Here is a 51,525-nt window from a genome sequence, read left to right on the forward strand (position 1 = left end):
TCAGGTGCGGAGCGTGGCGCTGACGGCGCCGGCCGGCAGGGTGGCGAGGGCGGTGGTGGCGGCGAGGAGGGCGGTGGGTCTGTGTTCGTGGCGGATGCGTGGTCTGCGCATGGCGGCTCCTTCTGTGGTGACGGTGTGTCAGGTGCGGAGCGTGGCGCTGACGGCGCCGGCCGGCAGGGTGGCGAGGGCGGTGGTGGCGGCGAGGAGGGCGGTGGGTCTGTGTTCGTGGCGGAAGCGTGGTCTGCGCATGGCGGCTCCTTGTGGAGGGTGACGGGGTGTCAGGTGCGGGGGAGCGTGGTGGTGACGCGGCGCCGGAAGCGCAGGGTCACGGGGCCCAGGAGGCCGGACGGCAGCGGCTTGTTGCGCTCGTTGGACAGCGTGTTGGCGACACGGACCCGCACCGTGTTGCGGCCCGCGCGGAGCAGTCCGGTGACGTCGGTCGTGAACGGCGCCCACAGCAGCGGCGGCAGCGTCCGGCCGTTGACCGTGACCTCGGCGACGTCGCGCACGTCGCCGAGGTCCAGCAGGACGCGGACCCCGTCGAGCCGGGCGGCGTCCACATCGATGTCCGTGACGTACGCGCCGGTCCCGGAGAACAGCGGGTCGCGCCCGGTCCAGCTGCCCAGGGGCCCGGTGACCGGGGCGGCGCCGTCCCGTTCGAGGGTGAGGGTCCAGTCGCCGGTCACCGGGAGCGGGGTGAGCGGGGCGTCGACGCGCACGGTGCCGCGGTAGCGGTGGCTCCCGTCGGTGCCGGTGAGGGTGTAGGCGCCGGGGGAGTCCGCCTCGACGGTCGCGGTCAGGCCGGTGCCCTGCCGTTCGACGCGGAGGACGGGCAGCGGGGAGTCGGTGAGGTGCGGTCCGGGCCGGGTGCCGGGGCGCACCACGGCGACGAGGGTCTGGTACGGCTCCAGGGTCAGCGGCAGCCGCACGGCGTTCCGGTCGCTGGTGTGCAGGGGCGCCGGGCCCCCGGCGCCGGTGGCGGGGTCCCACAGTTCCGGAGCTCCGGACGCGGGGAGCGTGGCCACCGTCCGCACCGGCGCGCCGCTCTCGTTGTTGACTAGGAAGACGGTGTCGGCGGCCCGGCGCACCCGCAGCACCCGGACGGCGTCCTGCGGCGGGTCCAGGACGGCGGCGGCCGCTCCGGCGGCGTGGGCGGCCGCGCCCAGCCCGGCGGTGTCGGCGACGCGTACGGCGCTGCCGCGGCCCAGGCGACGGGTGCCCGGCAGCCGGTCGCCGAAGAGGTCGGCGAGAACGTGTGCCAGGGACCGGTCGTTGCCGTCGGCGTCGTCGCTGTCGAGGGCGCCGACCGCGACGACGGTGCCGCCGGCCTCGGCGAAGGCCCGCAGCACCCGCAGACCGGCCGCGTCCAGCGTCGGTGCCTGGGGAACCACGACGAGGTCGTAGGCGGCGGCCCCGACGACGAGCCGTCCACCGCGCACCTCCGCGTGGGCGAGGAGGGCGGGGTCGCCGCTGAGGGCGCCCTCGTGGAGCAGGTCGAAGTCGACCTGGGCACGTTCGAGGGCGTAGGCCGCGTCCGCGAGCGGGCCGTCGACGTCCTGCTGGCGTGCGGTGCCGGTCCACTGCTCGGCGGCGCGCTGCGGTTGCAGCAGCGCGGTGCGGGCGGCGGAGGTGCCCCGGCCGGCCTCCATGACGCGTCCGATCCACTCGGCGAGCGGCCGCATCGCCCACCACCAGGGGGCGCGCGGCCCGAACGGCGGCGGGAAGTACACCCGCGTCTCGTCGGTCCACAGGGCGTGCAGCACGGTCAGGTTGATGCCGCGGGTGGCCTGCGCGCCGACGGTGGCGTGCACGAAGGCGGGGGTGACCTGCCAGCCCATGTTGCCGAACATCTCCAGCAGGGCCCGCTCCCTGCCCTGCTGGTGGGCGACGGAGGCCGGGTTGCGGGGGATCATGGTGGGCCGGCCGGCGACGTACTCGGCGGTGATGATGTCGCCGCCGGGCACCTGCGCCCACTGGTTGACCTTGTGCAGGTCGCCGGTGGACGTGATGCGCTTGGCGGGGGCGGTCTCGTCGTAGAGCGGGTTGGTGATCAGGGCGACGCCCCGCTCCTCGTACCAGCGGGACTGCTTCTCGAACGCGGCGGCGAAGCGGTCGGAGACGGCCCGCCAGTACCGTCCCCGGGCGATGCGTCCCGCGCGGCCCACGTCGTCGAAGGCGCTCAAGTAGGCGAGGCCGGGGGTGACGCCGACCGCGCGCAGGGCCCGGTCGAGGGTGGGGGACCAGGGCAGCCGCTTGAAGTGGGCCTCGGCCGAGGCGAAGAAGGGCTCGTCGTCCCAGAAGCCCGGGACGACCGTGCCGAAGTACCGGCCGAAGCGGCGGTGGTACTCACCCGGCACCATGTCCAGGAACAGCTCGACCGGTTCGTCGTCGAGCAGGTCGACGTAACCGCGGCTGTAGCCCTGGGAGTCGTCGACGAGGACGACCCCGCCGAACACGTCGACCTGCCACGTGCCCGCCGGTGCCTGCCAGGTGTGCCCGTCCGCCAGTTCGTCCGTCAGCTCGACGACGTGGTCGCCGTCGCCCCGGTCGGCGGGCCGGGCGGCGGCCGCGGCGACGGTGATGCCCGTGCCGGGCAGGGCACGGTCGGGGAAGTCGCCCGAGGCGGCGGGCTCGTCGTACGTGGCCGAGTAGAGGGCGGTGCCGTCGGCGGCGGTCACCGCGAGGCTGTCCCACAGGGCCCGCTGGTCGTCCACGGCGCGGACGCCGACGCCCCCGGAGGTGTGGGCGGCGTCGTCGACGCCGCCCTTGTCGACGCCGTCGAGGGTCACGGACAGCGCCGTGCCCCGCACGGTGACGCGCAACGTGTGGAACTTGGTCTTGTTGAACCCGTCGGTGCGTCTGCTGCGCAGCAGCTCGACCGGGTCGGAGCCGGGCGTGAGGCGCTGGACGGTGACGACGCCCGTCTGGTCGAAGGCGACGGCGTATCCGCTGGCGCCGTCGGCGGACGCCCGCACGACGAGGCCGGCCGCGGTGTGCTCGGCCTTGGCGCTGCCGGTGACGGTGCAGTCGCCCCAGCCGTCGCTGCCGCGCAGGACGGCGGCCCCGGCGAGAACCGCGCCGTCGGCGACCAGGCGGCCGGCCTCCACGCCGACGCCGGTGCTGCGCAGCAGGTCGACCGTCGCGGGGCCGTGCACGACGGTGGTCGAGCGCCACAGCGCCTTCAGACGCAGCTCGGGCCGTGGCGCGTAGGTGCGGGCGCCGACCTGGCCGCCCTTGACGATGAACTCCCCGGCCCGGCCGCTCGGGAAGTGGTCGTCGTTGAAGATCCACACCCGCATGCCGGTGCGCTCGGCGGTCTCCAGGACGTGTCCGACGACGGCGAACCAGTCCTCGGTGAAGAACTCCGGAAGCATCTCGGCGTTGTCGAAGGGGAAGAGGACCACCTCGTGCATGCCCTTGGACCGGAGGTCCGCCAGCTGGCGGTCGACCAGGTCGGGGGTGACGGGGCCGTTCCAGTACCAGTAGACGGTGGGGCGGCTGTCGCGGCGCGGGTCGGCGAACCGGCTCGCCGACCAGGCGGTGGCCTCCGGGACGGTGGGTGGGCCGCCGGCACGGGCGGTGCCGGGCAGACCCACCGCGAGCATGCTGCCGGTGGCGCCGGCCGCGGCCACGAACCGGCGTCGGGACAGGGCGTTGTCGGGCATGGCGGAGCTCCTGTGGTCGAGGGCGGACACGAAGATCAGCCCTGTGCGAGGGCAAGCACGTCGGCGGCGGTCAGGGCGCGGTTGTGCAGCCGGACGTCGCGGACGGCTCCGTGCAGGTAGGGGTGGGTGCTGTTCTGGGAGCGGCCCAGGTAGTTGCGGCTGGTGCGGCCGAGCAGGAGGGGACCGGCGACCATGCCGTTGTTCCGGCCGGCCTCCCGGCCGTCGACGTAGAGCACGCCGGTGCCGCCCGCCAGGGTGAGCGCCACATGGGTCCAGCGGCCGACCGGCAGCGGGCCGGTGGCGTCGATGACGTCCTCCACCTTCATCCCGGCCATCTTCAGCGCGGCGCGGGCGCGTCCGGCGCCGGTGGTCGCGGAGAGGAACAGGTAGGTGTCCTTGTGGTAGCCGAGGTCGAAGACGCGGGCCGAAGGCGCGAGGGTGTCGACGCGGACGCGCACGGCGACGGTCAGCTCGTCGAGTGCGCTGGGCAGACCGGGCGGGAGCAGGACGTGCCCGTCCCGGCCGTCGAGGCTCACGCACGGGTCCCCGCCGTCCGTGCTCCAGGCCGCGCCACCGACGAGTACGGCGTCGGGGAAGGTCCGGGTCCGGTCCGCGGCGGTCGTGCCGCTGCCCTCGTCCAACGGGTACCGGACGACGTCCCGTTCGGGTGTGCGAGGCGGTGGCACGGCCCAGTAGACGTTGTAGCGCTGGTGGTGGACCTCGTGGAAGGGCCGCAGGGACACCTCCCGGTCGTCGGCGAGCGCGGTGAAGGCGGTCCCGCCCGTGGAGGTGGCGCTCAGGCTGGCGCGGCTGATGGTGGGCAGCGTGGCCGGCGGGGTGTCGCCGTACTCGCCGGCCAGCACGAGCGGGCCGTACGACAGCGCCTGCACCTGCGGATTGTCGGGGGCCGGGCGCCAGACCGGCACCCGGGGCAGGACGAGGTCGACGGTGTCGCCGGGGTGCCATCGTCGTTCCACGTCGGCGTACGTGCCGGGCCGGAGGCGGGCGGTGACGGGGCGGCCGTTCACCTTCAGGACCGCGGGCCGGCCGGTGGCGGCGACCCAGCCGGGGATGCGGAGGCGGAGGCGGAAGCGCGCCGCCCCACCGGTGACGGTGAGGCGGGTGCGGTCGCCGGCCGGGTAGGACGTCTCCTGACGGAGCCTCACCCCCGTCTCCTGCCAGTGCACTTCGGAGGGAATGAACAGGTTGACGTACAGCGTGGGCCGCTCGGTGCCGCCGCTGCGGAAGTAGACGGTGTCGGCGAACTTGGTGTGGGTCTCCAGACCGGTGCCGTGGTCGCAGGAGAAGTTGTCGTAGTCGCCGCTGTAGCTGCCGGGAGCGGCACCGAGTCCGCCCTTGGGCTGCCGCTGGGAACCCGCCCACAGGCCGGTGTAGTAGGTGACGAACCCGTGGCCGGAGTCGGGGTCCTGTTCGCCGAGCATCTGGTTGTACAGCGTCCACTCGTAGTGGTCCATGTAGGCGGTGCGCTCCGGCCGGTGCAGGAACAGGTGCCTGCCGAGCTTGAGCATGTTGTAGCTGTTGCAGTTCTCGCAGGTGACGTCGGAGAGCCGGCTGACGATCTCGTCGGGCGGCCCGAAGAGCTCCTGGTCGGAGTTGCCGCCGATGACGTACGAATGGTGCTCCACCACGTGGGTCCAGAAGGTGTCGGCGACGTCCAGGTAGCGGGCGTCACCCGTGGCCTCGTAGCCCGGCACCGCGCCGACCACCTTGGCGATCTCGGTGTTGGCGTGCCGTCCGGCGAGTTCGTCGCGGCCCGCAGCGAGTGGCGCGTACAGCTCGTCGTGGTCGAAGCGCCGGGCGGTGCGCAGGTGCGCCGGGTCCCCGGTCTCCAGGTACAGCCGGGTCAGGACGTCGTTCATGCCGCCGAACTCGACCTTCAGCACGCTCTGCATCCGCTCCCTGGACAGCGGTGCGGTGCGCGCGTCCGCCCAGGCCGCCATCTCCAGCAGCACCGTGAACGCCTGCCGGTTGCCGCTCAGCCGGTACTGGTCGAGCAGACCGGCCATGATCTTGTGCAGCGTGTAGTACGGCGCCCAGGGCCTGCCGCCCGCTTCCAGCTGGTCGAAGACCGTCTCCGGGAACGCGGAGAGGTATCCGCGGTGGAAGCCGGCCGCCGGCGCCGCCTGCTGGCACTCGGCCAGCGCCGCGACGAGTCGGCGCCCCTTGTCGGCGTAGGCGGTGTCACCGGTGTTGGCGTGTGCCTGGGCCAGGGCGCTGAGCAGGTGCCCGGTGGTGTGGCCGCGGAGCTGGACGGTGGGGGCCTCCCAGCCGCCGCAGGGCTCCGCGGCGGACGGCAGGCCCACGTTCAGCCGGAACGTGTGCAGCAGCCGGTCGATGTCGACGAAGAGCAGGTAAGCGCAGGTGCGGCGCATGTTGGCGAGGAACGGGCTCTCCAGCAGCCGGACGGCGGAGAGCGGGAACGGGGTGAGGGCCGGCGTCGGCGCGGACGGGGTGACGGGCTGCGTCGGCGCGGAGTCCGCCGCGCCGGGCGGTTCGGCGGCGGCCGCCGGAGTCATGGGCAGTGCGGTGAGGGCCGCCGCGGCCGAGGCGGCGAACAGCACGTGGCGTCGGGACGGGTTCGATCCGTGGTGGTGTGCGGGCACAGGACGGGTTCCCTTCGGGCAGGCGGCGCTGACTTCCGGAACGGGGGGTGGCCTGAGCGGGGACGAGGGCGGCGGGCCGGGGGAGGAGCGGGTTGAATCGTTCAAGGCGGGAAGATCGACGGCGTGCCCACCGGCGGCCGTGCCGAGCGGGTAGTGCAGGGCGCACCGGTGGCCGGTGCGCCCCGAGGGGGTCACTCGACGGTGGCCTGGGCGTACGGCACCAGCCGTACGGGACCGGTCAGCCCGTAGGCCTGCCGGGCGGTGGTCCCGAAGACCTCGGGACGGATCACCCTGAGACGGTTGATCAGCGGCGTGGCCACCTCGATCTCGACGGTGTTCTCGCCCGCCCGCAGCAGCGCCCCGAGGTCGACGACCGGGTGCACGCGGTCGACGGGTGCCGTCCGGGTGCCGTTGACCGTGACCCGGACCGTGTCGCTGACCTGTCCCAGGTCCAGCACGGCGCCGTGGGCGTCGCTCCAGTCGGCCGGGAGGGTGACCGTGGTGCGGTACCGGCCGATGCCGGCGGAGTCCGCGAGTTCCGGGATCTGCGACCAGGGCAGCAGGGTGTCGAGGGTCAGCGTGCGCCGCACCGCCTCGGTGCGGGCCGGGGAGGAGCCGGGGTACCAGTCCTCGACATCCAGCTCCCAGCGACCCGGCACCACGGGGGCGGGCACCGGCGGGAGCGAGGTGGTGACCGTGCGGCCCCGGGACAGGCGGGTGGTGTACGTGCCCGCGGCATCGGCGCGGACGGTCAGCCCCCGCTCGGTGAACAGCACCTGGTCGGCGTCGGTGGCGACGGCGTGCGGACGGCTGCCGAGCCGGTCGCCGAAGAGTCCGGGCCGGCCCAGCGCGACGATCGTCGCCTGGCCCGGCTGGAGGCTGATGCGCACGGTGACGTCGTCGCCGTCCTCCGTGTAGCGGGCGAGGCGGACCACCTCGCCGCTCCACGGATCGAGCAGGTACGGCACCGTGCGGCCGCCCACGGTGCGGCGCAGGGTGACGTCGTGGTCGATGGCCGCGACGGGCGGCTTGACGGTCTCGGCGTGCTTGCCGTTGCAGAAGTAGTAGAAGTCCGCGTCCCGGGTGACCCGGTGGGCGTTGAGGAGGGTGGACGCGGCGGCGTGCCGTACGTCGGCGGAGACGCCGAGGCCGGCTAGGGCGCCGCCGACCGCTGCCTTGTCGGTGACACGGACGACGTTCGGCAGCGCGAGCAGCCGGGTGAGCACCGCTCGCAGTTCATCGGTCTCGCCGGCACCGGGCACGCCCGGGGTGAGCGCCTGGTCGAAGGTGCCGAGCAGCACCATGGGCAGGCCGGCCTTCGCCAGCGTGAGCAGCTTGCGGGCGTCGGCCAGGGCGAGGGTCGGGGCGGAGCCGTAGAAGAAGTCCCCCTCGACGAACAGCGCCTTGTAGGCGGGGCCGTCCGGGGCGAGCCGGCCGCCGGAGACCGTGGCGTTCGGCAGGTCGAGCAGGGGGCCGCTGAGGAACTGGTGCGTCCAGCCGAGCGGGACGCCGGTGGCGGTGAACCAGGACGCGCCGATGCCCGTGGCGGTGTAGCCGGTCTGCCGGAAGACGGCGACGTCCGCGCGGGCGGTGCCGGACTGCAGGACGCGGTGCACGCGGCCCAGGTAGCCGGCGATGTCCTCGACGTGCCGCCAGGTGGGCTGCCGGGGGCCCCACGACTCGCCGTAGCCGGGGGAGCCGTTGTAGGGGCTGAACGCCGCGAAGCCGGGCCACTGGGCCTCCGGGGCGGTGGCGTACGAGAAGCCGTGGACGACGGTCTGGTTGACGCCCGCCGCATAGGCGCCGCCCATGGTGCGCAGGAAGCGGTCCCAGGTGGTGTTGTAGGCCGAGCCGCTGTAGGCGCCGGACTCGCAGGACAGCACGGTGTGGCCGGCCATGTCTCGGCCACCGGCCAGGCAGCGGAAGTCGTCGAGGTTCTTGAAGCCGAGTGACTCGCCCTCGGGGATGTCCAGCAGCGCGGCGGACTCGATGGCGTCGGTCTGCAGCCCGTACGGCTGAGCGCGCAGGCCCATGCCGAGGGAGTGCGCCCAGTCCCGCAGGGCGCGCACGTGGTGCCGGTTGAACAGGTCGGAGACGGTCGCCCAGAAGTCGTGCCGGATCTGCCGGGTCAACTGGGCCTCGAAGGCGAAGACCTGGTTGCTCTTGTCCAGGACCAGTGCGGGCAGGTACGGCAGCAGCGGCCGTCCCGTGCGCTCCTCGAAGGCCCGCGGCAGCAGCGGGGTCCAGGTCAGCCCGTCGGTCTCCATCTCGATGGAGTCCTCGAAGAACGCGCCGCCCGCCGCCTTCAGCAGCCTGCGCAGGGAGTCGGTCAGCACCGCCCGCTCCCAGAAGCCGGTGACCGCGGCGGTGCCGGCCGCGCTGAAGTGGTCGACGACGTAGGCGGCGGGCGCGGAGTGCGGCCCGGACTCCGGCTGCTGGCCGGAACCGCGCCGCCAGTAGGAGATCAGCACCCAGTCCCCGTCGGCGGGGGCCGTCCAGGAGAGCGTGCCGTCGGTGACGGAGTCGGTGAGGTCGCGGACGCTGTCGAGGTCGAGCCCGGTCTCCTTGCGGGTGGAGTAGGCCGGGTTGATCCGGGCGGCCTGGACGGCGAGGAGGCTCTGGCGGGTGACGCCGGCCGCCGCGGCGCGCACCGGCGGCGGGACCGGGCCCTGGTAACCGGCTCCGCCGGTCACCGTGGCGCGGCCGTGCGCGAGTTCCTGGGCGGCGGACTCGTCGTCGGGGGTGACGCCGGGCACGGCCACGGGCCAGCTCGGGCCGAGGGTGAGGTCGACGGTGAGGCCGCGTCTGCTCGCCCGGCTCAGGGCCGCCTCGACCCCGGCGCGCCAGGGTGCGCTGCCCCACCCGTGGTGCTCGGTGTCCAGCAGGGACTTGTTCTTGACGCTGTGGTGGACGGCGGCGATCTCGGCTCCGCCGAAGCCCGCGTCCGCGATCTCGTCGATCTCGCGGGCGATCTCGTCGGGGTCGACGAGGCCGTCGGGCCACCACCAGCGGAACTTGGGACGCACGGAGCGCGGCGGACGCGCGAACCAGTCGGCGGCCGGCTCGGCGGTACCGGCCGCCGGAAGGGCGGCGGCGCCGCTTGAAACACCACCGACGGCGGCCACGGTTCCGGCCGCAAGCGCGGCGGCGAGGACCGTGCGCCGGGACATCCCGCCACGTTGCGAGAGGAATTCAGGCATAGCTGCGCCCCACAAGCTGACTCGACAAGGGATTGAATCGTTTCAATCCGATAGGAACGCCGGAACGCTAAGCCTGTCGGTCCGGGGGGTCAAGACGTGGCCGGCCAGTAACTTCCCGCGCGGCCCGAAGCAGTGCACTGACAGCCGGGGTTCGCGGCGTTCGCGACGGGCGGGCGCCGGCGTGGGGGTGCTGGCGTGGGGGTGCTGGTGTCGGGGTGCTGGTGTCGGGGTGCTGGCGGTGAAGCAGGGCGCCGTTCGAACGCGGTTCACGCTCGAAGTGGTGCGATACCGGTGGATTCAGGCGAGTTCGACGGGGAGGTCACCTCGGTCGGTGACGGCCCGCGCTATGAGCGGGGCGAGCAAATCCCACTCCTGGTCACTGAGTTCATGTCGGCGTATCCGACCATGATCTGCCAGGAAGTGATCTTTGATGACGGCCGGCGGTGCCCGCACAATCACGGTATGACCAGTACTGTCGAAGCAGCCTGGCAGCAAATCCTCACCACGGTCGGCGAACCTCGCCGACCGGAAGGATCGCCGCTTGCCGCTCCGTTTGCCAAGCTGGTGCTGGCGGCGCATGCAGAGCCGCGGCTTCGCCAGCTCTACCCCTGGACCGGTATGTGGGAACTGCACTTCAGCAGGTGCACGGAAATCCGCCACACCTGGGACATCCCCTACATCGGAACCCTAGGAGACGGCCGGTACTACGTCGAAGGGCCGAGCCGAACCAGCCCGCGGATCGCCGAGACAGACAGCGCGCAAGCCGCAGTAGCGATGGTCGTCGACCGCCTGCCATCACACTGCGGCCCGGCCTTCATCGGCAACGCAGAGGAGCTGGCCGCCTACGAGAGATCGCGGGACAACAGATGGACACCGAGCCGCCGACTTCGCGGCGGCAGCTCCGTAGGCACCTTTGAGGACGGGCCCTGAAGGGTGTCGCAGAATGCCCGGTGGCGGCGTCTCGGGGTGATGACTGACCTTTTGTTTCACCCCGCCAAGGAGAGGTTGTGCAGGGTGGCGACGGCCTGGACGGCGTGATGGAGGCCGTCGCCCCTTGGGCGGCAGTCGCGGAGGATCTTCCAGTACTGGGCCCGAGAGCTGACCGGGCCGTCAGCTTGGAGGACGGTCAGAATGCTGACGCCGACCGAGATCAGGGCGTTTCGGGAGCAGGTGTAATTGCTGAAGCTGCGGTCGTAACAGGCGGCCGTCCCATTGGACGTGTTCCTCATTTCGGATGCGGGCGCGTGCGCGTCGCTGGTTGGCGAGGAGGTCGGGGTGGCGGCGGTTCTGGTTTCGCCGGCGCAGGTAGGCGTGCAAGGCCGGTGTCTGGACGATGTGGTTCGAATGGTTGGAGTTGGCCGGCGTGATCTGTTGCAGCGGTCCTGAAGTGGGCCTCGATGGGGTTGGCCCAAGATGCGTAGGTTGGGTGAAGCACGGCTCGATCCCGTCCGCTCTGCCCAGTTGCGGGATTCGCCAGTTCAAGTGGGCGGAGAGGTTGTCGAGGATCACGTAGATCGGAGCACCGTCCGGACAGGCGGCGCGAACGGACCGCAGGACGGCCTGGGGCCGGTCTGGCAAATGAGCATCGAGTGGGATGTGCGTGCTCGGTCCGATTGCCTTGCTGACCTGACGCCGGCCAGCGATTCTGAGCAGGTGCCAGTACAGGGGAGAAAAAGGCTGCGGCAAGAGGACGTGCAGCAGCGGCTCGCTGCTCGCACCGCGCCGGCCGCGGGACAGTGGGAAGTGGTCGTTGAGACTCGGGACCAGGCGGAGATGCGTACGCGGTTGCGCCGTCTGCGGGAGACAGGAATCGACGGGTCGATGATCCGGATCGACACGCTGTGCGGGCGCCTGGAGATGCCGACCACCTACCGGCTGAGCCGTTTCGTGACGGACCCCGCGCGAGAGCCCGAGCAGGAGCGCTCTGATCATTGATTCTGTGGCAGGCCGAGGTGAGTCGACGGATGCGACAACGCTTGGGCCATGCCCTCTCTTTCGGATCTTGTCGGAGCATCGCGCGGAGCCCAGCGCCCGATGCGCTGGAGTTTTCCGAGGACGTCGTGCGCCCGGTCGAGCCTTGACAGCGAAACGCTGAGGCGTGTCCGACAGGCAGCAGGGTCCGTAATCCGGTGGCCACTTTCTTCGTGACGTCTCCAGGGTCGCAGGAATGACACACAACACCGTGGACCCCGCGACGATCACGCCGGAGATGGCTGTTCACATTCGCACGTGGCGATGCGATGAGGAATACTCCTGGCGCGCTGTGGCCCAGGCCGCGTCCGACCTGTGGGGTTCGGAATGGGGCAGCAACCAGCTCTACGGTGAGGACCTCTGTGTGGCCGCAGCGAAGGTGCTGGGCGAAAATCCGTACAAGGAACCGTGGAATTGACGCCGTCAGGTGGGGTTCCCTGGGTCAGCGGGCGGATTCGATGAAGATGCTGGCGATGTGAAGTACGGCTCGGAAAACGGTGGTGATCTTCCTGGCGAGTGACCAGGCCGCGTCAGTTCCTCAAGCGGATGCAGCGTTCGACGGTGTTGCGCCGCTTCTATGCCTCCCGGTCGAGGGTCGGTGTACGTCCGTCCAGGCGACCCTTGCCTGTGCGCTTGGCCGACTTGGTGGGCGGGCTGTGGAATCTCCGTTCGGGTTCCTTCGTACCCAGCCCACCACATGAGCGTCCGACCCAGTGGGGACTGGGCTCGCCGGCTGGGGCCCCTTTTGCGGGCCCCAGCCGCGTGTCGGTGAGCGCGCACAACACTGGAGTCGACCGCGACGACCAGTTCAGGTCGCCTCCCTCGACGTCGGCCTGGGCGACCAGAGCAGTGAAGGCCCGCGTCGGTCGACGCGCATGGCCGGACCAACGGTCCGCTGATCGGAAAGAAGCCGAGCTGGGCGGCAAGGGACGCGAGGACCGTCGCGTCCATGCCGGGCCGGGCGTGGGCTAACTCGTCCAGCTGTGGGCCACGTCGACGACGACCCGGTCGTCCAACTGGGTCACGCGGAAGGGCAGTCGGGCGCGTACGCCGAGGCCGACCTGCGTCTGCCCCTCGAACGTGCCGCCGAACCGGGTGTCCCGGAAGGTGCTGTACCCGCTGATGTTCACGCCGGGCAGGGCCTTGCCCACCTTCCCCGGGTAGGTCGGCACGCCGGCCTCCAGGTCGTAGCTCCACGCGCCGACGCGGATGTCGAGGATCGCCCCGCCGGCAACCGGTATGTACTGGCCCGAGGGGTTCGCGTAGAGCCGGTCCACGTACTGGACGTGGTAGCCGATCCGGTCGCCGCCGCCGGGCACGTCGAACACGATGCGGTCGTAGCACTCGTGCTGTCCGGTCCTGATGTCCGTCAGGTGATCGGCCCCCACGGCGGTACCACCCTTGGCGCCGCTGCCCCAGCCCGTGGGGCAGGCCGCCGCCGCGCGCGATCCCTCCGCCGGGGCCGCGCCCGCGGTACTCGCCGCCGTCCCCAGTGCGGCGCCCGCGAGCACGAGCACCGCCAATGCCGCTCTGATCCGTCGCATCCTGTCCCCCTTGGTCGAGCTCGGTCGCTTAACTCTGATGCCCGGTGAGACGGTCCGGCGCAGCGGAAGGTTGTACGCCAGACAGGGGCAAATAGGGAATCTTGTCGTCCATGGGATTCCCCCGAGGGGGCCTGTTCGATGCGAGCCAGGAACGCGGCGCGAGTACCTGGCTGACGACGCGCGCGGCCGGGCGGACCTGATGGAGTGGGAGCGCATCAATCATCTGCTCGCCGCCGCGGCCCCGGTCCCCGTCTGCGACTCGGCCTGGACGACGTCGTCCAGGCCGAGCCCGCCGCCGGTCCTCGACGAGTACGACCACCCACCGGCGGGCGTCGTCTCGGTGCCGTCGGAGAAGGGGGTCGGTGCCTTGGCCTTGAAGCTGACCGGCGGACTGTTGCAGGCGGGGCAGGAGTGTGGCGCACTGGGCCGGCGCCCAGGTCGGGGCCGCCATCACCGGGATGATCGAGGAGTGGTGCAGTGTGGCGTGGACGTCGGTCCACGGGCGCTGTCCGCCGAGTCCGTGCATCCCCTCCGGCGCGCACCCCTCGGTCTGTGCCAGCCACCGCCGGAACATCCCGAAGCCGGTGTACGACCAGGAGACGCCCGGGCCGACGGTGTCATCGTCTCCTGGGAACAGAACGATCAAGGTGCGCGAGGGGCGAGGCGTCGGTGCGGCCCGGCGCGGCTACAGGCTGACCGGGTCGAGGAGTTGCGGGCCGTTGTTGCGGACGTCGTTGACGGCCGTGGAGACCGGGCGCGCATCGAGGTGCCCGCCGGCGGGGCGGCCGAGGAGAGCCCGCAGTTCGTCGGGGTCCTGGTGCGCGGGGTCGAGCCAGGCCTCGTAGTGGTCCTCGGTGAGCGCGAGGGGCATGCGCGGGTGCACGCGGCCGGCTGCGTCGGTGGCCTCGGTGGTGATGATGGTGCAGGTCATCAGCCAGGCGGCCGGGTCGTCGTCCTGGGTGACGGCCGGGTCGCGCCAGTACTCGTACAGGCCGGCGAGCGCCATCACCTGGTCGTCCTCGGGGTGGACGAAGTACGGCTGCTTGCGGGCCTTGCCGGTGGCCGGGTCCTTGCCGGGCTGCCACTCGTAGAAGCCGTCCGCCGGGAGCAGACAGCGGCGCTTGAGGAACGCGCGGCGGTAGGCCGGTTTCTCGTGCACGGTCTCCACCCGGGCGTTGATCAACCGCGCGCCGGTCTTCGGGTCCTTCGCCCAGGACGGCACCAGGCCCCAGCGCAGCGGCCGCAGCTCCCGCACGGGTGCGGCCCTGCCGCCGTCGTGGCGCGGGGTGCGCTCCAGGACGGCCCAGACGTCGTCGGTCGGGGCGACGTTCCAGTTCGGTCCGAGCGCCTCCGTGGTGGGCCACTCGGTGACGTGGAACACCTGCGCCAGGTCCTGCGGGCTTCGGGTGGAGACGTATCGACCGCACATGCGACCACCTTCTCACCGCCGGACCACCCGGCGACGCACCGGTGCGGTGACCGAGTGGAGGTGTCCTGCGCCGGGCTGTCGCTGGAGAGACGGTGCCGCACTCCTGCCCTGGACACCTCCCGCTCCTGCCCCGGACACCTCCAGTACTCCTCGGGCGCCCGCAGGCGAACACACACACCTCTGCAGGCTCATCAGAACCTCGCGTAGCGGGTGCTCGGCGGGCCTCCCCACCCACCCGACACCCACCCACCCGACACCCGCCCCCCCGGACCGCGGGCCCCTCACCGGAGCGCGACAGGGCCGCGTCCGCCCTACCGGAGCGCGACGCGGCCGCGTCCGGCCTCCGCCACCCCCGTGGGCGAAGAACCGGACGCGATCATGCGTGGCGCCGGGTCAGCAGTGCGGGACCTCGGCCGACGGCCTGAAGACGTCCCAGCTGGACCAGCCGGTGACACCGGTGGCGTTGTTGCGGTGGTAGTACCAGCTGATCGTCAGGCGAGGGTCGACGGCGGGCCCGTCCTGCCAGCAGTACACGGTCGCCCCCTGCCCCGCGTACCCGAGGCCCTTGATCGTGGACGAGCCGTTGGCCTGTGCCCGGATCCGCACCCCGGTTCCCAGGTAGTCGCCCGGAGCGGCGGCGGTCGCCAGCGGGGCGGTGCCGGGTGCGGCAGGGACCCCCTCGGCGGCGCCGGCGGCCGACGCGGGCAGCAGCAGGGCGGCCGTGGCGCCGAAGACGGCGAGGGTGGCGCCGTACAGACGGGCATGACGACGGATGTGTGTGTTCATGACTGCTCCTGAGGCCGGGTCAGCAGTTGCCGACGGCGAGGTACGGGGCGACGACGTCGTACCGGCCCCAGCCGGTCACGTGCGTGGTGTTGTCCGTGTGGTAGTACCACTCCTGGCCCGCCACGACGCGGCGGCAGTGGACGGTGACGTCGTGGCTCCCGTAGCCGTAACCGACCGTCGTCGAACTGGTGTTGGGCTGCGTGTGGATGCGAGCGCCGTCCACCAGGTAGCGGCCCGGCGAGGACTGGGCGCCGAACGCCTTCGCCGGTGCGGCTGTCGAGTGCGCGGCTGGCGCGGTGTGGGCCGTAGCGGCCCCCGCTCCGGCCGTCAGAAGGGCTGCGACGGCGGTGACGCCGAGCAGTCCGCGAAGCAGTACGCCGTGATGAGGCACGATGTGGTCCTTCCCCCTGCGGTACGTGCTGGTCACCCCCCAGTGTTCGGTGCGCACCCTGCAAGGAGCTTGATAGTTTCTTGCAGGGGCGCGCAGACCGGTGTCGGGCGGACGGCCGCGACGGCCGGCCTGGGCCGGCGAGACCGCGCGGGACGAAGGACCGGCATGAGCATCGGATTCACCCTTCTCGGCGATGTGACCATCCGCTCCCGCGGGGCCGCCGTCGCCCCCGGATCACCGCGCCAGCGCTGCGTCCTGGCGCTGCTCCTCGTCGACGTCAACCGACCCGTGTCCGCGGAGACACTCCTCACGCGGGTGTGGGGGGACGACATCCCGCCGCGTGCGATGGCCTCGCTCTACAGCTACGTGTCGCGGCTGCGCGCCCTGCGCTCGGATCCGGGCGACGCGGAGCGGTGGGACATCGTGCGGACGCCCGCGGGGTATGTGCTGCGGACCGACGACTCGGCCGTCGATCTGTTCCGTTTCCGCTCCTTGGTCGAGCAGGCGCGAGGTGCGAACGACCCCCGGGAGGCCGAGGCCTCGTACAGCCGGGCGCTGGCGCTGTGGCAGGGCGAGCCGTTCGCCGGGCTGCACTCTCCCTGGCTCGACGCGTACCGTCTCACGCTCGCGGAGGAGCACCACCGGGCCCGGCTGGATCACTACGAGCTGCTGCTCGACCGAGGTCGGCACGCCGGCCTCGTCCAGCCCCTCGCCGCGCTCGCCACCGAGCGGCCACTCGACGAACAGGTGGCCCACCTGCACATGCTGGCCCTGTACCGGACGGGACAGCCCGCTGCCGCCCTCACCGCCTACGAGCAGTTGCGGCAACGGCTCGTGGAGCGGCTGGGCACAGACCCCGGTCCCCGGCTGAAGAAGCTGCATCAGCGGATCCTCGTGTTCGACGACGCCCTCGCCGCACCCGCGGCCCATGCGCCCGAACGCCGCACCCCCCGCCAACTCCCCGCATCGCCTTCGGGATTCGTCGGCCGTGGCGACGCCCTGCGGCTCCTCGACGCAGGGGAAGGCCGCGCCGACGACGCGGCGCCGGACGTCAGTGTGATCGCGGGAATGGCCGGAGTCGGCAAGTCGTGGCTCGCACTGCGCTGGGCGCACCAGCACGCCGACGAGTTTCCCGACGGCCAGCTCTACGCCCAGCTGAACGGCTTCAGCCCCAGTGTCCGCCCCACCGACCCCGGTGACGTCCTGCACCTGTTCCTGATGGCCCTCGGGGCGGCCGAGAGCGAACTGCCCGCCGACACGGAGGGCCGCGCGGCGCTCTATCGCACGCTGATGGCCGGGCGAAAGATCCTGGTCGTTCTCGACAACGCTCGCGACAGCGCGCAGGTCGTGCCGCTCCTGCCCGGGACACCTGGCTGCAGGACGCTCGTGACCAGCAGGAACCGGCTGAGCAGCCTCAAGGTGCGGGCCGGAGCGGACATCGTCGACCTCGGCGTACTGTCGGCCGCCGAATCGTCGCGGCTCTTCGCCCGCCGGGTGGGAGACGACCGCGCCGCGTCCGAGCCCGCCCTGCGTGACATCGTCCACTGGTGCGCAGGGCTGCCGCTGGCCCTCGACATCGCGGCCGCGCACGCGGACGGACTGCCGGGCGCCTCCCTCGACCAGCTCGCCCAGGACCTGCGCGATCCGAGCGGCCGCCTCGACGTACTGGACGCCGGTGACGTATCCGTCAGTCTCCGCGTCCTGTTCGCCGCGTCGCACGCAGCGCTGGACGCCGAACCGGCGCGGGTGTTAGCCCTGTTAGGGCTCCTGCCGCACCAGGACGTGTCCTTGGCCGCGCTGGCCCACTTCATCGAACGTGACCCGACGCGCACCCTGCGGACCATGCGCGTCCTGGAAGAAGCCTGCCTGGCCCGTCAGCACCGACCGGGCCGCTACCAGATGCACGACCTGATCCGGCTGTACGCCGAGGAGCAGGCGACCGGCCTGACCGCCGTGGAACGCGACCGGCACACGCGCCGTCTCGTCGGTTTCTACGTGTGCACGGCCCAAGCGGCGCACCGAGTCCTGGAGCCGCACCGCACGGCACAGGACCCACCCGCACTCGACGATCCGGGGCCCGCTCCCCTCGCCTTCGATGACGCGCAGGCCGCGCTGGCCTGGTTCGACGCCGAGTACGCCTGCCTCCAGGAGGTCATCACACTCACCGAACAGCGCGGCATGCGACTGGAGTTGTGCCGCCTGACCTGGGCGCTGCACACGTTCCGCTGGCGCCGCGGGCTGTTCGAGGAAAGCATCCGGGCCTGGCACACGGCCCTGGACGCGGCCACCGGCCTGGACGATCCCTCTCTGACGGCCCACACCCGTCAGCGGCTCGGCGTCGCCCTGGCACAGGCGGGGCGCTACGACGAAGCCCTGCCCCACCTCGACGAGGCCCTGGAGCGGTTCCGTGCCGACGGCGACACCGCGGGCCTCACCCGCACCCACCACTCGCTCGCCGAGGTCCACGTCCGCATCAACGCCTACGAGCGCGCCCTTCCGCACTTCGCGCAGGCCCTGGAGGGATACCGCGCGCTCGGGGATCAGGTGGGCGAGTCCAACATCCTGAACGGCACCGGTTGGGCGCTGGCCCGGCTCGGCCGGTACGCGAGCGGCGAGGCACACTGCCTCCAGGCGCTGCCGTTGCTCCAGGTCCACGAGGACGGCGAGGGGCAGGCCGCGACGTGGGACACACTGGCGTACATCGCGCGGCGCACCGGCCGGACGAGCCGTGCCCTGGAGGCGTACCAACAGGCTCTCACCCACTTCCAGGCCATCGGCAACGCCAATCGTGAGGCCGACACATGGGCGTCCCTCGGGGACATGCACGCCGATGCGGGAGACTACGACGCCGCACGTCAGGCCTGGACGACGGCGCTGGGCCTGTACCGGGACCAGGGCCGGACGGCGGAAGCACGCGAGCTGACCGAGCGGTTGGCGACACGGACCGAGCCCTGACGGGGACGGCTCGGCAACTGCCCGGACCTTCCACTGCCGTGGAGATGCCTGGGGGATGCCGGGCAGGCCCCAGGATCCCGGGTGTGGCCGGGAGCTGCTCCGGCCGCCGGCACGGCAGAGGACCGGCGGCCGACGGAACTCCACGACCGCCGACCAGGACACGGCAGCCGCCTCTGACCCGCCCCCCGCCCACCGCCCACCGCCGCGAAGCCGGCCTGCCCTGACCGCTCAAGACCGATCGCCCCCACCCGGTAGCACGCCGGCGCGCCGGGCACCGGCTACGCACACCCAGGTGAGCGGCCTGGTTCAAGGAGCGTTTCGACTCATCGATAGCCTGCACACCATGATGCGCGCGTGGACCCTGCCGACACTGCTCGTGCTCAGCGGCTCAGCCCTCGCGACGGGGCAGATCTGGCACGGGAACCCAGGCACAGCCGCAGCACTCCTCCTGGCGTTCCTGGCGTTCGCGGGCCTGAACTCGCCCCTGGTCTTCCCGAGGTCGATCGGTGCGCGGGAGGCACAACGCCGCAGCGCGCTCGACGGTCGGCCAGTCGTCTTCTGGCGTCCGGGCTGCAAGTACTGCATAGGACTGCGCATCCGGCTGGGCCGTACCGCCCGTCGGTTGCATTGGGTCAACATCTGGCGTGACCCGGAAGGAGCTGCGACGGTGAGGGCAGCCAACGACGGCAACGAGACCGTACCGACCGTCGTGGTGGCGGGCCGGCCACACACCAACCCCGGTCCCGCATGGGTACGCGAACAGCTCTCCCCTTCCGCGTGATCGATGACCGCTCCGTACGGAGAGGCGGCCACAGACCCAAGCGGCTCTACTCGTGCCGTCGCCCAGCCTCGGTCCCTCGGACTGCCGGTCGGACACCTGGGCGTGGCCGCCTACCGAGGCCCCGATTGCACACACACATGGACGAGTTCTGGTGGGTCTCCGTCTCCAGCCCCGTGGTCCACGAGATCGCCAGCAGGCTCCCTGACATCAACGAAGCCATCCGCGTGTTCCTTGTCCATCTCCCGGACCGGTACTCCCGGTACTCCTGGACCGACCGCGCCTACCGGCACCCGCCCGGGTGGCCGAACTGGGACCATCGCCACACGTGAGGGAGGGTCCCAGCTGCGTATGGAAGGCCAAAGCGGCCGCGCCGGGAACAGTCGGTCCAGCCCGCACGGTTGCATCGGCTGAGAGACTGGCACCGCACCAGGATCCGGATCCCGAGTGTGCGGTACACCCACCGCGCACTCGGACCGGAACGTATTGCTACAGGAGGCTTTTATGACCGAACGGCCCTTGACACTCATGGCGGTGCACGCCCACCCCGACGACGAGGCCACCGGAACCGGAGGGGTCCTCGCGCGGTACGCGGCGGAGGGCATCCGCACGGTTCTCGTGACGTGTACCGACGGCCGTTGCGGTGACGGACCCGGAGGTGTCAAGCCGGGCGAGCCCGGGCACGATCCGGCGGCGGTCGCTCTGATGCGTCGTCAAGAACTCGCGGCGAGCTGTGCCGTGCTGAAGGTCAGCGATCTGGAGACGCTGGACTATGCCGACTCCGGGATGATGGGCTGGCCGAGCAACGACGCCCCCGGATCCTTCTGGCAGACTCCCGTGCGGGAAGGCGCGGCCCGGCTCGCGGAACTCATGCGGCGCTACCGACCTGATGTGGTCGTCACCTATGACGAGAACGGCTTCTACGGCCACCCCGACCACATCCAGGCCCACCGCATCACGATGGCGGCGCTGGAGATGACCGGGCTGGCACCGAAGGTGTACTGGACCACGATGCCCCGTTCGATGATGCAGCGGTTCGGCGAGATCATGCGCGAGTTCCATGAGGACATGCCGGAGCCGGATCCTGCCGAGGCCGCCGCGATGGCCGAGATCGGCCTTCCCGACGATGAGATCACCACGTGGGTGGACACGACCGGGTTCAGCGGTCAGAAGTTCGACGCGTTGGCCGCGCACGCCAGTCAGGGCGAGAACATCTTCTTCCTCAAGATGGGAAAGGAGAGGTTCGGTGAACTGATGGGCATGGAGACCTTCGTACGTGTCCAGGACACCACCGGCGCGGCCATACCGGAGAACGACCTCTTCGCCGGACTGCGCTGATCCACCCGTCCGACCGGACGGGAAAGCGCATCGCCCGCACGGCACGCGATCGAGCGGGTCACACACCCGCAGGCCCGTCCCGCGAGTTCCGCTGCGGCGACCCGCGTCCTCGCCGACGGCGCCGACGCGTGCTCGACGTCCGGCCCGACACCGGGCTCGTCCCCTGACCACCTGGCAACCGCGCGGTACGCGTCGTGCGTGCCGGGCGGGGGAAGATCGCTGCGGGGGGGCAACTCGACCTTCGACATCCGCGGCATGACCAGTACCTCTCGTACGGGATCAGGCGGGTAGAGGTAGCAGGCCCGGGAGTCACGACGGTGCCGACGCCGTGGACGGCGCGGGGAGGAGCGACCTGGCGGTCTCCCAGACGAATCCGTCCGGGTCGGTGAACGAGCCGGCGGTGCTGCCGAGGACGATGCGATGGGAGCCGGTGCCTTCGGCGGGGACGCCGAGGTCCTTGGCCAGGGCGCGACGCTTGTACAGCGCCAGCTTCACGGGGCTGGATGCCCCGGAGGCGAACTCGGCGTACTTGCCGCCGAAGCTCTTGGACACGGTCAGGCCCCGGCCGACGTAGAACTGCTTGCTGGCCTTCACGTCCTCGACGCCCAGCAGGAGGACGATCTCGTCGATCTCGCGGGTGGCCGGGCCGGTGTCCTTCTTCGCCGACGTCGCGATCTTCCAGATCGTCCCGTCCGGCGCCTGGAGGACCCCGCCGTAGCCCCACAGCGACTTCTCGGCGGGCTTCAGCATCGTGGCGCCGGCGTCCACGCCGGACCGGAGGAAGCTGTCGACGGTGGCCGGCCGGGACACCGTGAGCGCCAGGGTGAAGCCGCGGAATCCAGCGGAGTGCGCCTCGGACGCCCGCAGGCGTATGTGCGTGTCCACTCCGAAGGCGGTGTAGAAGTGGTGGGCTGCCTCGGGGTCGGGCACCTCGATGGTGACGGATGCGATGGACGTGGTGGGCGTGGTGGGCGTGGTGGGCGTGGTGGGCGTGGTGGTCGCGGTGGTTGCCATGACCATCACGCTAGGGGCTGCTCGGAGGCCGGGGCTTCTCGATTCCTGACCGGTCTCGTCACCTGCTTCGCCACACACGCCGGCATCCCCTCCACCATGACGGCAGGCCCCGCAGCACCGGCCGTACCAGAGGCATCGGCACGGTCGTCCGCCGCGTCCGCGGCGAGGCGCCGGAAGACCCCGGGCGGCATGCCGACCAGCTCGGTGAAGCGGGTGGTGAAGGTTCCCAGCGACGCGCAGCCGACCATGAAGCAGACCTCGGTGACGCTGAGGTCGCCACGTCGCAGCAGCGCCGTCGCGCGCTCGATGCGACGCGTCATCAGGTACGCGTACGGCGACTCGCCGTAGGCCGCCCGGAACTGCCGACTGAGGTGCCCGGCGGACATGTTCACACCGCGGGCGAGCGCCTCCACGTTCAGCGGCTGCGCGTACTCCCGGTCGATCCGGTCACGGACACGGCGCAGCCGCGCCAGATCGGTCAGGCGCTGCGCCTCGACGCGTGCACGCCGCCACTCGGGCTGACACATGGGTGTACTCCCCTTTCCTTCTCGTGCATCGACGCCTACGAGCGCCTGGGATGCCCACAGGGACAAGGCACCCAGGCGCTCGTTGATGAGGACCGGCCCACCGGAGAGCCGGCCAGCCGGGTCGTCCAGATCCTGACGCGGTCCTGGCAGACGGCCGGCAGGGCGGAGGCTGCGCACTGATGCGCAGCGTTCTCCGCAGGTGACCGCGGTGCCGGCAGACACAGCCGCATCGACACCGGCACGGCTCAGCGCAGCTCCTGGATGCGGACCAGGTTGCCCGCGGGGTCACGGAAGGCGCAGTCACGGATGCCGTACGGCTGCTCGGTCGGCTCCTGGACGACCTCGGTGTCACCGGCCTGCACCTTCTCGAACGTGGCGTCGAGGTCAGGAGTGGCCAGCAGGATCCAGCCGTAGGTGCCCTTGGCCATCATCTCGTGAATGGTGCGGCGCTCGTCCTCGGTGACGCCCGGATCGGCGGCCGGTGGTGCCAGGAGGAGGGAGGTGTCCGGCTGTCCGGCCGGGCCGACCGTGATCCAGCGCATCCTGCCCTGTCCCACGTCGCTGCGGACCTCGAAGCCGAGGACGTCGCGGTAGAAGGCGAGCGACGCGTCCGGGTCGTCGTGCGGCAGGAAGGTCGTGTGAATGGTGATGTCCATGACGAGCAGGCTAGACGTGCCTACCTGACTCGCGCTTCTCGATTCGTGATCGCTCCGGCCGCGCTCGAACGTTCACGTGTCCTGCCGGCCGCGGGAAGCGTTCCGTGTGACACTCCAGGGCGGCCGGGCGCCGGCGAGTCCGTCTTCCGGTTGATCGCGTCCACCAAGCGCGGTGCCTTCGCTTTGACGGCTGAGACGACGGTCGCCCGGAGCTCGGCGCTTCCCCCGGGACAAGCTGATGCCTTGGCGTGGGTGTGTCCGCCGGTGGCAGTCCGGCATGGTGCTGGTCAGCGCAGGGCTGTGCGGCCGGTGAGCAGGAATCGGAACACAGCGAGGTCCGGTGGTGCGTCGCGGGGCTTCGTGGCCAGGGATACCGCGATCGGTGGCACCTCTTGCTGTCGCCGCCGCGGCGGCCGAGTGTGAGTGGACGGAGACGGTCCTGTTCAGGCCGGCGACGATCCGCTTCGCTCCAACCTTCGGTGGCACGTTCAGCAGCTCTCCGAGGGGTGGGCGGGTGCCGGCCGGCTGAGGCGGTCGCTGCCCGGACTGCCGCGTCAGCAGGCCGGGCAACGGGGTGCTCGACAGCTCAGCGGCCGTGGGCGTAGTTCGCGCAGAGCGGGGGCGCGCACTCCTGTCGCAGGAGTGCGCCCCAGGCTCGCCGCGGTGTCATCGGCGATGACCTGCGGCTGCTTCAGTAACGGTCGTAGCCGTCGCTGATGCGCGTCTTTCCGCTGGGACAGCCGGCATACACGCCTGTCCGGTCTCCGTACCACTTGGTGTAGCTGCTGTGGTACTCGCCGCTCGTGCAGACCACGTAGGTGCCGTACCGTTCAGGCCCCGTGCCGTCGCACCAGCCGGTGAAGGATGTGGTGGTCCTGCTGATGGTGTAGCAGTGGCCGTTCCAGCCGGTGGCGCCCGTCGGCGTTGCTGCGGCCGTGCCCAGAGAGCCCGCGAGGCTCAGGGCGAGAACTGATGTGCCTAACGCGATACGCCGGAAGCTGTGGGACATCAAAGCTCCTTGAGTTCAGTGCGTCTCTGCTCCGAGCTGAGTCCGGCACCGCCAACGCGCGTGACAGATCAGTCAGATGCCCGGATGCATGGGATGACAGCACAAACCGTCCTGACGCGTGCCTGGCACACGTTACCCAGCCATATGACATGTCGGACAAACTCTTTTCGGGCCTCTTCAGTCGGCCCTCTGCTGGCTGATACACCATCACGCGGGCCACACGTTACGGCTTGGACACCCGGTTGCCGCTACACCTCTCGCCGGGCGCGCGGGGGTTGCGGCGGCGCCCGCTGTACGACGTCATGGGCGAGGCCGCCGCGCTGATCCCAGGATCCGACATCGCTGACAGCACCAGACCGGTGACGGGAACCTGTGTATCGAGGGCGGCAGAGGTCTGAAGGCCGGCGCCTCCGGAGGAACTGTCGGCTCCTCGGCTGTGAGGTCCGGGCAGAGCGCCCGGGCGCAGATGAAGGACCTGATCGACCGGCTGGAGGACGTCAAGCCTGTCGGCCCAGGCGCTCCGGTGCGTGCCCCGCTCGACCGGGCCGCCGAGGTGCTGCGCCAGGTGGAGTCCGGGACCGTCACCGGACGGTCGTTTTGACCGGCTGACCGGCGCTTACCGGCTGACCGCCGCCTGGTGTCACCGCCGCTTGTCGGCAGCGCCTGCCGCAGCTGTCGTGACGAACAAGCAACTACGCTTCAAATACCGCGAGTTCATTCCTCGCACACCGGAAGCCCTCTTGTCTCAGTGTCATGTCACCGTCATTCTGTACCTGCGCGCGTCCGTCTACCCGCATAGATGCGCGCAAGGGTTCCACCTGACAGTGCGACATCGACCACTCGCCCCCGGAGGATCGATCCACGTGAGACCCCGTCACCCCCGTCGACGCCACCTCGGCGCCGTCGCGGCATCCCTGGTCGTCCTGTGCGCCGGCCAGACCCTGAGCGCCCTGCCGGCCACCGCGGCCGTCAAGGCCCCCGCCCCCAGGTCCGCCGTCACGACCGCGGAGGACCACGCCGCGCGGGCGATAGCCGGCTCGCTCACCGACTCCGCCTGGCGTGCCCGCGTCCGGACGGCCGCGCTCACCTCCGACGAGGTGAAGGTAACCGACCTGGCCCGACAGGCCGGCGGCACCCTGCGGTCCACCCTGACCGCGGCCGACCGCCGGATCGCCACCGCCAAGGGCCTGGGCACCGAGGTCGGTCCGCTGCTGCGGCTGCGACTCGGGGACGCGTCCATGCGGACCGCGCTCGCCGCCGGCGCCACGCCCTGGGTGGCCGCGGCCACGCAGGACGAGAACGCCGCCACCGTCACCGCCTACGACAGCCGCGGCCGGGCCCACACGCTCGACGCCCGTAGGGCGCCCGCCCACCCGGTGTACGTCGTCGACATCGACAGTTCCACGGCACTGGCCGCCGGTCTGGACGTGCTGACCGAGGAACTCTCGCGGTACGGCGTCCACTCCACCGCGCCCGCCGCCGAGCAGACCCCTGCCCAACACCCGCGGACGCTCGCCGCCACCGGCGGATTCTGGACCACGCGCATCACCGCGGTCGAGCTCTCCGACGACGAGGAACCCTGGATCAAGGGGGATGCCGAGATCTACACCCTGGTCACCGGCTTCGGCCAGGACGGCAAGGTGCGCGTCGACCCCGTCGACATGCCGTACCTCGACAACGACGGCACGGTCTACCGGCCCAACCAGATCCTGGTCAACTGGTCCTCCTACAAGTACGACCTGGCCGACGCCGTGATGATGGAGGAGGACGGCAGCACCAACTACCACGACCTCGCCCAGGCCATCGCCACCGCGCTGCTCACCATCACCGACCAGGGCACCTACATCCCGCTGGTGAACGCGGTCCTGGACGCCATCCCGGACGACTGGTGGACCGACGACCCGGACTACGTCGACTCCTGGTACACCCTGGCGCGGAGCGACAACGGCACCCGCTACGGCGCCCGCGGCAACGGCTGGATGACGGTGCAGCCGTACTACGTGTCGGAGTTCTAGCTCCAGCGCCGGGCCCCGGCGCACGGGAGCCCGGCCGCTGAAGGACACGCGCTTTTCCCGACACCGGTCCGAGCCGTGGCACCGATCTCAGCCGTGACACCGGTCCGAGTTGCGGCTGGCCGGGACGCAGGCACCGCCCCGGACCACATCGTCGATGTGAGGGTCGCGCTCGGCCCCCGGCCACGCCGCGAGACCGGGCACGGCCACCGAGCACACCAGCCGCGCCGCGTCCCGGTGCGCGAGGAGCCCGCCGCGGCACCAGCGGCCGAGGGCACCGATACGCTCCCCCCACCCGGTGGGGAGTGCGCCGGTGTCGAGTCCGGAGAGGTGTCGCGAATCGCCTTTCGTGGCCGGTGGCGTGGTCGGTGGCTGACGTGCTGCCCGGTGGCACGTGGAGTCAGTCCGAGCAGCGGCTGTTGGTGGCCGGTGCCGCGCGGACGACGTGGTACCGGACATGCGGATCGGCCGCCCCCTTGGTGGGGACGGCCCCGCGGCGGCGCTTCAGCAGGTCGCCGTCGCCGGGTGCGTTGTGCGGCCGGTGTGGTGACGACGCACCCGGTGGAAGGGGATCAGAGCCAGGGAGCGGACGGCGACGGCTCCGATGACACCGGTGGCGACGGCGACCACGACCCAGCCCAGCGGGGTGCTCCACGGAGTCCCGGTGAGGGACAGCAGCCGGATCCCGTAGGTCGCGCTCGCCGCGGTGGTGAAGGTCAGGGCCCAGAAACCGAGGGTGAAGGGAAGCCGCAGGTAGTCCTTCACGAGGACGAGGTGAGGCAGGAGCAGGGCGGCCATCGTGCCGAGCAGGATCTCGTGGACTGTTCCGGGCCTGCCCCCGGTGATCACCCAGCAGGCGTTGCCAGTGACGGCCGACGGCGCCGAGAAGATCGCCAGGGTCGGCAGCAGCGGCCGCGGGAGTTCGGGACCGGTCGCGAAGCGGACCAGCAGCAGGCTCCCGATCAGCAGCCAGAACAGGATGCCCGCGGCGAACAACGCCTTCGCCGCACCGGGGCGGCCGATCGTCGCGACGGATTGGGCCGAGATCAGGGACGCCGCGACGGTGGGCAGTAGATGACCGCCGTGCAGCGTCGCCGGGTCGCGCGGCACGGTCAGCAGCCGGGCGACGAACCACGCGCCGAAGCCGGCGCTGAGGGCCAGCATGGCCCAGACCAACCCCTTGCCCGCCAAGGGGAACGACATGGCGAGCCGGGCCGACATCAGCGAGGCGGCGACGGGCACCAGGGCCGCGAACGGGCCGAGAACGGGATGGCGCAGATCGTCGGCGACCTCATGCGGTCTGAGCCCGGCCGCGGCGTACCGGAGCACGGTCACCAGCCACGCGATCGCGGCCACCAGCCAGAGGACGGTCCCGATCACCCGCGGCGCCCCCAGCTCGGCGGCGGCCGTCCAGGTGCCCGCCAGCCCGGACAGGCCGAAGGAGATGCCGAAGGTGTTGAGCGGAAGCCCCTTCATGAGTCCAAGGAATGATCGTCATCGCTTCTATAAGTGGGACGCATGGAGGGTTCCCGGCGGCCCTGCTCATGCATGGAATCTATGGATTCGAGCACACCGAGTCATTGGAATCATCGCGCCCGGCGTACCAGAGTGATGCACGGCCCCAACGCCGTCGGTCATTCGACGGAAGCACAGTCTTCCCCGCCTCGGTGGCCGGTCCCTGCAGCTTCGTCAACGACGTGCGCTTCGACCTGGTCCACGGCTTCGCCTATCTCACCGATGCCACACCGGACGGCCCTAACGGGCTGATCGTCGTGAACCTGGCCACGGGTGAGTCGTGGCGGCGCCTGGACGACACCCCGTCGACGCTTCCGGTGCCGGGTTTCGTGCCGACCATCGACGGCCGGCCGATGCTGAGCCGTCCGGACGGCACGTCCGCGGGGACACCCATCGGCATCGGTGTGGACGGTATCGCGCTGAGCCCCGACGGCGAGTTGCTGTACTACTGCCCGCTGTCCAGCCGGCGACTGTACGCGGTGCGCACACGCGACCTCACCCGTCTCCGGGAGACCGACATCGAGGTGCACGACCTGGATGTGAAGGGGATGTCCGACGGTCTGGAGACCGACCGTGCGGGGCGCGTGTACGCGGGTGACATCGAGCGCAAGGCGATCGTCCGGCGCGACACCGACGGCAGCTACCACACGCTGGTTCAGGACGAACGGCTCAGCTGGCCCGACACGTTCTCCATCGGCTACGACCACAAGCTCTACGTCGTCGCCAACCAGCTCAACCGCCAGGCCGCCTACAACGGCGGCACCGACCAGCGGCGCAAGCCGTACGTGCTGTACCGCCTGCCCATCGGCAGCGGGCCGGCACGCCGCTGAGCCGAACCGGCTCAGGCCGCGCCCCGCCCCTTCCGCAACCGATCGTCCGAAAGGCAGATTCCCGCATGTCCCGCAAGCTCACCCGTGCCCTCGTGGCGGCCGCCGTCGCCGCCGCTGTCGCGGCCGGCACCGCGTTGGCCGCGCAGCCGTCCGTGGCAAAGGACCACCAGCGGACCGGCTCCCACGCCTGGTCCTGGGAGCTGGTCGACGGCTCGCCCGACCTGGTGAGGCCGACGGCGCTGACGGTGGACCGCTCGATCGGCGCGCGCCGGGCGGCGCTGGAGGTACGTCTCGCGCAGCAGCTGTACACCTTCTGGAACACGGGTGAGGAGAAGTACCTCGATGCGTCGGTCAGTCCGGACTTCGCGGACAACACCCTGCCGCCCGGCCGGCCGCAGGGCCCCGATGGCCCGGTGTTCGCGTCGCGGAACTTCCGCGCCGCCGTGCCCGACCTGACGTGCGAACTGGCCGACCTGCTGATCACCGGTGACAAGATCACCGCTCGGCTCGTCTTCCGGGGCCACTTCACCGGCACCTTCGACGGAGTTCAGGGCAAGGGCCAGAAGGTGGACTTCAACGCCATCGACATCCAGCACGTCGGCGAGCGGCAGATCGTCGAGGACTGGCACATCGAGGACAACCAGACCTTGCTGTCCCAGCTCGGCGTCGACTGACCGACCGTCCGCAGGATCTCCGCCACGTGGTTCCGCCGCTCCACCGGAACGGCGGAACCACGCGGTCGTGCCCACGGTCGTCCACCGGGAGCGGCGCCGGACCGGCCGGTGCCTCCCGGCACGGGCACCCCCGGCACCGCGTCCGGTGGCGGGGCGTGCCGCACATGCCGACGTCCCCGGCCCCCGGGGGAGCTATGGCGAAGGTTTCCGGTCACAGCACTGGTCACACGTGTCCGTGTGCGGCAGTCCGCTGCACGTGTGTCCCGGGCGCAGCACTCAGAAGCCGCTCCTTCGTGGTCGCCTACTTGTCGACCAGGGACATGTGGTGCTCTAACTGATCGTTTCAGAATGGAGTGCTTGACCAGAAGCGTCGGCTCCTGCGGCTCGCATAGGCTGACCAGTCTCATTTGACGCGCCGCCACGAGGATCAGCCCATGCGTAGCAGCACCAGGATCCGTCTGATAGAGCCCACCGATGCCGGCCCGATCGCCGGGCACCGGGTGCGGGACTTCGAGGCTTTCCGACCGTGGGAACCGGACCAGCCGGCAAGCTTCTTCACCCCGGAGGGCCAGGCGGAGCGGATCGACAGGCTGCTGGCCGGATACCGGGCCGGTACGGTCTGGCCGGGTGTGGTGCTCGCCGACGACCTGGTGATCGGGCAGATCACCGTTGGAGGCATCCTGCCGCAGCCGCACCTTCGCCGCGGTTCCGTCGGATACTGGATCGCCAGCAGCGCCCAGAATCAAGGGCATGCCGGGCGGGCCGTCGGGCTCGTACTCCGGGTCATGACGGACGAACTCGGATTGCACCGCGCTGAGGCGTCCACCAACCTGGAGAACCTTCCGTCGCAGCGGGTGCTGCGCCGCAACGGGTTCAGCCCGTGCGGCGTCGCGCACTCCTCGATCTTCCTCGACGGGAGCTGGCGGGACGCGTTGCTGTGGGAACGGGTCCTGGGTGACTTAAGTGGAGGCGTCCACCGTCCCGGTCAGGAAGCCCTTGCCGAGCGGGCTGAACGGCACGAAGCCGATGCCGAGTGACACGCAGGTCGGCAGGACCTCAGCCTCGGGGTCACGGGTCCACAGCGAGTACTCGCTCTGTACGGCGGTGACGGGGTGCACCGAGTGGGCGCGGCGGATGGTCTGCGCGCTCGCCTCCGAGAGCCCGAAGCAGCGGACCTTGCCCTCCTCGACCAGCTCGCCCACCGCGCCGGCGACCTCTTCGATCGGCACCTCGGGGTCGACGCGATGCTGGTAGAACAGGTCGATCGTCTCCACTCCGAGGCGCTTGAGGGAGGCGTGGGCGACGGCGCGGATCTGCTCGGGCCGGCTGTCGAGGCCGGCGGGCGCGCAGTTCCCGATGCGGAACCCGAACTTGGTGGCGATCACCACCTGGTCACGCAGCGGGGCGAGGGCTTCTCCGACGAGTTCCTCGTTGACGTACGGGCCCTAGACCTCCGCCGTGTCGAAGAACGTGACTCCGCGGTCGACGGCGCCACGGAGCACGGCGATCATGTCGTTGCGGTCGCCGGGGTTCGGGCCGTAGCCGGGCTTCCTGGAGGATGTGGCTGTCGGCTGTCTGGCGCCTCTCGGCGAGCTTGCCGTCGCGTACGGTCCACAGGTGGATGAACCGGACGTCGGCCTTGTTCCCGGTCGTGGTCTCGGCGTGATAGTGCCCGTACACGACGACGTGGCCGGCGCCGTCCGCGTAGAACTCCTCGGGCACCGCGCCGAAGGACTCGTAGCCCGTCATCTTGCCGAAGAAGTCCTTCGCCACGTTGTCCCAGCCGTGGTGGACACCGCTGTTCGGGAAGCCGGGGGTGATGTCCCAGACGAGGTCAGGTGCCATGATCTCCCTGGCGACCTCCGGGGCCATTTTCGAGTCGTACAGCCGCCGGACGAGGGCGAGGTCGGGGGAGTCGGACACGGTTCGCTCCTTGCGCGGGTGCATCGGGTACGGAGAGCAGGCTGTGCGATCAGGTGGCGATGGCGGCCGGCCCGTTGCGCCGTGGGCCCCTGTCGTCGGCATGGAAAACAATGACCACCCGGGGCGGGTGGAATGGGGAATGACGAAGCGGCCCTTCGAATGTCTCGCTCAGTGCGGAACCAAGCATGGCATCGGAAGAGCGCGCTGTGAGGGGGAAGAATATTTGCCCTGCATGCCACATTCCAGGTGTGCCGGATCTCCCTGACAGGAGCCGCAGGAACGGACGTCAGGGATTACGTGGGCGCTGCACTGATTCTCTTTGCGACCCTTTCGGCCGTCACTCGCTCACTGCGCGGGCGCGTTCCACAGCTCGGTGAGTTCCGCCCAATGGGGTGCGGGTACCGGCAGGGTGGTGTGCTCGGCGCCGGCAGAGGTGCGGAGCCCCGCCAGGACCAGATCCAGGTACCGCAGGCGCAACGTGGTGGCACGCTCCTCGGCGACGGGCAAGCGGACACTGAGATGTTCGAGCAGCAACGGGACGTCGGCGGACGTGAAATCAGTGCGTAGTGCTCCGGCCCGGTGCGCGCCTTCGACCAGCTCGTCGAGCGCGTGACGCAGCTGCTTGCTGGCGGCCATGATCTCCTCCGTGGCCGGCAGCCGGCCGCCGACCAGGGGGAGGAGCGGACCGCCGGATCCCCGGGCCGACAACGCGTCCCGCAGAAAGCGGGCGAAGGCCGCCCAGGCGTCGGGCTCCTCCGCGAGAGCCGCGCGCGCCTGGCTCGCGAGCTGCTCCATCCCCGCGATCCGCATGTTCTGGGCCAGCGACTCCTTGCTGGGATAGCGGCGGTAGAGACTGCCCATGCCCACCCCGGCCCGGCGGGCGATCTCGGAGACGGGAGCGTCCCAGCCGAGTTCGGCGAAGACCTCGCGAGCCGCCTGCATCAGGCGGGCGTCGTTGCGGTCCGCCTCCCGCCTTCGGCCGCGCGGCTTGCCTGCGTACGTGTCGCCCATGGCGGCATTCTCCCTCAGCCGCGCGCCAGGGTTTGCCCGCCGTCCACGGAGACGACGGCGCCGGTGATGAAACCGGCCTCGTCGCCGACGAGCATGGCGATCGCCCGGGCCACGTCCTCCGGGTCCGCGACACGTCCGAGTGGGGTGCGTTCCGCCAGGCGCCGCTGGAACTCCAGCGGCTGCGTGGCGCTGGCCTCGGTACGCACGAAGCCGGGGGCCACGACGTTGACGTTGACACCGAGCGGACCGGCCTCGAAGGCCACGAAGCGGGCGAAGGTGTTCAGGGCGGCCTTGGCGGTACCGTGCGCGGCCATGCCCACCGTGGGCGGACCGTCGGCCACGGCGCTGGACACATACACGATCCGACCCCGCCCCTGGGCTCCCATGACGGCCAACGCCCGCTGGGTGAGCGTATAGACCGACGCGAGCTCCCTCGTCACCTTGGCGTGGAAGTCGTCCCAGGTGAGCGCGTGCAGCGGGGTCGGCGTGAACCGGGCACCGGCATTGCAGACCAGGACGTCCAAGTGCCCGTCGGCCGCTGAGCGCTCCAGCAGGTCGGCCGCCTGACCGGGGTCGTAGACATCGGCCTGGACGGCGAAAGCCTCGCCGCCGTCGGCCTCGATCTGCTTGACCACCTGGTCGGCCGCCTCACGGTTCGAAAAGTAGTTGACGGCCACGCGGTATCCGCGGGCAGCCAGTTCACGCGATGTGGCCGCGCCGATTCCGCGGCTGCCTCCGGTGACCAGGGCAGTCGGCTTGTTCGTCGCCTTCATGTGTCCTCCGAGTCGGGATGTCATCCAACCTATCGGAGCGGAGCGCTCCGCTCAAATCAATGGGCGTGTGACGCCGGTGTGGGGCTTCCCGACTGGCCGGCCGAGGCGCTGCTGGCCCTCAGCAGATGTACGACACCGGCTAGCTCAACCCGCACGGTGAAGCCGTGCAGCCGACCGCTCCTCGCCGGACGAAGAAAGGAACCCCGGTCGGGGGAATGAACGCCTCAGGCAACGGGCTGTTCTCCGACATGAGCGAAGCAGTAGTGGCCGGCGCGTACGGCGGCCCCGAGGTCCTGTCCCTGATCGACGTCGCCGTCCCGGAGCCCGGCCCGGGTCAGGTGCGCATCGCGGTCCGCGCCGCCGGCGTCAACCCCTTCGACCACAAGACGTACAGCGGTGCCTTCGGCACCGACCCGCAGCGGCTGCCGCTCCGGCTCGGCCTGGAAGCGGCCGGTCTGGTGACGGCGGTGGGCGCCCACGCGACCGGCCCAGCGGGTCCGATCGCGGTGGGTGACGAGGTGATCGCCTACAGGGCGCCCGGAGCCTACGCAGCCGAACTCGTCGTACCTGCCGAGTCCGTCATCCCGAAGCCGGCGGCTCTGTCCTGGGAACAGGCCGGAGGGCTGCTGGCCGCGGGCGTCACCGCCGTACACGTCCTCGAAGCGACCGGTGTGAGCCAGGGCGACACGGTGCTGATCCACGGCGCCGCGGGAGGCGTCGGTCTCGTGGCCGTCCAGGAGGCGGTGGCACGCGGCGCCACCGTCGTCGCGACGGCGAGCCCGGCCAAGCACGAGGTGCTGCGCGAGCTGGGCGCGATCCCGGTGGCGTACGGGCCGGGGCTGGCGGACCGGGTACGGGCTGCGGCGCCGTCCGGTGTGGATGCCGCGGCGGATCTGGTGGGCACCGACGAGGCGGTGGACGTCTCCCTGGAACTCGTGGCGGACCGTTCCCGCATCGCCACCATCGCGGGTTTCCAGCGCGGCGCCCAGGCGGGGATCAAACTCCTCGGTGGCGCGCCCGGCGCGGACCCCGGAACCGACATCCGGGACGCCGCCCGCCTGCACCTGACGGAAGCCGCGGCGGCCGGCCGGCTGCGCGTCCTGGTCGCGTCGAGCTACCCGCTGGCTGAGGCCGCGGCAGCCCATCGCGAGAGCATGGCCGGCCACACGACCGGAAAGATCGTCCTGATCCCGTAACCGCTCGTCGGGTCGCGAGGTCCGCGGCCGAACGAGGCGCAGGCGGCGCCGGGAGACTCACGAACGGCGCTGCCTGCGAGGCGACAGCGACGCCCCTCGTACGCGGCTCGGCCGAGAACCCGCGTCCTGCGAGGAAGCGTCCGCCGCGTCCGCCGCGCGGGGTGGGCCCCGGGCGCCGGACGCCGCGGCACATGGCATGGAGGCGCGGTCCAGAGCAGCTGACCAGGGCTCAACCTGGCCGACGGCCGTACCGGGGCCGGCGGGCCGTCGTCCGCACGTCCGTCACCCCGGTCGGCTCGTCGACCGGGGTGAAGATGACGTCGGTTGCGGCACCGCCGGAGACGTCGGGGGGCTCACACCATGCGCAGGGTCCAGCTCCAGCGGTGCACCCCCGGTGAGACGAGGTAGGCGGGGAAGGTGTCGGGGCCGCAGGAGGCCGTGCCGAGGCCCCGGTGAGCGGCGTCGATGTGGACCACGCAGCCGGGACGCGGCGTGAGTTCGTCGTGGTGCGCGGCGGCGGTGAGGTCCTCGGCGCGGTAGCGGGTGACGGAGACCTGACGGGGCTCGTCCAGCTCGACCGCGAGTCCGGTGGCGTCGGGCGACGACAGCGTGAACCGCCGTACGCCGTGCCGGCCGCCGCTCTCCTGGGGCCGCAGGTAGGGGGTGAACAGGTCGTCGACGGGCAGTGCGTGGTGGCCGACCGGTGCTCCGGCGGCCCGGTCCGGATACGACTCCCAGGGCCCCTGGCCGAACCACTCCAGCAGATCGAGCCCGGCCACCGTCTCGAAGACCGAGCCGATGCGGGCCACGTCGTGGAACTCCTCGGGCAGCTCGGCCGACTCGTCGACCCGGACGCCGCCCTCGACAGGCGTGCATTCCTGCCGGTGCCGTACCACGCCGAGGGTGCAGGCGTATGCGGCCTCCACGGTCACCCGTGTGCCGTCCCGGTGTACGGAGACGACCTTGCGCACCATCCGGTCCAGGCCCCAGGCGCGCCAGCGCGGCGCCATCCCGCCCAGCTCGTCGTTGTCGGTGGGTGCCCGCCACAGCGACAGCGTCGGGGCGGTGGTCAGCAGCGGGTGGCGCAGCAGCCCCTCGGCGTCCACTTCGACGGCCGGGCCGGCCACGACCGGCTCCCTCGGGGCGTCCGCCGCCCGCAACCGGATCCGGGGCGTGCACACCTCCGTACCGGCCGGTGCCCACGCCTGGTCCTCGGCCGTCGTCACCCGCAGCGTCAGCCACGCCTCACCGCCGTCGGCCGGCACCGCGAACGGCAGCGGTACGGCCGCGGTCTCACCCGGCCGCAGATCGGGCAGTTCGGCCGGGCCGGTCAGGGTACGGCCGTCGGCCAGCGCGAGCTCCCAGGTGCCGGTCAGCCAGTCCAGGCCACGGAAGTGCTGATGGTTGGCGAGGACGATGCCCTCGTGCCTGAAGCACCGGATGCGGACCGGCGCCGCGATCTCCCGGTGCTCGTACATCGCGGGCTTGGGGGTGCGGTCGGGGAAGACGATCCCGTCCGCGACGAACGCCCCGTCGTGCAGGGTCTCGCCGAAGTCACCGCCGTACGCCCAGCGGTGGCCGGGCGCGGCGACACCGTTGCCGTGGAGTCCGGCGCCCGCGCGCCCGACCGGCCTGCCGTCGCTCACGCGCTGGAGGATTCCGTGGTCCCAGAACTCCCAGATGAACCCGCCCTGAAGACCCGGAGTGGACTCGATGGCGGCCCAGTGGTCGGCCAGCGTGCCGTTGCTGTTGCCCATCGCATGCGAGTACTCGCACTGGATCAGGGGCTTGGTCTGCTGCCCGGACAGCGCGTGTGCCAGGCAGTCCTCCAGCGGCGCGTACATGGGGCAGGCGATGTCGGATGCCACGTCCGGATCGGCCCAGCCGCGCTTGGCCGCGCCCTCGTACTGGATCGGCCGGGTGGGATCGTGCCGGCGCACCCAGCCCGCCGCCGCGTCGTGGTTGGCGCCGTAGTCGGACTCGTTGCCCAGCGACCAGACGATGATCGAGGGATGGTTCTTGTCGCGCAGCACCATGCGCGCGACGCGATCCACGAAGGCGTTGAGGTAGCGCGGGTCGTCGGCGATCTCATGGGCCTGGTCGTGGGACTCGATGTCCGCCTCGTCGACGACGTAGAAGCCCAGTTCGTCGGCGAGGTCGTACAGCCACGGGTCGTTCGGGTAGTGCGAGGTGCGGATCGCGTTGAAGCCGAACCTCTTCAGCAGCACCAGGTCCGCGCGCATGTCGTCGTACGAGACCGTCCGCCCGGTCAGCGGGTGGAAGTCGTGCCGGTTGACGCCCCGGATGAAGACCCGCTCGCCGTTGACCAGCAGGTCCCGGCCGACGATCTCGACGTCCCGGAAACCGATGCGGTGGTACGAGGAGTCCGCGACCGTGCCGTCCGAGCGGTGCAGCCGGACGGTCAGCCCGTACAGCTCGGGCTGCTCCGCGTTCCAGGTGCGCACCTCGGGCACGACGGCGTGGACACGGGCCTCTCCCAGGAAGTCGGAGACCCGCTCGTCCGCCGCGTTGAGCCGGTCGAACTCGGCGTCCTGGGCGAGGGGTTCACCGTCCAGGTCACCGGTGACGTACCAGCCCTCGGGCAGCGCCCGGTCGCCCGCCGCGTTGCGCACCAGGCAGTCCACCCGCAGGTCGCCGTCCTGGCGTGCGCGTACGGTCACCTCCGCGAGGTGCAGGGGGTCGGTCGTGTACAGCAGCACGGAGCGGGTGATCCCGCCGTGCCACCACTGGTCCTGGTCCTCGATGTGCGTGGCGTCGGACCACTTGACCACCGTCAGCCGTACGACCGAGGGCTCACCGGGGCGTACGACGCCGGTCAGGTCGAACTCGGCGGCCAGGTGGGAGTCCTTGGAGATGCCGACGGGCCGTCCGTCGACGTGGACCAGCAGCACGCTCTCGGCGGCCCCGACCTGTAGGACGATCCGGCGGCCGGCCCAGTCGGCGGGGACGTCCACGTGTCGTTCGTACACACCGGTCGGATTGGCGGCGGGCGACTGTGGGGGGAATTCCGGGAACGGCATACGGACATTGGTGTACTGCGGCAGGTCGTCGGTGTCCTGCATCGTCCACACGCCGGGAACGTGTGCCGTCGACCATGTGCCGTGGACCGTCGCCTCCGGCGTCGGCAGCAGCTGGAAGCGCCAGTCGCCGTCCAGGGAGAGGGCGCCGGAGCGCCGGTCGACGGCGTTCATCGGCAGCCGCCCCCAGGAGGTCACCTCGGGTGCCTGCCAGGGGCGCAGGGCCAGAAGCGGGTCCGTCACCGGATGGCTCCCTTGCCGAGGTCGCCGATGATCTGCTTGGCACCGATCGCGAAGACGATCAGCAGGGGGATGAGGGCGAGGAGTGCGCCGGTCACGACGATTCCGTAGTCGGTGGTGCCGTGCGTGCCGTTGAGCTGGGACAGGGCCACCTGGAGGGTGACGTTGCGGGGGTTGGTGAGGGCGATCAGGGGCCAGGCGTAGTCGTTCCACTGACCCATGAAGGTGAAGATGCCGAGGAAGGCGAGGCCCGGCCGGACGACCGGCAGGGCGACGTGCCAGTACTGGCGGAGGAAGTTCGCGCCGTCGATGCGGGAGGCGTCGAGGAGTTCGTCGTGGATGGCGCCCCTCATGTACTGGCGCATCCAGAAGATGCCGAACGCGTTGGCCGCGGCCGGCACGATGAGCGAGGTCATGGAGCCGATCCAGCCGAGCTTCGCCATGATCACGAACTGCGGGATGGCCGACAGCTGCGCCGGCACCATGAAGATGACCATGAGCAGTGCGAACAGCGCGTTCTTGCCGGGGAAGTCGAACTTGGCGAAGACGAAGGCCGCCAGCGAGTCGAAGAACAGGACCAGGAAGGTCACCGAGCCCGCCACCAGCAGCGAGTTCCCCATCGAGCCGAAGAAGGCGACGCTGTGGAGAAGGTTGCGGACGTTCTCCAGGAAGTGCGAGCCCGGCAGCAGCTTCGGCGGGTAGGCGAAGATCTCCGACGACGTGTGCGTCGACATGATGACGGCCCAGTAGAACGGGAAGGCCGACAGCACCAGACCGACGATGAGGACGGCGTGCAGCGCGATGCCCCGGGTGAGGGTTCCCCGGATGCGCTGGGGCCCGCGGGTTCCTTGGATGGATGCCATGGTGACCGGCCTTCCTAGTCTTCGCCCCGACGCTGCACCAGGCGCCAGTTGACGATCGAGAAGAGGATGACGACGAGGAAGACGCCCCAGGCCACGGCGGCTCCGTAGCCGAAGTCGTTGTTGTCGAACGTCTGCTGGAAGAAGTAGAGGACCATCGTCCGGCCCGCGTGGCCGGGACCGCCGGAGAACGTCGACTCGTTGGCCGTGTTCTGCAGCAGCACCTGCGGTTCGGAGAAGCTCTGCAGACCCGTGACCGTGGACACCACGAGCACGAACAGCAGCACCGGCCGCAGCATCGGCAGCGTGATCCGGAAGAACGTCTGCACGGGACCGGCGCCGTCCATGCGGGCCGCCTCGTACAGCTCGCTCGGGATGGTCTGCAGGCCGGCCAGGAAGATGATCGCGTTGTAGCCGGTCCACTGCCAGGTCATCAGCGTCGCGACGGCGACCTTGATGCCCCACGGCGTGTTCAGCCACGCCACCTGATCGAGGCCGACCGCTTGCAGGAAGGCGTTCACCAGGCCGAAGTTCGTGGAGAAGACCGAGCCGAAGACGATCGCGACGGCCACTACCGAGGTGACGTTCGGCAGGAAGTAGGCGAAGCGGTAGACGTTCTTGAAGCGGACCGCCGAGTTCAGCATCACGGCCGTCACCATCGCCAGGAAGATCATGGGGAAGGTGGCCAGCGCCCAGATGACGATGGTGTTCCCGACCGACTGCCAGAAGTCGCTGTCGCTCAGCAGGTACTGGTACTGCGACAGACCCGCCCACTCCATCGGGCCGAGGCCGTCCCAGCGGTGGAGGGAGACGTAGAGCGAGAACCCGACCGGTATCAGGCCGAAGCAGAGGAAGAGGAGGTAGAACGGGGAGATCGCGGCGTAGAGGTGCCAGTACTTGCGCAGCCCCGTGCGGGGGCGGCCGGTCGCGAGGCTCTCCACGGTCGGCGCGGGCTTTTCGAGTGCGGTGGCCATCAGTAGCTCACCCCCAGGTGCTCGGCGATCCGACGGCACTTGCCCATGGCGTCCCTCCAGGCCTTCTCCGGGTCCTTGCCCAGGACGCCGACGTTCTTGATCTCGTCGAGCAGGGGCTGCGAGAGCGCCACGTCGTACGGGCTGTTGTAGGCGACCACGATCTTCTGTGCGGCGGGGCCGAAGACATCGGTGGTCACCTGACCGCCGAAGAAGGGGTCCGGATCCCGCAGTTGCTTCATGTCGTACGTGGCAGGGGTGGACGGGAACAGTCCCGCGTCGACGTACCCCTGGGCCTGGTTGGCGGCGTCCAGGATCCAGGTGATGATCTGGAACGCCCGCTCGGGCTCCCGGCACGCCTTGGTGATCGACAGGAACGATCCGCCGCTGTTCGAGGGCCGGACCGGCATCTGCGCCACGCGCCACTTGCCCTTGGTCTTCGGCACCCCGCTCTTGAGGTCGTACGTCGCCCAGGAGGCGCCGAGCTGGCTGGGCAGCTTTCCGTCCTGCACGGCCGACAGCTGGTCCGGTGTGCCGGTGACCAGGTCGGACACGATCTTGCGCTGCTTGGCCTCCACGGCCAGTGCCCAGGCGTGGCGCACATGCGCCTGGTCGCCGATGAAGTGCCGGTCCTTGTCGACGTACCGCTCGCTGCCCTGCTGCACCACGTTGGTGAAGACGGACGTGATGTCGGTGAGCAGGCAGGTCCCCGGGATCCTCCTCCTCAGCTGCTCGCCGGCCGCGAAGAACTTCTCCCAGGTGTTCAGCTCCTGGGAGACGTCGTCGGGTTCGTAGGGCAGCCCCGCCTTCCGGAAGACGGGGTACTGGTAGAAGTGCGCGACCGGCCCGCAGTCGATCGGAAACCCGACCATCGTGCCGTCGTCGGCGAGACCCTGCTCCCACTTCCAGGACAGGTACCGGCTCCTGTACCTGTCGGCTCCCAGGGTCCTGAGGTCGACGAACTGGTCGGCGTTGGGCAGGTAGGACGCCATGTCCTCGCCCTTGAGGCCCGCGATGTCGGGGATGTGGGCCCGGCCGGTCATGGTGGTGAGCAGTTTCGACCGGTAGTAGCCGCCGATCTTGATGGCCTGAAGGTCGATGTCGGCGTCGTAGCGGGCCTTCGCCTTCTGGACGACCGTGTCGCTCAGCCCGCCGTCCCAGTACCACAGGACCATGTTCCGGCCGGTGGAACCGGTCGGAACGGCACAGCCGGACGCCAGGCCGCCGAGCGCCGTGGCGGCCGTACCGGCCAGGCCCGCGCGCAGCAGGCCTCTACGTGAGAGCCGCACAGCTCCCACCGCCTTTCGGGGTCTCTTCGTGACTTCGCATGAACGTGGGGGTGGGGGTCAGTGCTGCCGTGCGGGGGGAGTGACGGGTGCGTACCGCACCGGTGGGCTGGGGTCGGCCGGCAGCCGGTCCGCGAGGAAGCCGTAGGCGCGCCTCAGGTCGGGGTCGGCCGGCGAAGAACGCCACCAGCGGTCGACGCCGTACCAGCCGGGGGCGGCGAGTGCGCCGCCGGGGTGCTGGACGGACAGTCCGGCGGCGAGGACGGCGAACCGCAGCCGTTCCGCCAGCGGCCAGCCGCCCAGCGAGGCGGCGACGAAGCTCGCCCCGAAGACGTCCCCCGCGCCCGTCGCGTCGAGGACGTCCACGTCGAGGGCCGGGACCTCCGCGTACTCGCCGGTCGTCTGGTCGACGGCCACCGCGCCGTGACCGCCGCGCGTCACCACAGCCACCGGGACCAGGTCCGCGAGTGCGCGCAGCGCGGCGGCCGCGGTGTCGGTGCGGGTGTAGGCCATGGCCTCGTGCTCGTTGGGGAGGAAGGCGTGGCACAGCGCGAGCTGGTCGAGGAGGTCGCGGGACCACTGCTGGGTGGGATCCCAGCCGACGTCCGCGTAGACGCGGGTGCCGTTCGCGGCCGCCTTGGCGATCCACTGGCGCGGCTCGGCCTCAAGGTGCACCAGGGCGGTGCGCGCCTCGGGCGGGTCACCCATCAGCGCGTCCTGCGAGTACGGCGGCTCCTGGCCGTGGGTGACCAGGGCGCGGTCGCCGCCGTGTGCGAGGGAGACGGTGACCGGGGTGGGCCAGCCGTTCGCGGTGCGGGAGAGCGAGAGGTCGACGTCCTCCTGGTCGCGCAGGACGTCCCGGCAGTGCTCGCCGTAGAAGTCGTCGCCGAAGACCGTGGCCAGCGAGGTGCGCAGACCGAACCGGGACGCGGCCACCGCGAGGTTCGCGATCCCGCCGGGGCCGCAGCCCATGCCGGCCGTCCAGACCTCCTCGCCCGGTGCCGGCGGCTTCGCGAGCCCCGTGAGGACGAGGTCGTAGAAGAGCAGCCCGGTCAGCAGCACGTCGGGCCTGTCGTCGTCCACACGCCACCCTCTCGTCAGAACTCGTCAATTTCGATGACCGGAATCGTGCGCCGCTCACCGAGATTGGTCAATAGTCGAGCAGAAGTGAGCATGGATTTGATTGAAGATGAAGAGTAGTGTTCACGGCGTGCTGGCAGAACGACGACATCAACTCATCCTGCGGGCCCTGCGCTCGGGTGGTCCCGCCGCCGTGACCGATCTCTCCGAGCAGCTGGGCGTGAGCCCCGCCACGATCCGGCGCGACCTGGTCAAGCTGGAGGAGGACGGGCTGCTCACGCGGGTGCACGGCGGCGCGGTCGTGGAGGAGGGCGACCAGCCCTTCGCCGAGGTCGCCGAGGTGCGCGTGGCCGAGAAGGACGCCATAGCGGAGCGTGCCGCGGCCATGGTCGCCGACGGCCAGTCGGTGCTGCTCGACATCGGCACCACCGCCTACCGGCTGGCCCGCCAGTTGCACGGCCGCCGCCTCACGGTCATCACCAGCAACCTGGTCGTCTACGAGGAGCTCGCCGACGACGAGGGCATCGAACTGGTGCTGCTCGGCGGCATGGTCCGGCGCGAGTACCGGTCCCTGGTCGGCTTCCTCACCGAGGACAACCTGCGCCAGTTGCACGCCGACTGGCTGTTCCTGGGCACCAGCGGGGTCCGTCCGGGCGGACAGGTGATGGACACGACGGTCGTGGAGGTTCCGGTCAAGCGAGCCATGATCAACGCGAGCGACAAGGTGGTGCTGCTCGCCGACGCGGCCAAGTTCCCGGGTACGGGTATGGCGAAGGTATGCGGTCCCGAGCACCTGGACATGGTGGTGACCAACGCTCCCATCGACCCGGCGACCCGGTCCTCCCTGGAGGAGGCCGGCGTCGAGGTGGTCATGGCAGGAGCAGGAAGGGTACGGACGTGAAACTGACGATCCTGGGCGGCGGTGGATTCCGCGTGCCGCTGGTGTACGGGGCACTGCTGGCGGACCGCGGCGAGGGGCGGGTGACCGAGGTCGTCCTGCACGATCTCGACGACAGCCGGCTGCGGGCGGTCGCCCGTGTGCTCGCCGAACAGGCGTCGACCGTGGACGACGCCCCGACCGTGACCGTCAGCACGTCCCTGGACGAGGCCCTGCGCGGGGCCGACTTCGTCTTCTCGGCGATCCGCGTCGGCGGCCTGGAGGGCCGCGCGAACGACGAGCGGGTCGCCCTGGACGAGGGCGTCCTCGGCCAGGAGACGGTCGGCGCGGGCGGTATCGCCTACGGTCTGCGGACGGTCCCCGTCGCCGTCGACATCGCCCAGCGGGTGGCCCGCCTCGCCCCCGACGCCTGGGTCATCAACTTCACCAACCCCGCCGGCCTGGTCACCGAGGCCATGTCCCGTCACCTCGGCGACCGCGTCATCGGCATCTGCGACTCCCCGGTCGGACTCGGCCGCCGCATCGCCCGGGTTCTCGGTGCCGACCCGCGGGAGGCCTGGATCGACTACGTCGGCCTCAACCACCTCGGCTGGGTGCGCGGCCTGCGCGTCGCGGGCCGGGACGAACTCCCGCGCCTGCTCGCCGACCCCTGCCTGCTCGGCTCCTTCGAGGAGGGCAAGCTCTTCGGCGCCGACTGGCTGCGGTCCCTCGGCGCGATCCCCAACGAATACCTGCACTACTACTACTTCAACCGCGAGGCCGTCCGCGCCTACCAGCAGGCCGAGAAGACCCGCGGCGCCTTCCTGCGCGACCAGCAGGCGCACTTCTACCAGCAGGTCGGGGATCCGGGCGTGAAGGCCCTGGACGCCTGGAACCGCACCCGCGCCGAGCGCGAGGCGACCTACATGTCCGAGAACCGCGAGACCGCGGGCGCCGGCGAACGCGACGCCGACGACCTCTCCGGCGGCTACGAGAAGGTCGCCCTCGCCCTGATGCGCGCCATCGCCCGCGACGAGCGCACCACCCTGATCCTCAACGTCCGCAACCGCAGCACGCTGTCCGTGCTCGACGGGGAGGCCGTCATCGAGGTGCCCTGCTTCGTCGACGCCAACGGCGCCCACCCGGTCGCCGTCGACCCGCTGCCCGACCACGCCACCGGCCTGGTCTGCGCGGTGAAGGCCGTCGAGCGCGAGGTGCTCGCGGCCGCCGAGTCCGGCTCCCGCGCGACGGCCGTGAAGGCGTTCGCGCTGCACCCGCTGGTCGACTCGGTCAACGTCGCCCGCCGGCTGGTCGAGGGCTACACCGCGGTCCATCCCGGCCTGGCCTACCTCACCTAGGGCCTCTCGTTCGGATCATGCCGGGCTCGCGGGCCCTGGCACCGCGCCTCGCCGCGTTGTCGTCGGTTGCCATGGCTCCGCCATGGCGCCCTCCTCCGCCTTGCGATGCACGGCACCAGACCCCGCTCCCTGATCCGGCCTGATCCAAACGAAAGACCCTGGCCCAGCCTCTCAGCAAGCCCCTTCCAGCCCTCATCTGGAGACCGCCGGCCTGGCCCACCTCACCTGGCCGGCCGATCAGCAAGCGCCTTCCACCCCCCCCCGTCCGGAGACCGCCGGCCTGGCCCACCTCACCTGGCCGGCCGATCAGCCGGCGCTTCCAGCTCTCTTCGGGAGACCTCCATGCACGACGAACGCCGCCGGATCGAGGAGCGCGTAGAGCGTCTCCACAACCAGCGCATCAAGCCCGCGATCCACGCGGCCACCGTCCCCTTCGAGGTGGCGGTCTGGCAGGCCCCCGGGGAGCCGGTGCCCTTCGAGCAAGCCGCGGCCGCCCCGTACGAGCCGTTCGCCATGGACACCCCGTGGGGCCCGCCCTGGGGCACCACCTGGTTCCGGCTGCACGGCCGGGTGCCCGCCGAGTTCGCGGGTCGCCGCGTCGAGGCCGTCATCGACCTCGGCTTCGTGGGCGACTGGCCCGGCAACCAGGCCGAGGCCCTGGTCCACCGCACCGACGGGACCCCGCTGAAGGCGGTCAACCCGCTCAACCAGTACGTGCCGATCGCCGACCCGGCGACCGGCGGCGAAGTCGTCGACTACCTGCTCGAAGCCGCCTCCAACCCCGACATCCTCGCAGGCGACTTCGCGGCCCCGACCCCTCTCGGCGACGTCCTGACGGCAGGCGACAAGCCGCTCTACACCTTCAAGCGCGCCGACATCGCCGTCCTCGACGAAGAGGTCTGGCACCTCGACCTGGACCTTCAGGTGCTGCGCGAGCTGATGCTGGAGCTGGGCGAACACGATCCGCGCCGGCACGAGATCACGCACGCCCTCGACCACGCGATGGACCTGCTCGACCTGGACGACGTCTCCGGCTCGGCGCCCGCCGTCCGCGAGGCCCTGAAGCCGGTGCTGTCGAAGCCGGCGCACGCGAGCGCCCACCGCATCTCCGGCGTGGGCCACGCGCACATCGACTCGGCCTGGCTGTGGCCGATCCGCGAGACGAAGCGCAAGACCGCCCGGACCTTCTCCAACGTGACGTCGCTGGCGGACGAGTACGAGGAGTTCGTCTTCGCCTGCTCGCAGGCCCAGCAGTACGCGTGGGTGCGCGACAACCACCCGCGCGTGTGGGCCCGCATCCAGGAGTCGGTCAAGAAGGGCCAGTGGGCGCCGGTCGGGGGCATGTGGGTGGAGGCCGACGGCAACCTGCCCGGCGGCGAGGCCGTCGCCCGGCAGTTCGTCCACGGCAAGCGGTTCTTCATCGAGCACTTCGGCGTGGAGACCAAGGGCGTCTGGCTGCCCGACTCCTTCGGCTACAACGCGGCCTACCCGCAGCTCGCCAAGCTGGCCGGCAACGAATGGTTCCTCACCCAGAAGATCTCCTGGAACCAGACCAACAAGTTCCCCCACCACACCTTCTGGTGGGAGGGCATCGACGGCACCCGCATCTTCACCCACTTCCCGCCCGTCGACACCTACAACGCCTGCTTCAGCGGCGAGGAGATGTCCCGCGCGGTCCGCAACTACGCCGAGAAGGGCGCCGCGACCCGGTCGCTGGCCCCGTTCGGCTGGGGCGACGGCGGTGGCGGCCCCACCCGCGAGATCATGGAGCGCGCCCGACGCCTGAGGAACCTGGAGGGTTCCCCGCGGGTCGAGATCGAGCACCCGGACGCGTTCTTCGCCAAGGCCCGCGCCGAGTACGAGGACGCGCCGGTCTGGGTCGGCGAGCTCTACCTGGAGCTGCACCGCGCCACCTACACCTCCCAGGCCCGCACCAAGCAGGGCAACCGGCGCAGCGAACACAAGCTGCGCGAGGCCGAGTTGTGGGCCACGACGGCCGCCCTGCACGCGCCCGGCTACCAGTACCCGCACGACCAGCTCGACCGGCTCTGGAAGACCGTCCTGCTCCACCAGTTCCACGACATCCTGCCGGGCTCCTCGATCGCCTGGGTGCACCGCGAGGCCGAGGCCGAGTACGCGCGCGTCGCCGGAGAACTGGAGGCACTGACCGCCGAGGCGATCGCCGCGCTGGGCACCGGCACCGCCCGGGTCTTCAACACCAGCCCCTACGCCCGCGCCGAAGTCGTCCGCGACGGCGCGGGTGCGCCGGTCCACGTCGAGGTCCCGGCGAACGGCAGCGCGCCACTGACCGGCGGCGCCCAGGCTCCGCAGCCGGTGACGGTCGACGGGCGGGTCATCGACAACGGCCTGGTGCGCGTACGGATCGCGGACGACGGCACACTGTCCTCGGTGTACGACCTGCGGGCGAACCGCGAGGTCCTCGCCGACAAGGGCAACCTCCTGCGCCTGCACACCGACCTCCCGAACTACTGGGACGCCTGGGACGTCGACAAGCACTACAGGAACCGCTACACGGACCTGCTGGACCCCTCGGAGATCACGGTCGTCGAGCAGGACCCGCTCCTCGGCGCGATCCGTGTCAGCCGTTCGTTCGGCAACGGCTCGAAGATCACCCAGACGATCACGCTCCGGGCCGGCAGCCCCCGGATCGACTTCGAGACGGACATCGACTGGCACGAGGCGGAGAAGTTCCTCAAGGCCGGTTTCCCGGTGGACATCCGCGCCCCGCACTCCTCCGCCGAGATCCAGTTCGGCCATGTCCAACGGCCCACCCACACCAACACCAGCTGGGAGGCGGCCCGTTTCGAGGTCTCCGGCCACCGCTGGGTGCACATCGCGGAGCCCGGCTACGGCGTCGCCGTCATCAACGACTCGACGTACGGCCACGACGTCTCCCGGACGGTCCGCGAGGACGGCGGTACGACCACCACCGTCCGCCTCTCCCTGGTCCGCGCCCCGCGCGTCCCGGACCCCGGGGCCGACCAGGGCCGGCACCGCTTCACCTACTCCCTCCTGCCCGGCGCGAGCATCGCGGACGCGGTCGCCGAGGGCTACGCCCTCAACCTGCCGCTGCGGGTGGCCGAGGCGGCCGGCGAGCCGCAGCCCGTCGTCTCGGTGGACGGCGAGGGAGTGACCGTCGAGGCGGTCAAACTCGCCGACGACTCCTCCGGCGATGTCGTGGTCCGCCTCTACGAGTCCCGCGGCGGCCGCGCCCAGGGCCTCCTGCGCACCGGCTTCCCCCTCGCCGCCGCCCAGGTCACCGACCTGCTGGAGCGGCCCCTGGAGGACGCCGCCACCGACGGCGACACCGTGCCCGTCGAACTGCGACCCTTCCAGATCCTCACCCTCCGCCTGCGCAGGAGCTGACCGATGGCCATGCAACCCTGGTTCACCGACGCCAAGTTGGGGATCTTCGTGCACTGGGGCATCTACGCCGTCGACGGGGTCCAGGAGTCCTGGTCCTTCTACGACGACATCGTGCCGCACGACCAGTACATGTCCCAGCTTGAGCGCTTCACCGGCGCCCACTACGACCCCCGGGCGTGGGCGGACCTGTTCGCCCGCGCCGGCGCCAGGTACGCCGTCCTCACCAGCCGTCACCACGACGGCGTCGCCCTGTGGGACACGGCGTACGGCGACCTCAACCTCGGCAGGGACTACCTCGGCCCCTACACCGAAGCCCTGCGCGCCAGGGGCCTGAAGGTCGGCCTGTACTACTCGCACTCCGACTGGAACCACCCCGACTACGCGAGCACCCGCAAACCGGGCCGCCCGCCGGAGCTGGAGGACAACCGCTACTCGGAAGTGGCCGCCGAGGACGAGGACCTGGACGCCTGGGATCGGTTCATCGCCTACCGGGACGGCCAGATACGGGAGCTGGCCTCCCGCTACCGGCCGGACCTGATGTGGTTCGACGGCGAGTGGGAACGCAGCGAGGAACAGTGGCGCATCCCCGAACTGGCCGCGCTCATCCGCTCGTACGTCCCGCACGTCGTCTTCAACGCACGCATGCTCAGCGAGGGCGACTACGCCACGCCCGAACAGGGTGCCCCCATCGTGCCCCCGGACGGCCCCTGGGAACTGTGCCTGACGATCAACGACTCGTGGGGCTACCAGCACCACGACCACAACCACAAGTCCCTCGCCCAGCTGATCCGCCACTTCACCGAGACCATCGGCGGCGGGGGCAACCTGCTGCTCGACGTCGGCCCCATGGAGGACGGCACCATCCCGCAGCCGCAGGTCGAGCGCCTGGAGGGGCTGGGGGAGTGGATCCGTACACACGCGGCGGCCGTGTACGGCACGGTGCGCGGCCTCCCGCCCGGGCACCACTACGGTCCCAGCACCCTCTCTCCCGACCGGCGCACCCTCTACCTCACCGTGTTCGACGCCCCGCGCGCCGAGATCGGCGTCCGTGGCCTGGCCACCAAGGTCAACAAGGTCACCGTCCTCGGCACCGGCACCGAACTCCGCCACCGGGTGATCGGCGGACTCCACGAGGCGGTCGGGGTGCTGTGGATCGACCCACCGGCCGAGTCCGACCTCGACCCGTACGCCACCGTCCTCGCCGTCGAACTGGACGGCGAACTGGAGCTGTACCGGGGGGCCGGCCGGCCCTGACCCCGGCGATCCGTGTGCGTACGGAGAACCGAGATGGTGCGACGATGGCCGGCGGACGGACGCCCTGCCTTCCCGGCATTGTGGGGGAAGGCAGGGCGCCAGACGCTCCCACTGCCGGCGGCCGGCAGGGGCATGCGCCCGCTCGTCGTCACCGAGGCTGGTAGGCAGTGGCCAGTATGGAGACGGTGACCTGATCGGGCAGGAAGCCGTCCCGGCTGAGGTCCGCATGGCTGATGTGGCGTGCGCTCGGCGTCATCGCCACCAGAGCCAGGGCATCCGGCCCGGACAGGGTCGCGGGGTACTCCACCCGTTCGGTGACGACCGCCTCGAAGAAGGGGTTCAGCGCCTGGTGCAGGCGCGGTTCCTTGGCCGGGTCGACGGCGACCATCCCAGGCACTCGTTCGCGCAGCTCGGCCAGGTGCCGCCCGGCGGGGCGGACCACGATCAGCCTCCCGGACGGGCGCAGCACGCGGTGGAACTCGGCCGGGTTGCGCGGGGCGAACACGTCCAGCACGACGTCGGCCACTGCGTCGGCGAGCGGGAAGGGACGGAAGACGTCCCAGGCCACCGCGGCGGCTCGGTGGTGGGCACGGGCTGCCGAGCGCAGCGCGCGCACCGACGTGTCCAGCCCCAGCCCACGGGCGCCGGGCAGCCGGTCGAGTACGCCGGCCAGGTAGTAGCCCGTGCCGCACCCCACGTCCACGACCGTGGCCTGCTCGGACACGGCGTCGGCCACCAGGCGGGCCCCCACTTCGCGGACGGGCGCGTAGGCGCCGGTGGACAGGAACCGGTCCCGGGCCTGGACCATGGCCGTGCCGTCGGCGCTGGTGGCGCGGGTGCCCGTGAGCAGGCTCGCGTAGCCATGGCGGGCGACGTCGAAGGTATGGCCCACAGGGCAACGCAGCGCGCCGCGCTCGGGGTGCAGGCGGCGCGTGCGGCACGTCGGGCAACGCAGCAGGTCGAGGGAGAGTTCGAGGGCAGGGGGAAGCGACACGGGCATGAGGCACTCCTGGCAAGGGGGAGGGAAGGGACCGTGCCTGCACGCGCCCGGAGCGTCACTGCCGGAAAGAGGAACGGGCAGCGTAGGAAGCGGGGTTCACGAAGCAGGCACACCAAGGAGGGCGACGCCGTCCGACATCGCCCTCAACGCCTTCCGATCACAGGAAGCAGCAGTGCGGGGTGCTCATGAATGCCACGTCATGAGTGTACGAGCATCGGCGGACCCCTCGCGTCGTAGTGGCGGCGGTAGTGGTTGCAGGTGTGGAGGAAGTCGGCGAGGGCTTGTGTCCGTTGTGGGTGGGTGGTGCAGGGGCTGAGGCGGGCCACTCGTCGGGCAACGGGCGCTTGAAGCGTTCAACTTCGTCGTTGACCTGGGGCCGCCAGGGACTGGCCACCGGGTTTCGGGGCATGGCCGGCCCGGTAAAGGCCAGGTCAGGTGGCTGATGTGACAAAGGTGACCGCTGTGGCCGTGGCGGCTCGGAGTGGCGGGAGGGCGCGTCCCGGCGGCAGCCTGGGAGGGTCCCTTGAGCGACAGGACGGGAGACAGACATGACCTCCGTACTCCGTCACCACTGCCTTCGTGCACTCGGCGCCGGTGCTCTCTCCGTGGCGCTGCTCTCCGGCGGGACGACCGGAGCCGTGGCCGCGAGCCCGAGCCCCAGCACCATGGCCTCGATCACCGTGAAGGCCGACAAGACCGAGGTGAAGGCCGGGGACACGGTGACGTTCACCGGCCGCACGAAGGGCCTGAAGGTCGGTTCCCCGCTCGTGCTCCAGCACGAGAAGTCCGGCAAGTGGACCGCGCTCAGGGCGACCGCCAAGGTGAAGAAGGGCAGCACGTACGCCCTGATCGCCAAGCTCAACACCAAGGGTGCCGAGCATCTGCGGATCGCGGGCGTGAGCGGGCACGAGAAGGTCTACTCGCCCACCGTGACGGTGAAGGTGAAGTGAGCACCCGCACCTGCGGACACCCGGCGGCCTCGCATCCCTGGAGGATGCGAGGCCGGCGCTGGATCACCCACCGACCCGACCAACGCTGCCGGGTTCCGCGCGTGTTGCTCGCGTGTCCGCGCGAGGCTCTCGCCGTCAGCTCTCCACGAAGGCGAGGATGTCGGCGTTGAGGACCTCGGGGTGTGTCGACAGCATCCCGTGGGGGTAACCCTCGTAGCTCTTGAGCGTGCCGTTCCTGAGCAGCTCGGCGGACTTCGGGCCCGAGTCGGCGTACGGCACGACCTGGTCGTCCGTCCCGTGCATCACGAGGACGGGGACGTCGATCCTCTTGAGGTCCTCGGTGAAGTCGGTTTCCGAGAAGGCCTTGATGCACTCGTAGTGCGCGATCGCCGCGCCCATCATGCCCTGCCACCACCACCGGTCGATCAGTCCCTGGGACACCTGGGCCCCGGGCCGGTTGAAGCCGTAGAACGGCCCGGCGGGGACGTCGATGAAGAACTGGGCCCGGTTGGCGGCGAGGGCCGCCCGGAATCCGTCGAAGACCTCGATCGGGGTGCCCTCGGGGTTGCTGTCCTTCTTCACCATGACCGGTGGGACGGCCGCGACGAGTACCGCCTTGGAGACACGGCCGGGCTTGGCCTGTGCCACATAGCGCGTGACCTCGCCCCCGCCGGTGGAGTGCCCGACGTGCACGGCCCCCTGCAGGTCGAGGGCGTCGGTCAGCACGTTGACGTCGGCGACGTAGGTGTCCATGTCGTGGCCGGTCGAGGGCTGGCTGGACCGCCCGTGCCCGCGGCGATCGTGGGCGATGACCCGGTACCCCTTGGAGAGGAAGAACAGCAACTGGGCGTCCCAGTCGTCGGAGCTGAGCGGCCAGCCGTGGTGGAAGACGATCGGCTGGGCGTCCCGCGGGCCCCAGTCCTTGTAGAAGATGACGGTGCCGTCCGGCGTGGTGACTGTACTCATCGCTGATTCCCCTGCTGTGTCGGATGCTCAGTTGTGCGTTGTGCGAGTCGAGCCGCGCCCGGGTGAAAGCGGTGCACCGGCCGACCCCGGCCCACGCGGGAGAATCTTCTCGGACCGGACCGCTTCCGGCCGTCATGCCACCCGGGCCGCGCCCGGTTTCACTTGGTTGCTACGACCGCTTGGAGGATGAGGTCCACGACCTCGGCCGGGGGAGAGAGCACGATCATGTGCGAGGAGTCGGTCTCCACGCAGCCGGTTCCGGCACGGGGGCAACCGAACCACCGCACGTCGTCCAAGCGGGCTTCGTCCTCCGGGCCGTGGGGGGGGGCCCCCCCCCCCCCCCCCCGCCCCCCCCGCGGGGGGGGGGGCCCCCCGGGCGCGGGACCGGCGGCGGTGCGGGGTCCCGCCGCGCGGGGACGCTCAGAATCCCCGCAGAC

The 51,525-nt window shown here is 71.0% G+C and carries 40 protein-coding genes and 4 pseudogenes; 18 read left to right on the forward strand and 26 right to left on the reverse strand.

Annotation, left to right across the window (positions count from 1 at the left end):
* Nucleotides 1-278: 278 nt before the first annotated feature.
* The 3 genes from ACH4LD_RS36460 to ACH4LD_RS36470 all read right to left on the reverse strand — a co-directional run bounded on the left by ACH4LD_RS36460 (nucleotide 279) and on the right by ACH4LD_RS36470 (nucleotide 9,489).
* Complete coding sequence (locus ACH4LD_RS36460; RefSeq protein ID WP_398058455.1) at nucleotides 279-3,665, reverse strand: glycosyl hydrolase; 3,387 nt, start codon at nucleotides 3,663-3,665, stop codon at nucleotides 279-281.
* A 35-nt stretch (nucleotides 3,666-3,700) separates the two neighbouring features.
* Entirely contained in the window at nucleotides 3,701-6,289 is a 2,589-nt protein-coding gene (locus ACH4LD_RS36465; protein WP_398058456.1) for a beta-L-arabinofuranosidase domain-containing protein, read from the reverse strand.
* A gap of 191 nt (nucleotides 6,290-6,480) precedes the next feature.
* The gene (locus ACH4LD_RS36470; protein ID WP_398058457.1) at nucleotides 6,481-9,489 is read right to left on the reverse strand and encodes a glycosyl hydrolase; all 3,009 of its coding nucleotides are present in this window, start codon (nucleotides 9,487-9,489) and stop codon (nucleotides 6,481-6,483) included.
* A 291-nt stretch (nucleotides 9,490-9,780) separates the two neighbouring features.
* Here ACH4LD_RS36470 and ACH4LD_RS36475 point away from each other — a divergent pair, with 291 nt between their 5' ends.
* Nucleotides 9,781-10,419, forward strand: a complete 639-nt coding sequence (locus ACH4LD_RS36475; protein ID WP_398058458.1) for a DUF6193 family natural product biosynthesis protein — start codon at nucleotides 9,781-9,783, stop codon at nucleotides 10,417-10,419.
* A 56-nt stretch (nucleotides 10,420-10,475) separates the two neighbouring features.
* Here ACH4LD_RS36475 and ACH4LD_RS36480 read toward each other — a convergent pair.
* Both ACH4LD_RS36480 and ACH4LD_RS36485 read right to left on the reverse strand, forming a co-directional pair.
* Nucleotides 10,476-10,577 (reverse strand): annotated as a pseudogene (locus tag ACH4LD_RS36480) (IS5/IS1182 family transposase); the annotation flags it as partial.
* Nucleotides 10,578-10,686: 109 nt separating this feature from the next.
* Nucleotides 10,687-11,061, reverse strand: a pseudogene (locus ACH4LD_RS36485) (transposase); the annotation flags it as partial.
* Between the two features lie 6 nt (nucleotides 11,062-11,067).
* On the opposite strand from ACH4LD_RS36485, the gene ACH4LD_RS36490 reads away from it, so the two are divergent.
* Nucleotides 11,068-11,424: a hypothetical protein gene (locus ACH4LD_RS36490; protein WP_398058532.1), complete on the forward strand. Its 357-nt coding sequence runs from the start codon at nucleotides 11,068-11,070 to the stop codon at nucleotides 11,422-11,424.
* Between the two features lie 232 nt (nucleotides 11,425-11,656).
* Complete coding sequence (locus ACH4LD_RS36495) at nucleotides 11,657-11,878, forward strand: hypothetical protein (protein ID WP_398058459.1); 222 nt, start codon at nucleotides 11,657-11,659, stop codon at nucleotides 11,876-11,878.
* Between the two features lie 550 nt (nucleotides 11,879-12,428).
* Here the strand turns inward: ACH4LD_RS36495 and ACH4LD_RS36500 are convergent.
* The 4 genes from ACH4LD_RS36500 to ACH4LD_RS36515 form a co-directional block, all read right to left on the reverse strand.
* The gene (locus tag ACH4LD_RS36500; RefSeq protein ID WP_398058460.1) at nucleotides 12,429-13,004 is read right to left on the reverse strand and encodes a hypothetical protein; all 576 of its coding nucleotides are present in this window, start codon (nucleotides 13,002-13,004) and stop codon (nucleotides 12,429-12,431) included.
* 685 nt (nucleotides 13,005-13,689) lie between these two features.
* A complete protein-coding gene (locus ACH4LD_RS36505) occupies nucleotides 13,690-14,433 on the reverse strand; it encodes an SOS response-associated peptidase (protein WP_398058461.1) in 744 nt (247 codons plus the stop codon).
* A 393-nt stretch (nucleotides 14,434-14,826) separates the two neighbouring features.
* Complete coding sequence (locus ACH4LD_RS36510) at nucleotides 14,827-15,219, reverse strand: hypothetical protein (RefSeq protein ID WP_132789411.1); 393 nt, start codon at nucleotides 15,217-15,219, stop codon at nucleotides 14,827-14,829.
* Nucleotides 15,220-15,238: 19 nt separating this feature from the next.
* The gene (locus ACH4LD_RS36515) at nucleotides 15,239-15,610 is read right to left on the reverse strand and encodes a hypothetical protein (protein ID WP_132789412.1); all 372 of its coding nucleotides are present in this window, start codon (nucleotides 15,608-15,610) and stop codon (nucleotides 15,239-15,241) included.
* Nucleotides 15,611-15,775: 165 nt separating this feature from the next.
* Here ACH4LD_RS36515 and ACH4LD_RS36520 point away from each other — a divergent pair, with 165 nt between their 5' ends.
* The 4 genes from ACH4LD_RS36520 (at nucleotide 15,776) to ACH4LD_RS36535 (ending at nucleotide 20,681) form a co-directional block, all read left to right on the forward strand.
* Nucleotides 15,776-18,565, forward strand: coding sequence for a tetratricopeptide repeat protein (locus ACH4LD_RS36520; RefSeq protein WP_398058462.1), 2,790 nt, complete (start codon nucleotides 15,776-15,778; stop codon nucleotides 18,563-18,565).
* A gap of 343 nt (nucleotides 18,566-18,908) precedes the next feature.
* The gene (locus ACH4LD_RS36525) at nucleotides 18,909-19,346 is read left to right on the forward strand and encodes a glutaredoxin domain-containing protein (protein ID WP_398058463.1); all 438 of its coding nucleotides are present in this window, start codon (nucleotides 18,909-18,911) and stop codon (nucleotides 19,344-19,346) included.
* A 137-nt stretch (nucleotides 19,347-19,483) separates the two neighbouring features.
* Complete coding sequence (locus ACH4LD_RS36530) at nucleotides 19,484-19,675, forward strand: hypothetical protein (RefSeq protein WP_398058464.1); 192 nt, start codon at nucleotides 19,484-19,486, stop codon at nucleotides 19,673-19,675.
* A gap of 172 nt (nucleotides 19,676-19,847) precedes the next feature.
* A complete protein-coding gene (locus tag ACH4LD_RS36535) occupies nucleotides 19,848-20,681 on the forward strand; it encodes a PIG-L family deacetylase (RefSeq protein WP_398058465.1) in 834 nt (277 codons plus the stop codon).
* Between the two features lie 309 nt (nucleotides 20,682-20,990).
* Here ACH4LD_RS36535 and ACH4LD_RS36540 read toward each other — a convergent pair whose 3' ends face one another.
* The 4 genes from ACH4LD_RS36540 to ACH4LD_RS36555 all read right to left on the reverse strand — a co-directional run bounded on the left by ACH4LD_RS36540 (nucleotide 20,991) and on the right by ACH4LD_RS36555 (nucleotide 23,887).
* Nucleotides 20,991-21,701: a glyoxalase gene (locus ACH4LD_RS36540; RefSeq protein WP_398058528.1), complete on the reverse strand. Its 711-nt coding sequence runs from the start codon at nucleotides 21,699-21,701 to the stop codon at nucleotides 20,991-20,993.
* Entirely contained in the window at nucleotides 21,701-22,222 is a 522-nt protein-coding gene (locus ACH4LD_RS36545; protein WP_398058466.1) for a helix-turn-helix transcriptional regulator, read from the reverse strand. The genes ACH4LD_RS36540 and ACH4LD_RS36545 overlap by 1 nt, the downstream gene beginning before the upstream one ends.
* Before the next feature lie 245 nt (nucleotides 22,223-22,467).
* Complete coding sequence (locus tag ACH4LD_RS36550; RefSeq protein WP_398058468.1) at nucleotides 22,468-22,878, reverse strand: VOC family protein; 411 nt, start codon at nucleotides 22,876-22,878, stop codon at nucleotides 22,468-22,470.
* 691 nt (nucleotides 22,879-23,569) lie between these two features.
* On the reverse strand, nucleotides 23,570-23,887 hold the full coding sequence (locus ACH4LD_RS36555; protein WP_132789424.1) for a hypothetical protein: 318 nt from the start codon (nucleotides 23,885-23,887) through the stop codon (nucleotides 23,570-23,572).
* Between the two features lie 436 nt (nucleotides 23,888-24,323).
* Between ACH4LD_RS36555 and ACH4LD_RS36560 the strand changes: the two genes are divergently transcribed.
* The gene (locus tag ACH4LD_RS36560; RefSeq protein WP_398058469.1) at nucleotides 24,324-24,488 is read left to right on the forward strand and encodes a hypothetical protein; all 165 of its coding nucleotides are present in this window, start codon (nucleotides 24,324-24,326) and stop codon (nucleotides 24,486-24,488) included.
* Between the two features lie 262 nt (nucleotides 24,489-24,750).
* A complete protein-coding gene (locus tag ACH4LD_RS36565; RefSeq protein ID WP_398058470.1) occupies nucleotides 24,751-25,902 on the forward strand; it encodes a DUF3103 family protein in 1,152 nt (383 codons plus the stop codon).
* 501 nt (nucleotides 25,903-26,403) lie between these two features.
* Here ACH4LD_RS36565 and ACH4LD_RS36570 read toward each other — a convergent pair.
* The gene (locus tag ACH4LD_RS36570; protein WP_398058471.1) at nucleotides 26,404-27,375 is read right to left on the reverse strand and encodes a C4-dicarboxylate transporter; all 972 of its coding nucleotides are present in this window, start codon (nucleotides 27,373-27,375) and stop codon (nucleotides 26,404-26,406) included.
* Nucleotides 27,376-27,566: 191 nt separating this feature from the next.
* Between ACH4LD_RS36570 and ACH4LD_RS36575 the strand changes: the two genes are divergently transcribed.
* From ACH4LD_RS36575 to ACH4LD_RS36585, 3 genes are all read left to right on the forward strand, one after another.
* On the forward strand, nucleotides 27,567-28,244 hold the full coding sequence (locus ACH4LD_RS36575) for an L-dopachrome tautomerase-related protein (protein WP_398058472.1): 678 nt from the start codon (nucleotides 27,567-27,569) through the stop codon (nucleotides 28,242-28,244).
* Between the two features lie 65 nt (nucleotides 28,245-28,309).
* Nucleotides 28,310-28,918: an ester cyclase gene (locus ACH4LD_RS36580; RefSeq protein WP_398058473.1), complete on the forward strand. Its 609-nt coding sequence runs from the start codon at nucleotides 28,310-28,312 to the stop codon at nucleotides 28,916-28,918.
* 434 nt (nucleotides 28,919-29,352) lie between these two features.
* The gene (locus tag ACH4LD_RS36585) at nucleotides 29,353-29,955 is read left to right on the forward strand and encodes a GNAT family N-acetyltransferase (protein ID WP_398058474.1); all 603 of its coding nucleotides are present in this window, start codon (nucleotides 29,353-29,355) and stop codon (nucleotides 29,953-29,955) included.
* Here ACH4LD_RS36585 and ACH4LD_RS36590 read toward each other — a convergent pair.
* The 4 genes and pseudogenes from ACH4LD_RS36590 to ACH4LD_RS36605 all read right to left on the reverse strand — a co-directional run.
* Nucleotides 29,899-30,429 (reverse strand): annotated as a pseudogene (locus ACH4LD_RS36590) (aldo/keto reductase); the annotation flags it as partial. The gene ACH4LD_RS36585 and the pseudogene ACH4LD_RS36590 overlap by 57 nt on opposite strands.
* Nucleotides 30,430-30,514: 85 nt before the next feature.
* A pseudogene (locus ACH4LD_RS36595) lies at nucleotides 30,515-30,943 on the reverse strand (nuclear transport factor 2 family protein); the annotation flags it as partial.
* A 243-nt stretch (nucleotides 30,944-31,186) separates the two neighbouring features.
* On the reverse strand, nucleotides 31,187-31,852 hold the full coding sequence (locus ACH4LD_RS36600) for a TetR/AcrR family transcriptional regulator (protein ID WP_398058476.1): 666 nt from the start codon (nucleotides 31,850-31,852) through the stop codon (nucleotides 31,187-31,189).
* A gap of 14 nt (nucleotides 31,853-31,866) precedes the next feature.
* Nucleotides 31,867-32,625 (reverse strand): SDR family NAD(P)-dependent oxidoreductase, encoded by a 759-nt coding sequence (locus ACH4LD_RS36605; RefSeq protein ID WP_398058477.1) that lies wholly within the window; start codon nucleotides 32,623-32,625, stop codon nucleotides 31,867-31,869.
* 263 nt (nucleotides 32,626-32,888) lie between these two features.
* Between ACH4LD_RS36605 and ACH4LD_RS36610 the strand changes: the two genes are divergently transcribed.
* Nucleotides 32,889-33,821, forward strand: coding sequence for an NADP-dependent oxidoreductase (locus tag ACH4LD_RS36610; RefSeq protein ID WP_398058529.1), 933 nt, complete (start codon nucleotides 32,889-32,891; stop codon nucleotides 33,819-33,821).
* Between the two features lie 353 nt (nucleotides 33,822-34,174).
* Here the strand turns inward: ACH4LD_RS36610 and ACH4LD_RS36615 are convergent, their stop codons facing one another.
* The 5 genes from ACH4LD_RS36615 to ACH4LD_RS36635 are packed head-to-tail and all read right to left on the reverse strand — an operon-like array spanning nucleotide 34,175 to nucleotide 41,299.
* Nucleotides 34,175-37,102, reverse strand: a complete 2,928-nt coding sequence (locus tag ACH4LD_RS36615) for a glycoside hydrolase family 2 TIM barrel-domain containing protein (RefSeq protein ID WP_398058478.1) — start codon at nucleotides 37,100-37,102, stop codon at nucleotides 34,175-34,177.
* Entirely contained in the window at nucleotides 37,099-37,962 is an 864-nt protein-coding gene (locus ACH4LD_RS36620) for a carbohydrate ABC transporter permease (RefSeq protein ID WP_398058479.1), read from the reverse strand. Before ACH4LD_RS36620 ends, ACH4LD_RS36615 begins: the two co-directional genes overlap by 4 nt.
* Before the next feature lie 14 nt (nucleotides 37,963-37,976).
* Nucleotides 37,977-38,933: a carbohydrate ABC transporter permease gene (locus ACH4LD_RS36625; protein WP_398058480.1), complete on the reverse strand. Its 957-nt coding sequence runs from the start codon at nucleotides 38,931-38,933 to the stop codon at nucleotides 37,977-37,979.
* Nucleotides 38,933-40,219, reverse strand: coding sequence for an ABC transporter substrate-binding protein (locus tag ACH4LD_RS36630; protein ID WP_398058481.1), 1,287 nt, complete (start codon nucleotides 40,217-40,219; stop codon nucleotides 38,933-38,935). The genes ACH4LD_RS36625 and ACH4LD_RS36630 overlap by 1 nt, the downstream gene beginning before the upstream one ends.
* 57 nt (nucleotides 40,220-40,276) lie before the next feature.
* Nucleotides 40,277-41,299 carry a carbohydrate kinase family protein gene (locus ACH4LD_RS36635; protein WP_398058482.1) on the reverse strand — a complete coding sequence of 341 codons (1,023 nt, stop codon included), beginning with the start codon at nucleotides 41,297-41,299 and terminating at the stop codon, nucleotides 40,277-40,279.
* A gap of 127 nt (nucleotides 41,300-41,426) precedes the next feature.
* Between ACH4LD_RS36635 and ACH4LD_RS36640 the strand changes: the two genes are divergently transcribed.
* From ACH4LD_RS36640 to ACH4LD_RS36655, 4 genes are all read left to right on the forward strand, one after another.
* Nucleotides 41,427-42,197, forward strand: coding sequence for a DeoR/GlpR family DNA-binding transcription regulator (locus tag ACH4LD_RS36640; RefSeq protein WP_132789448.1), 771 nt, complete (start codon nucleotides 41,427-41,429; stop codon nucleotides 42,195-42,197).
* The gene (locus ACH4LD_RS36645) at nucleotides 42,194-43,531 is read left to right on the forward strand and encodes a 6-phospho-beta-glucosidase (protein ID WP_398058483.1); all 1,338 of its coding nucleotides are present in this window, start codon (nucleotides 42,194-42,196) and stop codon (nucleotides 43,529-43,531) included. The genes ACH4LD_RS36640 and ACH4LD_RS36645 overlap by 4 nt, the downstream gene beginning before the upstream one ends.
* Nucleotides 43,532-43,873: 342 nt before the next feature.
* Complete coding sequence (locus tag ACH4LD_RS36650) at nucleotides 43,874-46,918, forward strand: alpha-mannosidase (RefSeq protein WP_398058484.1); 3,045 nt, start codon at nucleotides 43,874-43,876, stop codon at nucleotides 46,916-46,918.
* Between the two features lie 3 nt (nucleotides 46,919-46,921).
* Complete coding sequence (locus ACH4LD_RS36655) at nucleotides 46,922-48,172, forward strand: alpha-L-fucosidase (RefSeq protein WP_398058485.1); 1,251 nt, start codon at nucleotides 46,922-46,924, stop codon at nucleotides 48,170-48,172.
* A gap of 148 nt (nucleotides 48,173-48,320) precedes the next feature.
* Here ACH4LD_RS36655 and ACH4LD_RS36660 read toward each other — a convergent pair whose 3' ends face one another.
* Entirely contained in the window at nucleotides 48,321-49,172 is an 852-nt protein-coding gene (locus ACH4LD_RS36660; protein WP_398058486.1) for a methyltransferase domain-containing protein, read from the reverse strand.
* 548 nt (nucleotides 49,173-49,720) lie between these two features.
* Here ACH4LD_RS36660 and ACH4LD_RS36665 point away from each other — a divergent pair.
* Nucleotides 49,721-50,122, forward strand: coding sequence for a hypothetical protein (locus ACH4LD_RS36665; RefSeq protein ID WP_398058487.1), 402 nt, complete (start codon nucleotides 49,721-49,723; stop codon nucleotides 50,120-50,122).
* A gap of 135 nt (nucleotides 50,123-50,257) precedes the next feature.
* Here the strand turns inward: ACH4LD_RS36665 and ACH4LD_RS36670 are convergent, their stop codons facing one another.
* The gene (locus tag ACH4LD_RS36670) at nucleotides 50,258-51,088 is read right to left on the reverse strand and encodes an alpha/beta fold hydrolase (protein WP_132789460.1); all 831 of its coding nucleotides are present in this window, start codon (nucleotides 51,086-51,088) and stop codon (nucleotides 50,258-50,260) included.
* A gap of 158 nt (nucleotides 51,089-51,246) precedes the next feature.
* Nucleotides 51,247-51,384 carry a hypothetical protein gene (locus ACH4LD_RS36675; protein WP_398058488.1) on the reverse strand — a complete coding sequence of 46 codons (138 nt, stop codon included), beginning with the start codon at nucleotides 51,382-51,384 and terminating at the stop codon, nucleotides 51,247-51,249.
* Between the last annotated feature and the right edge of the window lie 141 nt (nucleotides 51,385-51,525).

Origin of the sequence: Streptomyces sp. NPDC017676, from assembly GCF_044329325.1 — a bacterium.
Taxonomy (GTDB): domain Bacteria; phylum Actinomycetota; class Actinomycetes; order Streptomycetales; family Streptomycetaceae; genus Streptomyces.

What these genes read in the sequence shown, in the direction of transcription:
- ACH4LD_RS36460 (WP_398058455.1), bottom strand. Translation starts at nt 3,665, where the DNA reads ATGCCCGACAACGCCCTGTCCCGACGCCGGTTCGTGGCCGCGGCCGGC.
- ACH4LD_RS36470 (WP_398058457.1), bottom strand. Translation starts at nt 9,489, where the DNA reads ATGCCTGAATTCCTCTCGCAACGTGGCGGGATGTCCCGGCGCACGGTC.
- ACH4LD_RS36490 (WP_398058532.1), top strand. Translation starts at nt 11,068, where the DNA reads ATGAGCATCGAGTGGGATGTGCGTGCTCGGTCCGATTGCCTTGCTGAC.
- ACH4LD_RS36495 (WP_398058459.1), top strand. Translation starts at nt 11,657, where the DNA reads ATGACACACAACACCGTGGACCCCGCGACGATCACGCCGGAGATGGCT.
- ACH4LD_RS36500 (WP_398058460.1), bottom strand. Translation starts at nt 13,004, where the DNA reads ATGCGACGGATCAGAGCGGCATTGGCGGTGCTCGTGCTCGCGGGCGCC.
- ACH4LD_RS36505 (WP_398058461.1), bottom strand. Translation starts at nt 14,433, where the DNA reads ATGTGCGGTCGATACGTCTCCACCCGAAGCCCGCAGGACCTGGCGCAG.
- ACH4LD_RS36510 (WP_132789411.1), bottom strand. Translation starts at nt 15,219, where the DNA reads ATGAACACACACATCCGTCGTCATGCCCGTCTGTACGGCGCCACCCTC.
- ACH4LD_RS36520 (WP_398058462.1), top strand. Translation starts at nt 15,776, where the DNA reads ATGAGCATCGGATTCACCCTTCTCGGCGATGTGACCATCCGCTCCCGC.
- ACH4LD_RS36525 (WP_398058463.1), top strand. Translation starts at nt 18,909, where the DNA reads ATGATGCGCGCGTGGACCCTGCCGACACTGCTCGTGCTCAGCGGCTCA.
- ACH4LD_RS36530 (WP_398058464.1), top strand. Translation starts at nt 19,484, where the DNA reads ATGGACGAGTTCTGGTGGGTCTCCGTCTCCAGCCCCGTGGTCCACGAG.
- ACH4LD_RS36535 (WP_398058465.1), top strand. Translation starts at nt 19,848, where the DNA reads ATGACCGAACGGCCCTTGACACTCATGGCGGTGCACGCCCACCCCGAC.
- ACH4LD_RS36540 (WP_398058528.1), bottom strand. Translation starts at nt 21,701, where the DNA reads ATGGTCATGGCAACCACCGCGACCACCACGCCCACCACGCCCACCACG.
- ACH4LD_RS36545 (WP_398058466.1), bottom strand. Translation starts at nt 22,222, where the DNA reads ATGTGTCAGCCCGAGTGGCGGCGTGCACGCGTCGAGGCGCAGCGCCTG.
- ACH4LD_RS36550 (WP_398058468.1), bottom strand. Translation starts at nt 22,878, where the DNA reads ATGGACATCACCATTCACACGACCTTCCTGCCGCACGACGACCCGGAC.
- ACH4LD_RS36555 (WP_132789424.1), bottom strand. Translation starts at nt 23,887, where the DNA reads ATGTCCCACAGCTTCCGGCGTATCGCGTTAGGCACATCAGTTCTCGCC.
- ACH4LD_RS36570 (WP_398058471.1), bottom strand. Translation starts at nt 27,375, where the DNA reads ATGAAGGGGCTTCCGCTCAACACCTTCGGCATCTCCTTCGGCCTGTCC.
- ACH4LD_RS36580 (WP_398058473.1), top strand. Translation starts at nt 28,310, where the DNA reads ATGTCCCGCAAGCTCACCCGTGCCCTCGTGGCGGCCGCCGTCGCCGCC.
- ACH4LD_RS36585 (WP_398058474.1), top strand. Translation starts at nt 29,353, where the DNA reads ATGCGTAGCAGCACCAGGATCCGTCTGATAGAGCCCACCGATGCCGGC.
- ACH4LD_RS36600 (WP_398058476.1), bottom strand. Translation starts at nt 31,852, where the DNA reads ATGGGCGACACGTACGCAGGCAAGCCGCGCGGCCGAAGGCGGGAGGCG.
- ACH4LD_RS36605 (WP_398058477.1), bottom strand. Translation starts at nt 32,625, where the DNA reads ATGAAGGCGACGAACAAGCCGACTGCCCTGGTCACCGGAGGCAGCCGC.
- ACH4LD_RS36620 (WP_398058479.1), bottom strand. Translation starts at nt 37,962, where the DNA reads ATGGCATCCATCCAAGGAACCCGCGGGCCCCAGCGCATCCGGGGAACC.
- ACH4LD_RS36625 (WP_398058480.1), bottom strand. Translation starts at nt 38,933, where the DNA reads ATGGCCACCGCACTCGAAAAGCCCGCGCCGACCGTGGAGAGCCTCGCG.
- ACH4LD_RS36650 (WP_398058484.1), top strand. Translation starts at nt 43,874, where the DNA reads ATGCACGACGAACGCCGCCGGATCGAGGAGCGCGTAGAGCGTCTCCAC.
- ACH4LD_RS36655 (WP_398058485.1), top strand. Translation starts at nt 46,922, where the DNA reads ATGGCCATGCAACCCTGGTTCACCGACGCCAAGTTGGGGATCTTCGTG.
- ACH4LD_RS36660 (WP_398058486.1), bottom strand. Translation starts at nt 49,172, where the DNA reads ATGCCCGTGTCGCTTCCCCCTGCCCTCGAACTCTCCCTCGACCTGCTG.
- ACH4LD_RS36665 (WP_398058487.1), top strand. Translation starts at nt 49,721, where the DNA reads ATGACCTCCGTACTCCGTCACCACTGCCTTCGTGCACTCGGCGCCGGT.
- ACH4LD_RS36670 (WP_132789460.1), bottom strand. Translation starts at nt 51,088, where the DNA reads ATGAGTACAGTCACCACGCCGGACGGCACCGTCATCTTCTACAAGGAC.